The sequence below is a fragment of the Zunongwangia sp. HRR-M8 genome (genome assembly GCF_027594405.1).
In the GTDB taxonomy this organism is placed as follows: domain Bacteria; phylum Bacteroidota; class Bacteroidia; order Flavobacteriales; family Flavobacteriaceae; genus Zunongwangia.
This window is the reverse complement of record NZ_CP115161.1, coordinates 57,672-115,342: the sequence shown is the minus strand read 5'-3', so window position 1 is coordinate 115,342 and position 57,671 is coordinate 57,672. Positions and strand designations below refer to the sequence as shown.

The following is a 57,671-nucleotide window of genomic DNA, read 5'->3' as shown; positions in this document are numbered from 1 at the left end:
TTGCAGCTAGCGGAATGCAAATGCTTTTTAAGCAAATGCCCAATGCAATAGTTGTTCCAATTACTATCAATAATTGCTGGAGGCTACTAAAAGATGGAAGCTTCCCACTAACGATAGGTGTAAAATTACGTATGAAAGTTCATGAACCTATTGAAATCGATTCTACAGATCCAGAAAGTCTGGTAGCCTTGGTAGAACGTACCATTATTGCTGATATTCGATAAAATATGACACAAAACGAATTGATTATAGATAATACGATTGCGTTTGTAAAGGAAACTTTAGCGAATGCGGAAGGTGGTCACGATTGGTTTCATATTGAGCGAGTATTAAATAATGCAAAACTTATCGCTAAAACCGAAAATGCGGATAATTTTATTGTTCAGTTAGGAGCTTTGCTACATGATATAGCTGATTCTAAATTTCATAACGGTGATGAAACTATAGGCCCCAAATTAGCTTCGGAATTCTTAAAATCACAAAATGTTTCTTCGGAAGTGATTGAGCATGTCGTCAATATAATTCAGAATATATCGTTTAAAGGCGGGAATACCGAGCAGCAATTTCATTCCGCAGAATTGGATATTGTACAAGATGCCGATCGTTTAGATGCCCTTGGTGCTATTGGAATTGCCAGAACTTTCAATTATGGAGGGTTTAAAGGAAGAGCACTTTACGATCCTGAAATCGAACCAAAACTGAATATGACTAAAGAAGAATACAAAGCTTCTAACGCGCCAACCATTAATCACTTTTACGAGAAATTATTACTACTGAAAGATCGAATGAATACCAAAACAGGTGCTGAAATTGCCCAAAAACGTCATGAATTTATGGAGCAGTTTTTAAACCAGTTTTATGCCGAATGGAATGGAGAAGTTTGAGTTTTTAATTGATGCTAGCTCCTAGCCTTCAGGTATCAGCTTTTCATATTTTCCAAAACAAATAAACCTCACAGATTTACTGTGAGGTTTTTTATTTCTGAAATATTTAAATCTTAATATGATCTCCTATCTAAGTTCTAAATTCTAGTTTTTCAAATGTTCAGCAAAAAAGCCCATCATCGCTTTATATAAATCTAATCGATTTTCCTCTTTACCAAATCCGTGTCCTTCATCATATTTTACCATATACGGGACTTCTACTCCTTTTGCCCGAAGCGTTTCTACAATCTGGTCGGCTTCATTAATATTCACTCTCGGATCGTTAGCTCCTTGAACGACAAATAGTGGGTTTTTAATTTTATCGACATGTAATGCCGGAGAAATTTCATCCATAATCACCTTTTCTTCAGGGATTCCTGGATTATACCATATTTTATATAATAACTCACGATATTTTTCCCAGTAAGGCGGAATGGTTTCCATAAAAGTATTCAGGTTACTTACCCCTACATAATCTACTCCGCAAGCATATTTTTCCGGAGTTTTAGTCATTCCGCGTAAAACAGCATAGCCTCCGTGGCTACCTCCGTAAATAGCAACACGGTCTTTATCTACATAACCTTGTTCGATTACATAATCTACTCCATCTTCAACATCGTCCATGGCTTTTCGACCAATTTCCCCAAAACCTGCTTTCAAAAATTCTTTACCGTAACCTCCTGAAATTCTAAAATTAACATGCAAAGTGGCATAACCTCTGCTAGCAAATAATTGTGCTTCCGGATTAAAGCCCCAGTTATCACGAATTCCTTGTGGACCACCGTGCGGATTTACAACTAAAGGTACTTGTTTACCTTCCTCATAATTATGAGGCAAAGTGATATAACCATGTAAAGTTAGCCCGTCTCTACTTTTGAAAGTAATCGGCTTCATACTGGCCATATCTTCAGCTTTAAGGTGTGGCAATAATTTATACAATAAGCTTACGGTATCTTTTTCTACATCGTACAAATAGTATTCTCCTACAATTTTATCACTAGTTACGGCAACCATATATTTAGATTCATCATCGGTTCTGCCTACCGTAAAAAACTGCTTCTCTCCAAATTCTTTTTCTAATCGATTATAGATTTTTTTATAGGTATCACTCACCGGAATTATTTTTGTTTTCTCTCCGGTATATGAAAAATAGTCGATTTCATAATTTCGTTTTCTAGAGAGAGACATGCCGGAAACATCGAATGTATCATTGCTAAAGACCGTTTTAATTTTCTTATTCTTTTTTAAATCATAAAGTTGAATTTCTGTTTTATCACCTTCAAGATTGGAAACTACATAGGCTTCATCCGGATTGTCTGAACTTGGGTTAAAAGAATAAATCCCAAAATTATCTCCAAATTCGGTTAATTTTACTTGTTTGAATTCTCCGTCGATCTTATATGATACTTCAGTATTCACCCCATCAACAATATGGCTAATGGCTCTTAAGTTGCCCTTACGATCAAAATCGTAACCGGCTACCGGCGGCTCTCCTTCTTTAACAGTATATAATTTGGTTACTTCACCAGTATTGATATTTAAAAGATAAGGTTCTTCTTGTTGCAAATTATCTTTATTCATCTGCACAATAACATGGTCTTTATCTTCTTTTAAAGATTCTAAAATACTAACACGCACTCCTTCAAAAGGCGTAAGTTCTTTATCATTTTCACCGTTAAGATCTACACCATACACGTGATAGTTTTCATCGCCTCCTTTATCTTGAACATATAAGATACGATTGTTGTTAGCCCAGTCGAAACCTCGAATCAAATCCTCTTCCTGCTTTTTTAAGAGGCTTTCTTTTTTTGTTTCCGTATCCATTATATACAAATCCCGTTCTCCGGAATCTCTACGCTTCATATATGCGATATGATTCCCGTCGGGAGATAACTGAAACCCATAAGTTTGCGGAGTTTGAAAATAGTCTTCTACAGAATATTTATAATCTCCGGTCTCTTTAGCGGCAAGTTTTTTTAATTCCTCTTCACTAGATGGTAATGATGTATTTCCTGGTTTTTTCTTCACAGTTTTCTTTAAATTTAATGGCAAATTTTGTCCCATTTGCTCATAAGTTCCTTCAATGTTATCACCGTTTATTTTTCCGGTAAACTTCATTTTCATTTTTGCCGACTTGATCGTCAACGAATCGTTTTGCAAAATTACCGAATCCATTTCGATTCCTGAAGCGCCCTGGGCAGGAACATCTAAAGTTGCGGTATAGCCATCTTCCGTCGGGCTAATATTAAAAATAAGCTCCAGTTGCATGCCTTGCACAGCAAGTTCTCCTGAGTAGGAACCATTAAGTTCTTGCGCCTTTACAGAAACTCCAAGAACTACTAAAAGTAAAGTTGTAAATAATTTTTTCATGGTAGTTGGTTTTGCTTATTAGTAGCAGGGGAAAAAAATTGTTACACTTTTAAGCAAACTACCATTTAAAAACCAAGTAATTACAACCGACTAAGAAATTTCTTTTTGACAAGCGGGACAGTAATAAGTGGTTCTACCCGATACTTTGGTTTGTTCGATTTTACCATTATTTCTTGGGCAATTGGCACCTTCGCCTTCTTTTCGGATGGAAGTAATATAAGATTCCGGTACGCGTTTTCCTTCGATTCTGGCTTCTTTTACCTTTTCTAAAACCTGTCCGATTTTATCGAAAATCGATTGTAGCTCTTTTTTGTTAAGCGAACTCACTTTTGTTTTTGGATGAATTTTGGTTTGAAACAATACCTCATCTGCATACATATTCCCGATGCCGGCAATTAAACTCTGATTCATTAATAAGCCTTTAATCGTACCCGATCTTCCCTCACAGATTTCTAAAAACTCTTCTTCGGAAATAGCTAATGCATCTTTTCCTAAATTGTGTGATTGTTGAAATTCTTCCATACTTTCCGCTAAATGAAGTTTGGCAAATTTTCGCGGACAGGTAAATGCCAACTTAGAATTGTCATCAAAAATTAATTTTAATTGTGTGTATTTTGGTGTTTCATTATGCTGATAATATTCCAATTTCCCCGTCATCCCAAAATGCATCACCAACACTCCGTTTTTCTTTAGATTCAGAAATAAATATTTTCCTATTCTTGACGTGGATTCAAATTGGTTATCTGTAAGAATATTTTCAAAATCTGTCTTTGGCGACTGATAGATCTTTTTATCTCCGGTTTCTACCTCAACGATCTTTTTGTGTAAAATCGTAGCATCGGCATATTTCTTTTGGTAAGCAACTTCTGGTAACTCTGGCATTGTGTTTTGGTTTACATTTTACAGAAAGCTAAGAACCTGAAAATTGAAATCTCCAGTCTGCTATAATTTTTTTCAACAAATACAGCTTCTTGTCTCTTGTCTCTTGTCTCTTGTCTCTTGTCTCTTGTCTCTAAAATTATAAATCCAAAAACCAGAATTCGCTAAATTCCTGCTAAAATTCAAAACAATTTAAGTTGGCCATCTTTATATTGTTCATGTAAATCACAGTTTAACGGCTTTCTTTCTCTATTTTTTAAATACAGTTTTCTAGCAATTTTAAACTGCTGCTTTACCTGATCGGCAAATTCTCCTTCACCCTTCATCCGGGTTCCAAATCGGCTATCGTTTAAGCTTCCGCCATGAACACTTTCAATTTGATTTAATACTTTTTCTGCTCTATCGGGCATGGTTTTTCTAATCCAATCGGTAAAAATCGTTCCTATAGCGCCATTCAACCTTACAATGGTATAACCTACACTCAATGCACCACGATTTGCAATTTCTTTCACCAGCGGCATAATTTCTTGACTGTTGATTGATGGAATAATCGGCGCCATCATCACACTTACCGGAACATTTGCTGCAGCAAGTTTTTCTATAGTTTCTAGCCGTTTTTTTATGCTGGCTGTACGTGGTTCTAATATCCTGCGCGTTTCTTCTGATAACGAGGTTACAGATAGGTTTACTGTTACCAGATTGTCTTGTGCTAATTCTTTTAAAATATCTAGATCTCGTTGCACCAAGGCATTTTTGGTAATAATCCCCACCGGATGCTTATATTTTAAGAAAGTCTTTAATAACTGTCGCGTGATTTTTAGTTTTTTCTCAATGGGCTGATAGCAGTCGGTGTTGCCTGACAAAACAATAGGAACAGCTTCCCAACTCTTGCTTCTTAGCTTTTTTTCGAGCAATTCTACTGCGTTTCTTTTAACCAGAATTTTCTGTTCAAAATCCAATCCGGGGCTAAACCCCCAATACTCGTGAGAATTTCGAGCGTAACAATAAATACAACCATGTTCACAACCCTGATATGGGTTTAAAGAAAACTCCATCCCAACATCTGGACTAGCTACTTTATTTACGATGGTTTTGGGAAAGGTATCGATAATCGTCGTTTTACTCTCTTGAAAATCATCCCCTTCAGCAGCACAGTAATTTAAAAAATCATCTCGAAATTCATGATTATGAACATCAAATCGATTGGGCACATTGCTTTGCGCTCCTCTTCCTTTTATATATTCCTTTGAAATTGACATATTTCAAAATTAAGGAATTTTTCCATTATTTTGGATTTTATCCTTTTTAATACCTAAATAATAATTTATATTCTTAAGCGTTAACTTGCATATTTTAATTATCAGGCAACCTTTCTTAGAAAATATGCGTCTTGATTAATAGAAACCATCATCAACCAAATTTACATGACTAGAATAGTAACCTTAGCCATTTTTATGCTATCGTTTATTACAAACGCTCAGCAACTAGAAACCATTACACTTTCTTCTCCTGAAAGTAAAAATTATGAAGATTTAGATTTTCTGAAAGATCAAATCCAACAAAAACGTGTTGTTATGTTAGGGGAACAAACCCATATGTACGCGAATATTTTTGAAATGAAAATTCGGATTATCGAATATCTGCATCAGGAATTAGGTTTTAACACTATTGCTATGGAATCTCCCATGTATGATATTTGGAAAATGAACCAAACAGGATTTGAACCCTATACGTTTAACAAAGCCATATTTGGAGTTTGGGGAAATAATGAAGAATTTCAGCGGCTGGTACATTATATTGAAACGAATGACCTTAACGTTATTGGGTTTGATTCTCAGGTAATCAACACCTCAAATTTTACTGACGATTTTTTTGATTTCATTGAAGAAAATAAGCTCCGTTTAAAATATGATGAAAATGATTTAGGAATTATAATCGAAGGGATTTTAGAAAATTTAACTTTCGATGATTCAGACCTCAATTTTAGCCAGTTCAAAAAAGAAATTGAATCTATAATTCGGCAAATTGAAAAACAACCAAAAACAGAAGAAAATTATTATTGGAGTCAATTCACTAAAAGCCTTTTAGCTTCAGCAAACGACGTTTACGAAAATGCAGAGCCTATCTTAAGCGAAGATTTTGCGAATAAACAGCATAATTTTAGAGATGCTCAAATGGCTGATAATTTAATTTCTTATGTTGAAAGAAACCCTAAAGAAAAAATTATAGTTTGGGCCGATAATATTCATATTATGCTAGATAATTCTTCCATTAATCAACCGATAATTGAAGAATTTGTTTCCGCAGGAAATTATATCAAAGAAAAACTTCAGGATAACGTGTATAGCTTGGCCACCATTCATGCTAACGACTCTCTATATGATTATGGAAGAAGAAAATGGGAAAAAACACCTATTAAAACCGGCTCTTTTGAGGATATTCTTCGTAAAAAAGGAGCTGACTATTTGTTTATAGATGCGCATCAAAAAGCAATGGATAAATCTTACGATTCTCGGTTATTAAGTTTTATAAATTTTTATAACCTTCGATTAAATGAATTTCATGATAGCTATATATTCTTTAAACAAGCAAGCTTACCTAAAAGCGAAAAGAAAGAAATAACTGAGGCTAAAGAAGATACTATAACAGAAAATAAAATTGCTTCGCCTAAGGCTGAAAAAGAAAAGTCTGGTAAAATCGTCAGATTAAAAGGAAAACTTATAGACGCTACGAATAACGAACCGGTAGCTTTTGCGAATTTGATTATGAAAGATGAGCAAATTTACAGAGTTGCCGATGAAAATGGCCATTTTGAGCTTACAATTAACGATAGAATGTTTAAGGAATCTTCCGTCGAAATTTCTTCAATGGGATATGAAAGCAAAACAATTGCGCTTAATAAATTGCAGAAAGAGATATCACTTAATCCTAGTTTTGAGAGTTTGGGCGAAGTTGTAATTTCGGCACATCTTACTCCAATTTCGGTATTAAAAAAGGCGGTTAAGGCAAAGTTTAAAAATCATTCAAAAGATGATTTTAATTATCACCGCTATAGCCATATTATACTGAATACTAAAGACACTACTTTTATTGATGTAGACCTAATTACAGAAAATCACGACCATGGTTTCAAATCTGAATACCGAACTACTAAACGAGTAGAACAAATACGATGGAATAAAAATTTAGCTAAAAATGTTTATAAAAATACATGGCAATTTTTCAATTTTCGAGAAGATCCTATTCGTTACGCCAATATTTTACATAAACGAAAATATAAAAAGTTCGATCTAGAATTTGTAAGCTCAGGATTACCGGAGGATAAAGGCAATTATATTATTGCATTCAAAACCAGCCGAAATAAATGGAATTACACCAATAGAGGCTATCCTACCGCCTATTCCGGCAAAGTATATATTGATAAAGCTAGTTTTGCCATTAATAAGGTGGTGGAAAACTGGGAAACCCATTTAGATGAAAAAGAAGTTGAAAATCACTATTCTGATAGGAGAGATTACCAAAAAGAAAAAAGCCTTATTATAAAAGAAGAAAATATAGCTTATTATAATAAAATCTATAAAGGTAAACGGTATCCATCTATGTATTTTAGAAGAGAGTTCAAGGAAGGAGAATATAAAAACGGAGAGAAAATCAGTAATGTTTTTGAAATCGAGTCTTATCTATACGATTATGAATTTGAGGATGTAGAGGAAATAAAATATGAATATTTTGGAAAGGAAAATGAAACACTTTTAAACCGTGTAGAATATAATCCTGAATTTTGGAATGATTTTGAATCTAATAACTCAAAATCCCAAAAGTCCGCGTATTAAATGCGGACTTTTTTCAACACCTTAGAATTTATTCTATTTTCCGGGAAATTCTGCTTTTCGCTTATTTAAAAAAGCTGAAGTTCCCTCTTTAAAATCTTCGGTTCCAAAAGCATTTCCAAATTCGTTGATTTCAATTTCAAAGCCGTTTACACCTTTTTCGTAACTGGCGTTTATTGCTTTAATGGCGCCTTCGATAGCTACCATCGAGTTATTCATTATTTTTGAAGCCAATTTCTCTGTAAACTCTATAAGTTCGATTTGCGGAGTAACATGATTCACCAAATTGTATTGCAAAGCTTGGTTTGCATCGATCATTCCGGCCGTCATGATCATTTCCATAGCTCTTCCTTTACCCACAATTTGCGATAAACGTTGTGTCCCGCCATAACCGGGGATCACCCCAAGAGAAACTTCTGGCAAACCCATTTTTGCATTTTCTGAAGCTGTTCTAAAATGTGCTGCCATTGCCAATTCTAATCCGCCACCTAAAGCAAATCCATTGATCGCCGCAATTACAGGTTTTGGAAAATTAGCCACTAAATCAAATAATTTCGCTTGACCTTCAGCCGCAAGCTTTTTACCTTCTTCCGGAGAGAAATCGGCAAACTCACTTATATCGGCACCGGCAACAAAAGCTTTTTCCCCACTTCCGGTAAGAATAATTACTTTGATATCTTCATCCTCTTCAGCCTCAACAAAAGCCTCGTGAAGTTCTTGTATCGTATCTTTATTTAAAGCATTTAGTTTAGAGGGTCTATCTATCGTGATGTATAAAATCGCATCTCCTTCTTCAACTAAAATATTTTGATAGCTCATCGTATTCGTTTTTTCTTAAAGTTAAAATTTTAATCTCATCTTCCAAAAGAACGGCGCGAGTTACTTAGGAAAACGAACTTTGAAGATAGTACCTTTTCCTGGTTTTGAAATAAAATTTATAGTTCCCTTATAAGTTTCTACGATATTTTTAACCATTGCTAAGCCCAGACCCATACCGCTAGATTTTGTGGTGAATTTAGGTTCAAAGATCTTTTCCCGGTTTTCTTCTGTAATGCCATGCCCGTTATCTGAAATACTTAAACAAACACTTTTATCTTCTTCCTGAATATCTACAACAATCTTTGGCTCTTGCACGTTATCCATCGCCTGTATGGCGTTTTTCACTAAATTGGTAACTACTCTAATAAGCTGAGTTCTATCAAACTTTGCCAGTATTTCTTCTTTTTCTGAATGAAAAACGATATAATTTTCATTAAAAATATCTAATGCCAGTTTTGTGATCTTAGGAACATTAAGTGTCTCATTTTGCTGCGCCGGCATTTTTGCAAAATTAGAAAAGGCTGATGCAATCGAACTCATCGTATCAATCTGGTTAATAAGTGTATCGCAAAATTCGTTGACTTTGTGTTCAATTTCTGGATCATTGTGATCAAACCTTCTTTCAAAACTTTGCACACTTAAACGCATTGGCGTTAGTGGATTTTTAATCTCGTGGGCAACCTGTTTTGCCATTTCTCTCCACGCCTGTTCCCTCTCGTTAGTTGCTAACTTCACCGCACTTTCTTCCAGCTCGTCGATCATGCTATTGTAAGCCGAAATAAGCGCGTAAATTTCTTCGGAAGCATTGCTGAGTTCGATTTTTTGATTGCGCTTATCTAAGCGTGTTTGATTTATTTTTTCTGAAATAATTTTAAGCGATTTTGTAATATATTTTGAAAGAAAATAAGACATGATTATCGCTATGGCCAGCATAAAAAGATACACTTCGCCCAATCGCATTAAAAAATCGTTTAAATCACGGTTTAGAACACTATCATCCTGTAGATACGGTAAGTATAAGATCGCTAGAGGCTTAAATTTTTGATCGGTAATATAAGTGTAAGATGACTGGAATTTTTCGCCATTCGACTCTCCTTTTAACAAATAACGCCGGTGCGAAGAAGCTTCAAGTTTTTTAAGGATAGGTGTGGAAATCGTATAATCTGTGGTATCCTTAAAAAAATTTTCTTTAGAGCTTATCAATAATTTTCCCTCAAGATCATAAATATTGATTTGCATTTCATGCACCTGAGACATTTCATAAATCTTCTGGTTCTGTTTAAATATAGAAGCAATATTTTCTGTATTAATAACATAAGTGGTGCTAGCCAATACAAAATTTATATTCTCTCTAATAGCTTGCTCTTTGCGTTCTAAACGTTCGCGGTGATAATCTTCTGCTTCTTCCTTATATTGATAAACAGTAACCCCGGCTATTAAAATTGAAGCCCCAAGCACCAAAAGTATCATGGAGATAAAAATACGAGTACGTAAGGATAATTTTAAAAGCTTCATAAACTTCCCGTTACTGCAAATTAGTTAAAATCATTGGGATAATAATCGCTAATCCTAATCGCAATAATTTTTTACTGAAGAATCAATTATCACACCAATTACGCATTGGGATTTTTAGATCTTATTTTTTTATATAATTTAATTCCCAGCATTAAAAGAATTCCAAGCGCAAAAATTCCGATCACGCCATAAATCCAATTAAGCGCACTACGAACGATCACTAAAAATATTACTGAAAAAAGGATAACGGTAGCACCTTCATTCCAAAGGCGCATTTGCGAAGAGGTGTATTTTACTTTATCTACCTGAAGTTGTTTAAAAATATGATGCGTTTTTAAATGATAAGCTATAAGTAAAATCACGAAACCAAGTTTTACATGCATCCAACCCTGCTGTAACCAAACCGGCTGCATAATCAATAAAATGACAGCAAATAAAGTTGCCAAAACCGCAGATGGCCAGGTAATAATAAACCATAAACGCTTAGCCATTAACTTTAGCTGGTTTCCTAAAATAGTCTTATCTGGTTCAGGTTTATCGAAGGCTTCGATTTGATAAATAAATAAACGAGGAATATAAAAAAGTCCTGCAAACCAGGTGATCACAAAAATAAGATGAAGCGACTTTATATAATTATAATATTCCAATTAGCGTTTATTTATTTTATTTTTCAAAAGTAAAAAGAGTAAGTTGAAAACAGATTATTTCTTAAGGCTATTTAATAAAAATGCGAGAATTAATCCTAAGGCTGTTGCAATCCCGGCAAAATAATCGTCTTTCTTAAAAGCTTTGGGAAAAACTTCTGTAGCTAAACTTGCCACAACAGCCCCGCCTGCAAAGCATCTTATATACGAAAGAATATCATTTGATACCTCTGCCAAAAAATAATTTCCTAGCACGGCTGCAAGTGCCAAAATAAAAGCAGTTCCCGTCCATAAGATTAGAACACTTTTTGTGGACCTTCCATTTTCTACCATTCCTTTGGCACCGCCAGCAGCTTCTGGCAAATTAGAAAGAAAAATTGATCCTGCTAGGGCGGCAACCTGCATGGGACCCGCACCAATAAGTGCCACACCTAGAGCTAAATTCTCTGGGATACCATCTAAAGTAATTGCAGCAAGCAGACCTCCACCACCGTTAGCTCCCCATTTTTTCTTAACCAAATAATCCAACAATACGAATACAGATGCGCCAACAAAAACAGATACCAATGCCAAAGTTAAAGAAGCTTCTTTGGTTGCTGGATCGATAAGTTCTATGACTGCTGAAACAATTAATGCTCCACCTGCCAAAGCCACTAGAAAACCTTCTAGCTTATCAGATAAATTACCATAAATACCCCAAACTGCTCCAAGTATTAAAGCAAAGGATACTACTAAAACTACGATTATTGTCATTTCTCTGTGAGACTCAAGTTCTTTTTTATTTCACGATTTAGAAAATATCCTGTTACTATAGTGGAAAGTAAATCGGCTATCGGAAAACTAATCCACACCCCTAATTCGCCATAAAATTTTGGTAATATCAGGACCAATGGAATAAAGAAAAATCCCTGTCTGGACAAGGTAAGCAATAGCGCCGGAACAGCTTTACCTATCGCCTGAAAGTATGCAGCGCCAATTAATTGTAGCGCAACAATTGGGGTTGCTGCAAATACCCATCGCATCGCCGAGGGTGTTCTTTCTATAATACCTTCATTTTGAGTAAAAACCATAGCTATTTCTCTCGAAAATCCCATGATAAGCCCAAAAATCACTACGCCCATTAAGCACGCATACATTATTGCTTTGTTGATCGTCTTTCTTACCCGCTGATATTTTTCCGCTCCATAATTATAACCGGCAATTGGTAGAAAGCCTTGTGTTATACCCAACACAGGAAATAGAGCAAACATTAACATCCTACCTATAATAGCATAAACTGCGACACCATCTTCACCAGCTAAATCAAAGAGAATATTATTCATTAATAAATAAATAATACTCACTACTGCTTGTCGCGCTAAAGTGACAAATCCTAAAGATCCTATTTCTTTAATAATGGGTAAATGCAGCCTAAAGTGGCTAAAATCAATTTTTAATTCCGATTTTCCAGAGAACATAAAAAACCATAATACATATAGAAAACAGACAAAATATGATCCTGTTGTTGCCCATGCTGCACCATACATTCCCAAATCCATCACGTTGATAAGCAAGTAATCTCCTAAAATATTTCCTACGGAAGGAATAATCATGGAAACCATAGCAAAAGTTGGTTTCCCTTCAGCTCTAATTACATTATTTCCCATCATGTTTAGTGCAAGGATGGGCACACCGTATAACACGACACGATAATAGATTTTAGCCGGTTCGAAAATATCGCCTTTACCGCCAAAAGCCGGAATAAGTTCATTAATAAAAACTAGGCCTAAAACCACCAAACTCAAACAAAGCAGCAGTGTAAGTGTGATCTGATTCCCAAAAGTTTTTAAAGCTTTTTTATCGTTATTAGCACCAAGTGCACGAGAAATTATAGAGCTACCTCCTATCCCAATACTCATCCCCAAAGCGGCTATAAAAAATGAAATAGGCAGCACCACGTTGATCGCGGCGATTGCAGTAGAACCAATCCAATTTCCTACAAAGATGGTATCTACTAAAATATTTAGAGACATCACCAGAATCCCAATAGATGCCGGTGCTGCCTGCTTAATTAAAAGTTTGCCTATAGACTCATTCCCAAGCGCTTCTGAGCTTATTTTTGCCATTATGCTTCAACAGGTTTTTGATGCGCCCATTCGTCTACCCAACGTGAAAGCATTTTCACCCATTCTTCCCGATCGTTTAAACATGGTACCACGGTAAATTCTTTTCCGCCAACTTCATGGAAAATCTCTTCTCCTTCCATCGCTATTTCTTCTAATGTTTCTAAACAATCGGAAACGAAAGCCGGAGTTACCACCGCCATTTTCTTAATTCCTTGTTTTCCGAAACGCTCGATAGTACGATCGGTATATGGTTTTAACCATGGATCAAAACCTAAACGCGACTGGAAACTAACACTATAAGAGTCTTTTTTAAGCTGAAGATATTCTGCTACCAACCTTGTGGTTTCATAACATTGGTGGCGATAACAGAATTGATGTGCTGAAGATGCCGTTTGGCAACAACTACCATCTATTTTACAATGTGAATTTGTAATATCACTTTTACGAATGTGACGTTCTGGAACACCATGATATGAGAAGAGCAAGTGTTCGATATCCAAACCATTTAATTTTTCCTGAATGCTATTGGCCAAAACCCGAACATAATCTGGATGATTATAAAATGCAGGAACTGAGGTAAACTGCATTTCCGGGAAATGTTTTTGACGCAATTCTTCAGCTAAAACCAAAATTGTTTCCGTTGTAGCCATTGCAAATTGAGGATACAATGGAAAAAGCAATACCTCATCTACTCCCTGATCTTTCAGTTCTTTTAAACCATCATAAATACTTGGTGTGCCGTAACGCATTGCAAGAGCAATGGGTACCGCAGTTTGATCATCTACTTTCTTCTGCAATCTTTCTGAAAGAACAATTAAAGGCGAACCTTCTTCCCACCATATTTTTTGATATGCAGCTGCAGATTTTTTAGGTCTGGTATTCAGGATAATTCCCTTAACCAATAAAGCACGGAAAAAATAAGGAAGATCAATTACGCGACCATCCATTAAAAACTCACCTAAATATTTTTTAACATCTTTTGGATCTGTACTTTCTGGAGATCCTAAGTTAACAAGTAATACACCTTTGCTCATTTCTATCTCTTTTGCATTACAAAGTTAAGCCTATAAATTTGTTCGCTTGTAAAGAAGTATTATACTTTTTTATTAAACAATAGCTAAAACTACTTGTTAATTCAAAAAAGGAACTTTACTAATCGAGCAAATATTTAAGACATCGTTCTAAATGATCTCGAAAAAAAGCTTCGTGATAGGATTCTTTGGTGTGACCTCCGGCAGTATAAATCATTTTACCGCCACCTTCAAATTCCTGAAACCAGGCGATAGGATGATCATCTCCATTTTTTCCGCCTTCGTATGAATATTCGTCTAAAGTTAATAATACCTGAATTTCAGGGTTTATATTTTTAAAATTATACCATTCGTCTGTTCGAGTCCAGTGTTCAGGAAGATGAGCGACCGTAGGATGGTTTGGCTTTTCAATATTGATTTTTGCTTGCTGAATATGTGGATGACTTTCAAAATACGCGCCTATAAACTTTCCATACCACGGCCAGTCGAATTCAGTATCTGTTGCGGCGTGAATTCCGAAGAAATTTCCACCCTTCTCAATATAATTTCTGAACTCCTTTTGCTGAGATTCGTTAAAAACATTACCCGTTGTACTTAGAAATATAACAAGATCGATTTCTGACAATTCTGAAACAAAAACTTCAGCATTATCGGTAGCGGTAACCTCCCAGGTATTTTCTTCAGCAATTTCTTTTAAAGCTTTGATTCCGGTTGGAATTGATTCGTGCTTAAAACCTTCCGTTTTATAAAAAATCAAGATATTTTGCTGCGCATAAAGCATGCTACCTCCCAAAAATAACACTAGAAATAATAAGTGAATTCGTTTCATTTTGGTTTTTCCAATTTAATTCAAATTAGAGATTTTAAAGGTGATTTTCAAGCTCCTTAAAATCCTTTTTCTTGATTTTTTCTTCCTGTCTATGCTATATCAATTTTCGAAAAAAGTAGCGATCTATATTCTGAATGCTTGCTTCTTGATTGAAATTGACTTAGTGCGACGCCGGTAAAGACATGACGTACTTTTTGGGTGTTGTGCCGAATTTTTTCTTAAAAGCTGCTATAAAATGGCTGGCTGTGCTATACCCTACTTTTAAACCAACTTCGTTCACATTATATTCACCACTATCCAATAATTTACGCGCATATTCCATTTTATAATCAAAAAGAAAACTATACACCGAGTCGCCATAAATTTGCTTAAAGCCTTCTTTTAGTTTCTTTAAACTTAGATTTATTTCGTCGGATAGCTCCTGAAGCGAAGGTGGTTCGGCCATTCTAGAAATCACAATGTCTTTGGCTTTTCTAATTTTTAAGATATTTTCTTCATCACTCAAAAATGGGCATTGTTCCACATTAGCATCTTCTGCCCTATTAAAATAAAGACTTAACAACTCGTAAGATTTAGCCTTAAAATACAGACTCTTAATAGTAGGTGTTAAATTAAAATTCATCACCTGGTTTAGCACTATCGCCATTGATGGAGATATTGGCGAATCTTTATAGTACTTTTTGTCTTTATTATCGGTACTTAAAAAGGTAATATAATCGGCTTCCTCAGAAAATAAAGCATGAAATTTCTTAATGGAAATCACCAAAGTGACCAACCAAGATTTTGGTCCTAAAGCTACATTTAGCGGTAAATTTTGCTGCGGATTGTAAAGTAACAAGGATTTCTCTTCAGCCAAAGGTAATTCGTAACGTCCCTCATTAAAAATAAACTTACTATCACCTTTTACATTAAAGTGAAATTGTATAAAACTACTATCAATTTCACGCTCAATAGTCTGGCTATCAGCTGTTTCATTTTGAAACTTTATAATATGAAATCCTTCTTCTACTTTAGTCTCTTCAGATAAACTTATAGCGATATTTTTTCCTTCTTCCATGATATTAAATACTAGTTATTTATTTAGAAACAGTCTAAACTAATTCATTTAAACCAGTTGCTAATACTACAAAAATAAGCTATTTAGCTAATTTACAGACATAAAATACACAAAATCCCTGTAAGCGACACAAATAGTACTTTGAGCGTTATTTTTTATGTTAACAATAATTTAATTTTGCCTCGCAATCCCTAAAGAGTTCATGGAAAGTTTAATTTCTAAAGGCAGACATTTTTATACTATTGGTTTAAGCTACAAAAAAGCAGATGCCGAAATTAGAGGACATTTTAGCCTTACTGAAGAAGCAAAGTCTAAAATACTAATCCAGGCAAAGCGAGAAGGCATCGATGGTGTTTTACTTACCTCTACTTGCAACCGAACTGAGATTTATGGATTTGCAGAGCATCCATTTCAGCTTATAAAACTTCTTTGTGAGCATACACACGGTACGGTAGAAGAGTTTGAAAAAGTAGCTTATGTTTATAAAAGTAAACAAGCCATTTCACATTTATTTCGTGTAGGTACTGGCTTAGACAGCCAAATTCTTGGAGATTTTGAAATTATTAGCCAAATAAAACTGGCTTTTGCGCAGTCTAAAAAAGTGGGATTAGCCAATGCTTTTACAGAGCGATTGGTAAATGCAGTAATCCAGGCGAGCAAACGAATTAAAAATGAGACCGAAATATCTTCAGGAGCAACTTCTGTCTCTTTTGCTTCCGTTCAGTATATTTTACAAAATATAGAAGATGTTTCTAACAAAAATATTTTGCTCTTCGGAACTGGTAAAATTGGAAGAAATACTTGCGAAAATTTAATTAAGCACACCCAGAATAAACATATTACTTTAATTAACCGAACGAAAGATAAGGCTGAAAAAATTGCCGGAAAATTTAGTTTAACGGTTAAAGATTATGCCGATCTACAAGCAGAGATTAGAAATACAGATGTTCTAATTGTGGCTACTGGTGCACAAAATCCAACCATTAGCAAAGAACTTTTATATTGTAAAAAAGATTTATTGATTTTGGATCTTTCTATCCCTAAAAATGTAGCTGAAGATGTAGAGGAATTGGATAATGTAAAACTGGTTCATTTAGATCATCTTTCTCAAATTACCGACGAAACTCTACAACGTCGTAAAAAGTTTATTCCTGAAGCTGAAATAATAATTGCAGAAGTTCAGGCTGAATTTTGTAAATGGTTAGAAACCAGAAAATTTGCCCCTACAATTAAAGCGCTAAAGAAAAAGCTAAGAATGATGAAAGATGCAGAGCTTGACTTTCAGCGAAAAAAGATAGAAGATTTTAATGATGAACAGGCAGAAATAGTGAGCAACAGGATTATCCAAAAGATCATGAAGCAATTTGCCAATCATCTTAAAGAAGATTCAAACACTACCGATGAGAGCCTTGAGCTTATCCAAAAAGTCTTTCAGTTAGAAGAACAAGCACGATGAATAAAGTGATACGTATAGGAACACGAGACAGCGAGCTGGCTTTGTGGCAGGCAAAAACTGTACAAGCGGCACTAGAAAAGCTAGGCCACCAAACCGAACTTGTTCCCGTAAAATCTACCGGAGATCTAAATCTGGATGTTCCGCTTTACGAAATGGGAATCACCGGGATTTTTACCAAAACTTTAGATGTTGCCATGCTTACCGGCAAAGTAGATATCGCAGTACATTCTATGAAAGACGTCCCTACAGCATTACCAAAAGGAATTGTTGAAGCGGCTGTTTTAAAACGTGCAAACACTAGTGATATACTTATTCATAAAGGTACCGATTTTTTAGATGGTAACGGAACCATTGCTACCGGAAGCCTGCGTAGAAAATCGCAATGGCTACATCGCTATCCAAATCACGAGGTAGTAGATCTTCGCGGAAATGTGAATACCAGAATGCAGAAATTGGAAGATAATGACTGGAACGGAGCTATTTTCGCCGCTGCTGGTTTAGAAAGAATCGAAATAAAACCTGATAACTTTATCAATCTCGATTGGATGATCCCAGCACCTGCACAAGGAGCAATGCTAATCGTTGCTTTAGAGAAAGATGAATTTACCAGAAAAGCAATTGGTGCATTAAATCATTATCAAACAGATCTTGAGGTACATGTAGAACGAGAGTTCTTAAGAACTTTAGAGGGCGGCTGTACAGCACCTATTGGCGGGTTGGCAAAAATCGACAATGATAAGATTTTACATTTTAAAGGCGCTCTTTTAAGCTTAGACGGAAAACAAAAAATTGAAGTAGAAAAGAGGATCGCTGCCGAAAATGTTGAGGGATTCGGAAAATTTTGTGCCGAAGAAATTCTTGCCAAAGGTGGCGCTGAATTGATGAAACAAATCAAGGAAGTTTTAAATTAAGGCTTATGGCCACTGTACTTTCCACAAAAAAACTTAGTGTTTCGCAAAAGCAATTATTGCTTGGTGCTAAAATTGGTTTGGTGGAATACAACGCCATAAAAATAGAATTTATCCCTTTTTCATTTAATTTAAAACTAGTTAAAAACGCTATTATCACTAGTAAAAATGCTTTTAAAGCGATTCAAGATAAAGTGAAGGTAGAGAAAGCATTTGTGGTAGGTGCTAAAACTGCTAATTTGCTTCAGGAAAATGATATCGAGATCGCTGAAGTTGCGGATAATGCTTCAGCATTAGCAAAAAAAATCATCGAAAATCATCAAAATAAGCATTTTGTTTTTTTCTGCGGAAATAAACGGCGCGATGAATTGCCAATTCAACTAAACAAAAATGAACTTTCTTTTGAAGAAATTCAGGTATATAAGACCAAACTGAATTATGCTGAATTTCACCAAGAATTTGATGGTATTTTATTCTTTAGCCCAAGCGGAGTAGAAAGTTATTTCAGCAAAAATAAAATTGAAACCACTACGGCATTTTGCATTGGTACGACTACAGCAAATTCAGCAAAAAATTATACTGAAAATATTATAATTGCTACCCAACCCAGTATAGAAAATGTAATCGTTCAGGTAGTAAAAACATTCAATAAAAATGAAATCTCTAATTCCTGAATTTTAACTGGGAATTACCGAATTTTGCAATAAACCAAGAAACATGATTAAAAACGATCTTTTCTTAAAAGCTTTAAAAGGAGAATCTGTAGAGCGTCCACCAGTTTGGATGATGCGCCAGGCAGGCCGCTATCTTCCTGATTTTATGAAGCTAAAAGAAAAATACGATTTCTTTACGCGCTGCCGAACTCCAGAGTTGGCTACAGAAATTACCGTAATGCCCATCGAGCAGGTAGGAACCGATGCTGCCATTTTATTTAGTGATATTTTGGTGGTACCGCAGGCCATGAATATTGAGGTAGAGATGAAACCCGGTCTTGGACCATGGTTACCACATCCTATTCGTAGCGCAAAAGATGTAGAACAGGTTATTGTTCCTAATATCGAAGAAACGCTTGGTTACGTTATGGATGCCATTAAATTAACCAAACAACAATTAAATAATGAAGTTCCGCTAATTGGTTTTGCCGGTTCTCCATGGACGATCATGTGTTATGCGGTGCAGGGACAAGGTTCCAAAAACTTTGATAAAGCCAAGAAATTTTGTTTTACGAATCCAGTAGCAGCGCACCAATTATTACAAAAAATTACAGACACAACTATTGCTTATTTAAAAGCAAAGGTAAAAGCTGGCGTAGATGCCGTTCAGGTTTTTGATTCTTGGGGCGGTATGTTGAGTCCTGTAGATTACCAGGAATTTTCTTGGAAGTATATTCAGCAAATTATAGATGCTTTAAAAGATGAAATTCCTGTGATCGCATTTGGTAAAGGTTGTTGGTTTGCTTTGCAGGACATGGCAAACTCGGGTGCTGCCGCTTTAGGCGTAGATTGGACCTGCAGTGCACAAAATGCACGCTATTTAAGTGGTGGAAAAATCACATTGCAGGGTAATTTTGATCCTTCAAGATTATACTCGCCACCTAAAGAAATTAAAAAAATGGTACACCAAATGATCGATGAGTTTGGTAAAGATCGTTATATCGCAAATCTTGGCCATGGTATTCTACCAGATATTCCCGTAGATAATGCCAAAGCTTTTGTAGATGCGGTTAAAGAATATCGCGCTAAATAATGGCAATTGGGGCGAGAATACAACAGCTTAATTTTAAAGAAATTTTTATTCTGCTGAAGTTATTTTTGCCCAAACCATCATATATTTTTCCAATATACAAAGCTACCCGAGAAACTTTAAAATCTTGCGATCGGCTTTTTGGAAAAAAACATTATAGCGATTCCAAAGAGAATGCGTTTAGACACGCCTATTGGAATTTTCTAATTGCTGAAAAACTTTTCAGAAAAAACTTTTCGATTGAAGAATCGCTAAACTGGACCAAGAAAATTACCGATCTGCATGAGCGTTTGGCTCCAAATAAAGCACTGGCACGAGCAATGGATCTTCATAATAATGCAGTGGGACGAAACATCTTCAGCAATAATCCAGAAGAAAATGTCGTTAAAAAATTGCAGGATTTAATGAATTCCGCAATAAAAATTAAAGATCCAGATCTATCGAAATTAGATAAAAATCAACTCGTTTTTATAGAAAACTAGATTATGCTGAACAAAAATTATCGAGACGAAGAGAAAGAGCGTATTGATGCACAACTGCGTGCGATTATGGAAATGGGACATGTTCCCGATGAATGGGAAGAAATTAGGCTTGATCTAGATCGAAGATTAAAAGAGGCCATTGGCATTGGCTTAGAAGAAATTGAAAATCTTCATGAAGAAAAATTAGTGGAGATCTTAGCTAATCTTAACTTAGAATTTTCGCATTATGAAGCGCTTGGCGATATTCTTCTTAGAAGTATCGAGTTAGAAGCCGAAGAGAAACAAGCCGATCTTGCTCAAAAAACGCTTATAATTTATAAAACCGCACAAGAGATAAGTAGTACGTTTTCGTTCAGTCTTACACAAAAAATTAACGAAGCAAGAAGTTGGATAAATGATTAGCATGAAAGACCAATTTTATCAATATATACAGGAACTTCAGGATACGATCACCTCGAAACTAGAGGAAATCGACGGAGTAGCAAAATTTAAAGAAGACCTCTGGAAACGTGAGGAAGGAGGCGGTGGCCGTACTAGAGTGATCGAGAATGGCGCAATTTTCGAAAAAGGCGGCGTTAATATTTCAGCGGTGCACGGGCCTTTAAATCCTGCAATGCAAGAATACTTTGGTGTTGGCGATGTTAACTTTTTTGCATGCGGCTTAAGTTTAGTTATTCATCCAAAAAGCCCAATGATTCCCACAGTACATGCCAATTGGCGCTATTTTGAAATGTACGATAAAGATGGAACAACGCTAGATCAATGGTTTGGTGGTGGGCAGGATATTACACCTTATTATCTTTTTGAAGAAGATGCGATTCATTTTCATCACGTTTCTAAAAATGCCTGCGACAAACATGATCCAAACTTTTATCCTGAATATAAAAAAAGGTGTGATCTCTATTTTTGGAATGCTCATCGTAATGAAGCGCGCGGTATTGGCGGATTGTTTTTCGATTATTTAAAAGATTCTGAACAACATAGCATTACCGATTGGTATAATTTTGTAACTGAAGTTGGCAATAGCTTTCTGGAAGCTTACGTACCAATTGTTGAGAAAAGAAAAGATCTGGAATACGACCAAAATCACCGGAACTGGCAAGAAATTCGTCGCGGTCGCTATGTAGAATTTAATCTTGTTCATGATAAAGGAACGCTGTTCGGACTAAAAACCAACGGCCGAATTGAGAGTATTTTAATGAGTTTACCACCGCATGTACAATGGGTTTACGATCACCATCCGAAAGCAGGATCCGAAGAAAATAAACTTTTAGAGGTTTTACAAAAACCTAAAGAGTGGGTATAAAATAGATCACTAGAATTTTGAATTGATACTAAAAAATTATGTTTCCATTACGAAGAAGTAGAAGATTACGAACTAATGAATCTATAAGAAGTTTAGTTCGCGAAACAAATTTGAGTCCGCAAGATTTTATGTTTCCGATGTTTATTGCGGAAGGAAAAGGAATAAAAACAGAAATACCGTCGATGCCCGGCATTTATCGCCAATCGATAGATGGCACAGTAAAAGAAGTTAAAGAATTATGGGATCTAGGCGTAAAAGCGGTAAATCTCTATGTAAAAGTTAGTGAAAATCTAAAAGATAACACCGGTAAAGAAGCATGGAATAAAGATGGCCTTATGCAACAAAGCATAAAAGCCATTAAAGATGCTGTACCTGAAATGATTGTGATGCCCGATGTAGCCTTAGACCCTTACTCGATTTACGGCCACGATGGAATTATTGAAAACGGGCAAATTATTAACGATGCTACTGTAGATGCGCTAACCCAAATGAGTATTAGCCATGCTGAAGCCGGAGCCGATTTTGTTGCACCTAGTGATATGATGGATGGGCGTATTCTTGCGATCCGAAATGGTTTAGAAGAAAACGGATTCCATAATGTAGGAATTATGAGCTATAGTGCTAAATATGCTTCAGCCTTTTACGGCCCGTTTAGAGATGCTTTAGATTCTGCTCCAAAAGCAAGTACAGAACCTGTGCCTAAAGACAAGAAAACCTATCAAATGGATTATGCAAACCGTATTGAAGCCATTAAAGAAGCGGTTGATGATGTTGATGAGGGCGCTGACATTGTAATGGTAAAACCAGGTATGGCTTATTTAGATATAGTTCGAGAAGTTAAAGATCATGTAGATGTTCCTGTTGCGGTTTATCATGTTTCCGGAGAATACGCCATGATTAAAGCTGCTGCTGAAAAAGGTTGGTTAGATCACGATAAAATTGTGCTAGAACAGCTATTTTGCATCAAGCGAGCCGGCGCAAGCATTATTTCTACTTATTTCGCTAAGGAAGCTGCAAAATTACTTCAATAATAAGCAGTTAGTTTTTACAAAATTAATTTTAAGCACCTCATAGGTTTTCAGATCTATGAGGTTTTCTTTTTACCGGTAAGAAGTAAGTATAGGAATTACAACTATCGAAAATTATATAACGATGATTTTTTAGCTAGAAAATACATCGCTCGTTTTGTAATTCAGATTCTACTTTTTCGTAAATTTACTTTGTGAAATTCAACAAACTACATATCTCTTTTTCGTTAGTGCTTATCGCTTTGTTAAGCGCTACAGGAATTTCGCAACCTAAAGCTTCTGCTTTCATTTATGATGATGCTCAAAAAACTTCGCATCATTTTAAGCAACACAATAGCTCTAAAGCCTTTGTATTTGAAGAATCTGCCAATTATAACCTTCAGTTTGATCAGGAAGATCAGACCACATTTACTTCAGTTTACGGTACTTATTTTAAGTTAGATTCCGCAGATTTTCATATCATTCCTTCTCAGGATTCCTGGACCTATCTTCAGGATCGCAAAAGCAAGTTAGCAACGCAAATATTTCCATTTCACTTTTTTACATAAGTTGAATTTTTATTACCCGACGCTGTTTTTCAGCAAAAATCACGTGCAATCCTCATTCAGGAAAGATGCACAGATCGATAATAATTTTAATTCAACAACAAATGGATACTTATTCAACAATAATAGGACTTGGGCTTTTTATACTTTTTATAGGACCGATTCTTTTTGTACTCTACAGACAGAGCGTTAAAGATGTGCGCAATAAAAAAGCCCTAAAAGATTTAGCCAAAGAGCACAATTTAAATTTAGATTATACCGAAATTTCGAATTCGCTGGTGCTAGGTTTGGATAAAAAACAGCACAAACTTTTAGTGATGGAGCCATTTAACGCGATGCAACATCAAATAATAGATCTTTCCCAGATCACAAAAAGCTCGATTATTAAACGCAGCGTTTCATTTATTCATAATGATAGCCGAAAAAATAAAGTTATTCAGGTAAGCGTAGAACTAAAGGCTAAGAGTGATTTAAAGCAGGTGACTGAAATTTTATTTTACGATGAAGACGGTGTAGAAAATGATGATATGGAAACAAGACTTTTCACTGCTTCTAGATGGAATGAGCTTATCCAGGCAAACCTTTAATGTATTGGCTTAATGACAAAAAGCTGTAATTTGAAATATGAATTACAGCTTTTTTTATTTTATAATTTCTTTCAAACTAATTAAGTTTTTAATTCCTAATTTAGATTTTTAAAAACTAAAAATACAAATGGGATTACTCCTTGTTTTTGCTGCATTTTCGATATTCTTTTCTTTTATGTGCTCTATTTTAGAAGCTGCCCTATTAAGCTTCACCCCTTCTTTTATCAAGATAAAAAGACAAGAAGGAAAAAAATATGCCGAAATTTTAGCGAATTTTAAAAAGGATATTGATAAGCCACTAATTGCAATCCTTACCATAAACACCGTGGCTCATACCGTAGGATCTATATTGGTTGGTGTACAGGCAGAAAAAACTTATGGGGATGGTAGCAACGCTGTAGGTATAGTCTCTGGTTTATTAACATTGGGAATTTTAATTCTTTCTGAAATAATCCCAAAAACATTAGGTGCCACCTATTGGGATAAAATGGGTTCGTTTACAGCCACCACGCTTCGTATAATGATCGCTCCTTTAAAATATACCGGCATCCTGTGGCTTTTAATGCTAACTACAAGATTGATTGGTAAATCTGCCAAAGTAAATACCATGAGTAGAGAAGAGTTTGCTGCGATTACCGAGGCTGCAGAAGAAGAAGGAGTTTTTGAAGAAAACGAAAGTACGGTAATCAAAAACATGTTGGTTTTTAAATCTGTACAGGTAAAAGATATTATGACGCCATTTTCGGTTGCCATTACCGAAGATGAATCCATGAGCATTGCAGATTTTCATCATTCTCATAAAAATTTAAAGTTTTCCAGAATTCCGGTGTACAAAGAGAAATCCAATAATATTTCAGGATTTATTCTGAAAGACGATGTATTGGAAGAAATGATTAAACAGAACGGAGAATCGAAATTGGAATCTTTAAAACGGGAAGTTTTTGTGACTACTGCTGAAGTTCCTATCCCAGACTTGTTTGACATTTTTATAAGAAAACGCACGCATATTTCTATCGTAACCGACGAATTTGGAAATGTTGTTGGTCTTGTTACCATGGAAGATATTATCGAAACCTTACTTGGTTTAGAGATTATGGACGAGAGTGACAGTATTGAAGATATGCAAAAACTCGCCCGTAAAAACTGGGAGCGAAGAGCAAAACGTATTGGCTTAATCCAACGAAGAGAAGAAGCACAACCAGAAGAATTAGAAAATGAAAAGCACGTACCTGAAAACTCCTCTGGGAACAGCAAAGATAACGGGTAACGAAGAAGGTGTTTCTGAAATTAAGATTTCAGAAGAAGCTCAACCTCATCCAGACGATAATCTTCCATCATGTGTAGTACAGGCAAAAAATGAGTTAGCTGAATATTTTAATCGGAATCGCCAAAACTTCAGTTTTAAGATGAATCCCAATGGAACCCTTTTTCAACAAAAAGTATGGAAAGCTTTATCTGAAATTCCTTTTGGCAAAACCTGCTCTTATTTAGAACTCTCAAAGAAACTTGGTGATCCTAAAGCGATACGAGCGGTAGCTTCTGCCAACGGCAAGAATCCGCTTTGGATTGTGATTCCCTGTCACCGTGTAATTGGCAGCGATGGCTCATTAACAGGTTATGCTGGCGGACTTTATCGTAAAAAGTGGCTTTTGGAGTTAGAAAGTCCGGCACCACAACAAAGCTTATTTTAATAGAAATAATTTCTACATAATTCTTAATTTTAGAAAATGAAAAAACTACTACATTTTCTAAAATACCTCATCGGAATAATTATCGTATTCGTTATTCTAATCTATGCCTTAGATTATGATTATATATTTAAAGGAATACGGGTTACTTATCTAAAAGGTCATAAAACAGCCTATATCGATGATTATACCGAATTTGATAATCGTGTTATAAAGGCAGATAGTTTGAATCCGCAAGCCTGGCCAGAAAGTAAAAATTACAATTCGGTTGAAGCGAGCGATTCTTTAGAAAATCTTAATCGTGAATTGAATACGGCTGCGTTTTTAATTATCAAAAATGATAGTATCTGGTACGAAAAATATTACGATAAGTATTCGGCAAAAAGCAAAACAAATTCATTTTCGATGGCAAAAAGTGTGGTAGTAGCACTTTTAGGTAAAGCGATTCGTGACGGCTACATCACTAGTATCGATGAACCTGTAAGCCATTTTTTTCCGCAGTTTGATATAAGATTAACTGTTGGTGATTTAGCTTCGATGTCTTCTGGTCTTAACTGGGATGAAAGTTATTACAATCCCTTTGGGCAAACCGCAAGAGCATATTTAGACGATAATATCAGAAAACTAATTTTAGATCTTGAAGTTGTAGAAGCGCCCGGTAAGAAATTTAAATACTTAAGTGGAAATACAGAGTTATTGGGTATGGTTTTAGAAGAAGCTACAAACAAAACTTTATCCCAATATTTGAGCGAAAGCTTTTGGCAGCCATTAGGAATGCAAAATGATGCTTTATGGCAATTGGATAGCAAAGAAAATGGGATGGAAAAAGCCTATTGCTGTATTGCCAGTAATGCAAGAGATTTTGCAAAATTTGGGAAGCTTTTTATGCAAAATGGACATTGGAATGGTCATCGCTTAATTAATTCATCTTTTGTTCGAAAAATGAAAAACCCTCGTTTTGAGGATGCTCCATATTATGGCTATGGACTTTGGCTTAGCGATTACAAAGACAAGAAAATTTTTTATATGCGCGGAATTTTAGGGCAATACGTTATTTTAATTCCTGAAGATGATTTGATAATCGTTCGCTTAGGACAAGGACTCAAAAAGCGTGAAGGAGAAGCAAAACATAGCCCAGATTTTTATAAGTATATAGATGAAACTTATAAGATGTTGGAAGAAAAATAAAATTTCTAATCAAATCTAAAAAAAGCCTTGCAATAAAAATTGCAAGGCTTTTTCAGATCGATTTTATTTGATTTAAAGGGTTTCTTCTAACCATTTAAAAAACTCGCTTTGCCAAACTAAAGCATTTTGTGGTTTTAGCACCCAATGATTTTCATCTGGAAAATACACTAATCTACTTTTTAAACCAAGTAATTGTGCTGCTTGATAAGCACCTAAGCCTTGCTCTATCGGAACACGATAATCTTTCCCGCCCTGATAGATTAAAATTGGTGTATCCCAGTTGGCTACTTTAGTAATTGGGTTAAACTCATTATACGCCTTTTGTGCATCAGCATTATTTTTTTCCCAATATGCACCTCCAAAATCGTGATTTACAAAAAATAATTCTTCTGTTGTTCCATACATGCTTCGAGTATCAAAAACACCATCATGCGCTATAAATGTTTTAAATCGGTTATTATGAATTCCGGCTAAATAAAATACTGAATATCCTCCGTAACTCGCTCCCACTGCTCCTAAACGTTCGTTATCTACATATGGTTCTTTGGCAACATCATCGATCGCAGCTAAATAATCATCCATTACCTGGCCGCCCCAATCTTTACTAATATCCTCATTCCATGCCACGCCGTGTCCCTGCATGCCTCGGCGGTTTGGCGCCACTACGATATACCCCTGGGAGGCCATCACCTGAAAATTCCATCGGAAAGAATAAAATTGTGATAGTGGAGATTGTGGTCCACCCTGCGCATAAAGTAACGTTGGATACTTTTTTGATGCATCAAAATTAGGAGGTAAAATTACCCAAACTAGCATCTTTTTACCATCGGTGGTACTTACATATCGTTTTTCTACTTTCGGCAAATCTAACGCAGCATATAATTCCGTATTTACATTCGTTATTTGTTCAAAAGTTTTTTTCTTCAAATTAAAGCTAAATACTTCAGTTGCATGATTCATATCGGTGCGGGTCACCAATAGCTCTTTTTTCTTTTCAGCAACAATTCCGGTAACATCAAATTGACCTTCAGAAAGTTGTTCTACTACAGCTGCAATTCGTTTTTTATCAGGATAATTCACTTTAAATAATTGAATAGTGCCATCTACCGGAGCGGTAAAATAGATTTCCTCTCCGTTTTTTGCCCATAAAAAGCTATTAACCGTCCCGTCCCAGTTGGCCGTAAGGTTTTGTTTTACGCCATTTTCTAAAACAACGATATCATTTTTATCCGCCTCGTAACCGTCTTCCTTCATTTGCAACCAGGCCAAAGCGCCTTCCGAAGAAAAAGCAGGATTGGTATCATATCCCTTATTGTCTTTGGTGATATTTTCGGTCTCTTTAGTTTCTAAATTATACTTATAAATATCAGTATTTGTACTTGTAGCATACTCCTTGCCTTTCAACTTTTTAGAGACATAATAGATACTCTTCCCATCTGGAGACCAGCAATAATCTTCTTCGCCTCCAAAAGGTTTCTGCGGACTGTAATATGGCTCTTTCGGCATAATATCAATGCCTTCGCTATCTTCTTCAGTTAATTTTTTATAAAAAACATGCGTAAAGCTTCCATCCTGCCAGGTATCCCAATGACGAATATCTAAATCTGAAAACACATAGGCATCAGATTTTTCTAGATCCTTGTAAAGATCTTTGGATTTTACTTCTTCTAAATGCACCTCTTTGTGAAAGAGTTTATATTCACCATTTGGAGAAGTATTTCTGTCTTCCCCAACTGCAACCTCATCTTTAGTGATCTCTTTAGCAGTGCCTCCATCAGCAGGAATTTGATAGTATTTTGTAGCAAAATCGTTTTCTTCAACATTTGGGATGGAAAGTTTATAATATAATTGCTCTCCGCTTTTATCCAGTCCCAAAACACTTATCCTCTCGACCTGCCATAATTTTTCCGGAGTCATTCTTTGTTGTGCAAAACCAACAGATCCGTTAATCACTAAGCTCATAACCAGCATTAATTTTTTCATAGATTTATATATTATTCTTCATTTTAACGAAGGTATAAGCCACAAATTTAAGTCTATTAATTTACTACGTAAAACAATCAATTCTCCATTTCTTATTTATCGCTTATATACCCAAAAGATCATCTTAAAGAGATATTTTTGCAAGCTTAATACCTATACACAATGCTCCAAAAATTTGTATTCGTTTTCCTAATTATTACGCTTGTCGCCTGCAAAACTCGAAAAGTTATTAGTTTAGATAAGGCTGAACTTGATAAAACCTATAAAAAACTAGAAGCTTTTATTGAAAATGACTCGGTTGCGGCCTTTAAAAGCCTTTTCAAGGAATCCCATTTTGACCCTAATCATGTTGATTCTCATACTACGCTATTATTTGATGCTGTTTCGGAAAACAACCAAGAAATTGTAGTTTTTCTATTAAAAAAAGGTGCTGATGTAAATTTTATTTCACGCTACGGAACTTTAATGCATTGGGCTTTGGAAGCAGATCACCCTGAAATTGCTGAAATTTTACTGAATAATGATTTTAATGCTTCCGTTGAAAATAAAATGGTGAAAAACCCAGAACCGTTGAATGTTAAAGCAGCTTTTTTAGTTAAAGAGAAAAAACAAAACATACAGCTATTTAAAAAATTATTAGATAGTGGAATGAATCCCAACTTAAGAGATCGAGACGGTGCCTGTTCGCTAATTTTAGCCTGCTATTTCGCTAATTCTGAATTGATATCGTTGCTTTATAAAAACGGAGCAAATATGAATATAAAAGCAATTTCCTGGAAAGACAATCCAAATTTTACACCTACAGAATTTACCAAAAATCAATACACTCCTTTGATGATTGCGGCACTATTTGAAAAAACAGAAGTTGTAAAACAATTGCTAAGCTATCCTGAAGTCGATCAAAATATAGAGGGTTTAGAAAACCATAAAACCGCTTACGATATTGCTTTAGAAACTAAAAACCAAGACTTAATCGCCTTATTTGAATAGCGCAAATATTAATATTCTAGAAGTTGATAAGTACATTTTGAAAATTCAATTATAAAATTGTAATTTAAAATACTGAATTTCAATTTCTAATGAATTTTGAAAAACTTAATATAGAACACATTTTATTTCTGGATATTGAAACGGTTCCAGATCAACCTTCTTTTGAACACTGGGAAGAAGATAAAAAAGATTTATGGGCTGAAAAAACCAAATATATTCGAAAAGATGAGTATTCACCAGAAGAATTTTATCCCAGAGCCGGAATTTGGGCCGAGTTCGGCAAAATTGTTTGTATTTCAGTAGGTTTTTTAAGTGTAAAAGATGAAAAAAGAAATTTTAGACTGAAAAGTTTTTCGGGCGATGAAAAATCGATTTTAGATAATTTCAGTTCCCTTTTAAACGATCATTTTAATAAACCGTATCATTTACTCTGTGCCCATAACGGGAAAGAATTTGATTTTCCGTTCATCGCGAGGAGAATGATTATTAATCAGCTAAAACTTCCGCAGAAAATAAACAATATGGGTAAAAAGCCATGGGAAATTCCGCATCTTGATACGATGGAATTATGGCGATTTGGCGATTACAAGCATTTTACTTCTTTAAAACTGCTTACCCATACGTTTGGCATACCATCACCTAAAAACGATATTAGCGGTGATCAGGTTTTCGAAGTGTACTACCAAGAAAATAATTTGCAACGAATTGTTGAATATTGCGAGCGTGACGTGGTGGCTATTGCTCAAATTGTTTTGCGTCTAAAGCAAGAAGCACTTTTAAAAGACTCAGAAATTAGCACTGTTTAATTATAAAACCATTTCTGGCACTTCCCCTTCGACAATCAATTTCCCCTCGGTAGCGGCGATAATTTCATCTACGCTAACTCCCGGTGCTCGCTCTAATAATTTAAATCCTTCCTTGGTAACTTCAATCACAGCTAAGTTTGTGACAATCTTGGTAACACAACCTACGCCTGTTAAAGGAAGGCTGCATTTTTTAAGCAATTTGGATTCGCCAGCTTTATTGGTGTGCATCATAGCGACAATTATATTTTCTGCGGAAGCTACCAGATCCATTGCGCCACCCATTCCTTTTACCATTTTCCCCGGAATTTTCCAGTTGGCGATATCTCCGTTTTCAGCAACTTCCATGGCACCCAAAATAGTAAGATCGACATGTTTACCGCGAATCATCCCGAAACTTAAAGCAGAATCGAAGAAACTCGCACCCGGCAACGCGGTAATAGTTTGTTTCCCCGCATTAATAAGATCGGCATCTTCTTCACCGTCAATCGGGAACGGTCCCATACCTAAAATCCCGTTTTCACTCTGAAATTCTACCTGAATATCATCGCGTACAAAGTTTGCTACCAAGGTTGGAATCCCAATTCCTAAATTTACGTAAAACCCGTTTTGTACTTCTTTAGCTATACGCTTTGCTATTCCGTTTTTGTCTAACATTTTCTTAATTTGAAAATTTGAAAAATGAGCTAATTTGAAAATTAATCCTTTCTACTCGAAACAATAATTTTCGATAAAATTTTAATGATAACTTCTATTTCTTTCATCAAAAACTCCGTTGGAGTTGGAAAATGATTAGAAGCTTTACATAACTTAAGCCAATAAAAAGTCTCATCTGCTTCTTTACAAGCTATCTTTAATTTGTGTACAAAATCCCTTTTGCTTTCTGCATTTTGTGCTTCCCAAGTATTGGCTCCAATTGAAGTTCCGCTTCTAAATAATTGAGATGACATTTCATATTTATGTTCCGACTTTAATTCTTCTGAAAACTCAATAATTATTAATGAAAAATTGAAGGTTTTATCTACAATAATATTCGGCTTATCATTTCTCATTTTCAAATTATCAAATTGTCAAATTGTCAAATTATCCCATCAGCACATTTTCTACTCATCAAATTAACACATCACCTCACCGTCCTTTTCTCAATTCGTTTTTCGTAGTTTTTGCCTTCAAAAATTCGTTGTACAAATATTCCCGGAATATGGATAAAATTAGGATCCAGTTCTCCCGGTTCTACTAGTTCTTCAACCTCCACGACGGTAACTTTTGCGGCACCGCACATTACGGGATTAAAATTACGCGCTGTTCCCTTAAAGATCAGATTGCCGGCCTTGTCCCCTTTCCAAGCTTTTACAAAGGCAAAATCGGCTTTAAAAGCTTCTTCTAAAACGTACATTTTGCCATCGAACTCCCGAGTTTCTTTTCCCAAAGCGACTTCGGTTCCGTAGCCGGCAGGAGTATAAATTGCTGGAAACCCCTGTTGTGCCGCCTGGCATCTCGCTGCTAGTGTTCCCTGCGGAATTAATTCAACTTCCAGCTCTTCACTCAACATTTGTCGTTCAAATTCAGCATTCTCGCCTACATACGACGAGACCATTTTATCGATTTGTTTTTTCTGAAGTAGAAGTCCTAATCCAAAATCATCGACACCGGCATTGTTGGAAATACAAGTTAGATTTTTAGTATTCAACCGAACGAGTTCTGAAATGGCATTCTCGGGAATTCCGCTTAATCCAAATCCCCCAAGCATAAACGTCATCCCATCATGAACTCCCTTTAAAGCTTCAGCAACATTATCTACCGTTTTATTAATCATCGACTACTATTTTCCTCTAAAAATAAAGAAATTTCAAGATAATTCCAATATTTTAAAAAGTCTTCAATATTAACCTCCGAAGTAAAATAAAAAAAGCCCAGACTGAATGACCAATCTGAGCTTTTAGAATTTAAGTTATATTTTTTAGAAATCTAATTCTTCTATTACTCCGCTATCGGCGTTATTAGATTTCCCGTAAGAATCACAATCTACCGTAATGGATAGATTTTCAGGTCGCTCAAAATCATCCTGAGAGATATTTAGATCTTCATTTGCATAAACACTCTTCATATACATTCCCCAAATTGGTAATGCCATTGTTGCTCCCTGCCCGTAAGTTATCCCAGGAAAATGTACTGCACGATCTTCAGCACCTACCCAAACACCGGTTACGAGATTTGGAACCATTCCCATAAACCAACCATCACTTTGATTTTGTGTAGTTCCGGTTTTTCCGGCAATAGGATTTTTAAAGTCATAAGGATAACCTGTTACCGCTCGCTTATAATCTAATCTAACTTCTCTACCTGTTCCTCGCAAACGTGCTCCAGATCCATATCTAGTTACACCTTCCATCAGGTTAACCGTTACATAAGCCGCTTCTGCACTCATCACATCATGCGTTTCTGGAACATTTTGGAATAAAACGGTTCCATTTTTATCTTCGATTCGTGTAATCAAAACAGGTTTAACACGAACGCCTTTATTTGCGAAAGTACTATAAGCACCCACCATATCATAAAGACTTATATCTGCAGTTCCTAAAGCAATAGCCGGCCCGGTTGGGAAATTATCGGTATCAATTCCCAGTTTTGTAATTAAATTGATCACGTTCCCGGGAGTAGTCTTATCAATAACTCTAGCGGTAACCGTGTTTACAGAGTTTGCCAGCGCTTCCTTCAAGCTCATCATCCCTGAATATTTATCGCCACTACCTGAATTTCTAGGAGACCAATCTTTAATATTCCCGAATTTTCCTGCCGGAATTGTAAACCTGTTTAATGGTAAGGTATCACAAGGAGACATTTTTAATTGATCGATCGCTGTTGCATAAACAAAAGGTTTGAAGGTAGAGCCTACCTGACGTTTCCCTTGTTTTACGTGATCGTATTTAAAATGCTTAAAGTTTGTTCCGCCAACCCAGGCTTTTACTTCTCCCGTGGTTGGATCCATAGACATTAAACCAGACTGAAAGAATGATTTATAATATCTAATGGAATCTCGTGGTGTCATTGTAGTATCAATATCACCTTTCCAGGAAAAGACTCTCATCTCTCGAGGTTTATCAAAAGAAGCCATGATGGTTTCTTCAGATTTGCCTTCTTTTTTCATTTTTTTATATCTCGCAGATCTTCTCATAGACCCCTTGATAATATTATCGATCATACTCTGATCGATATCTCTAAAAGGAGCTGATCTATTGTTTTGATTTTGGCGATCAAACTCTTTCTGAAGTTTAGTTAAATGCCTATGTACTGCATCCTCTGCATATTCCTGCATTTTTGAATCTATAGTAGTATAGACTTTTAAACCATCTCGATATAAATTATATTTTTCACCATCAGGTTTAGGATTTTCCTCGATCCAATCTGATAAGAATTGTCGTGTATATTCTCTAAAATAAGTTGCTATACCATCGTCGTGACCTTCAGGAGAAAAATTAATTTTCATTGCTACTTGTTGTAGAGAATCTTTTTCCTGTTCGGTTAAAAATCCATTTTTGTACATCTGAACAAATACCTGATTTCTTCTTTTCTCTACTAAATCTGGACGACGAACAGGATTGTACAGTGCCGAATTTTTAAGCATTGCTACCAAAACAGCAGATTCCTCTATCTTCAAATCGATAGGCTCTTTATCAAAATAAATTCTGGATGCAGATCGCACGCCAACAGCTTGATAAAGGAAATCGTATTTATTTAAATACATTGTGATAATTTCCTCTTTTGTGTATTGTCTCTCTAAACGAGTAGAGATTACCCATTCTTTCATTTTCTGAAGTACACGCTCAAATGTATTATCTGTAGAGAAATCATCGGTAAACAATTGCTTAGCCAACTGCTGCGTAATTGTACTCGCTCCACCTTTAGATCCCATATAAATCGCTGCACGTGCAGTACCACGGGCATCTATCCCAGAATGTTTATAAAAACGTTCGTCCTCTGTAGCTACCAAAGCTTGCACTAAATGTTGTGGAAGATTATCGTATTTAATGGGAGTACGATTTTCGCGATAATATTTACCAAGTGTTTTCCCGTCTGAAGAAATAAGCTCGGTTGCGAGATTGGTTTCTGGATTTTCTAACTCATCAAAGGTTGGCATTTTACCAAATACCCCCCAACCTGCTAATAGAAAGAAAAAAACAACCGCTAGGACTCCTACACTAAATAGTGTCCAAAATCCAATGATGTATTTGCGGTTACTCTGCTTAGGTTTAGTTTGCTTTTTACGAGATTCAGCCATTTGCTCTAATTATTCTGTGTCGTTTTTTCTATTCTGAAACCAACATCTGTGATTCCTTCTAAATTTTCTATTCCATCTACATCACCATTCTTACGCATGGCATGTCTAATATTAACTTGATAATCTCCTGGTTCTGTAAATTTTACATTTTCTTTATACCAAAGCTTGTTTTCTTTTACATCACCAAATCCTGTACCAAGCCATTCGCCATTAGGTTCAGCCATTTTATATTCTAAGGTGTCGCTTATCACCTTTCCTTTTGGGAATTGAATTTCAGTAATTAAATATAAGTTGCTATACTTAAACTTACTGTTATTTCTAATATCGATAAATAAATTATAAGCTTTTAGAGAATCCAATTCTCCAATGTTAAACGTAACTATAGAATCTTTATTCCACTCATTAATAGATTTATATTCATCATAAACCATTTTGGAATCACAACTCCACAGAAATAAGCTGAATACAGTACAAACCAGAATAAAATTACTTCGCATTCTTTGAGGAAGATGGGTTATTTTTCTTTCTTCTTTTTTTATTTCTACGTTTCTTTTTGCCTTGTTGTGGCTTATCAAATCTTGTTAAACTATCTTGTCCAACCACATTATTAAAGTCTGGCTTTTCTTCTTCCATCTGAAGCACAACTTCAAATTCTTCAAGACTGCCTATACTTTCTCTTTTCTTATTAGAAGCAATTATTTTATTGGCCTGCTCTGCGGTTAGTTTATGCCACGTCATCCATTCACCTTCATAAGCATACCAAAGAAAGCCTTTAAAAATATCTATTTTTTGGCATACGGCTGTTCCCTTTTTGGTATAAAGTTTAATATCTGTTTTCGGGAAAGATTTAAGACATTCCAAGTAGGTATCTAACTCATAATTTAGGCAACATTTTAGTTTCCCACATTGCCCAGCTAGTTTTTGCGGATTTAAAGATAGCTGTTGATAGCGCGCTGCGCTGGTACTTACAGATCTAAAATCTGTTAACCAGGTAGAACAACATAACTCCCGCCCACAAGATCCAATTCCGCCAAGTCTTGCTGCTTCCTGGCGAAGACCAATTTGGCGCATTTCGATACGGGTATTAAATTCTCGTGCAAACTCTTTTATTAACTGGCGAAAATCTACACGATCATCTGCTGTATAATAAAAGGTTGCTTTTGAAGCATCTCCCTGAAATTCGATATCGCTAATCTTCATACTTAAATTTAATCGAATAGCGATTTCTCTGGCTCTTGTTTTAATTTTTTCTTCTTTGGAACGAACTTCTTCCCAAATATCAATATCTTTTTGGGTGGCTTTGCGATAAATTTTTAATACCTCATCGCTATCTGGATCTACCTTTTTCTTCTTCATCTGTATTCTTACCAATTCTCCGGTAAGACTTACCATCCCTACATCGTGACCCGGTGAAGCTTCTGTAGCTACCACATCGCCCATGCTTAGGCTAAGATTTTCGGTATTTTTAAAGAAATGTTTTCTTCCGTTTTTAAAACGTACTTCAACACAATTAAAAGGTTCTATTCCGTTTGGAAGGGACATATTAGAGAGCCAGTCAAAAACCGTAAGTTTATTACAACTATCTGTTCCGCAGGTTCCGTTACTTTTACATCCTTTAGGCTTACCGTCTGTACCGGTAGAGCAACTGCTACACGCCATAAATGTTATATATCTTGATAAGGAGTAACAAAAAGCCAAATCTCTTATTTAAAAATAACCCGATATCCCGACCATCAATCTCACTTCTAAATTCCGGGACCTCAAGGGTATATTTCAAAAATTCGGTTTTCTAATTTTGCTCCTTTTGGTTTATAAATCAGTTCTAAAAAAGTAAAGATACCAATATTAATTGGCATCACCATTTAGAACGAAAGCTTAACTCTTATATTTTAAAACTTCAGAGCGGCCTTTCTTAAAAATTTTATTGCTGTTTCCTTTTCCTTTTCTAAGCTCTTTTTGTTGTTCGTAAGGAAGGGAATTTATTTTCATACAATCTTCGCTGCAGCAATTGTTCATTTCCATTGCACATTCTTCACACTGAATAAATAGTAAATGACACGCTTCATTTGCACAATTAACATGGGTATCACAAGGTTTACCGCATTGATGGCAATGTGCAATTACATCTTCTGTGATACGCTCTGAACGTCGATGATCGAAAACAAAGTTTTTACCGATAAATTTATTTTCCAATTGCTGATTTTTAACCTGGCGGGCATATTCTATTATTCCGCCCTCCAATTGGTACACATTCTGAAATCCGCGATGCTTATAATAGGCACTTGCTTTTTCACAACGAATTCCACCAGTGCAATACATTAACAGGTTTTTATCTTCTTTGTGCTCTTCAAGATCTTTTTCTATAATTGGAAGCGAATCCCTAAAAGTATCTACATCTGGAGTAACCGCTCCTTGAAAATGACCAATTTCACTTTCGTAGTGGTTTCGCATATCTACACAAACCGTTTTTGGATCGTCTAGTAACTGGTTAAATGTAGCAGCATCTACATGAATCCCTTTGTTAGTAACATCAAAGTTCGCATCATTTAGACCGTCGGCCACAATTTTATCACGAACTTTTACTTTAAGTTTAAGGAACGATTTAGAATCTTGCTCAATAGCAATATTTAGACGACAGCCTTCTAAGAAATAAATTCCGTCTATAAAATCTTTAAATTCATTGAATCTTTTTGCCGGAACAGAAAGCTGAGCGTTAATACCTTCGTTTGCCACATAAATTCTCCCCAGAACATCCATTGAATTCCAGGCTACAAAAAGATGATCTCTAAAAAGATTAGGATTGCCTATTTTAGCGTAGGCATAAAAAGAGAGCGTAAGCCTGTCTTCACCAGCTTCCTCGATTAATGCTTCTCTTTCTTTAGCGCTTAGTTTGTTGTACAGTTGCATGCTATACTAATTTTAAGAATTAAAGAAATATTACAGTTTTTTAGTGGTAATTATTTTTACCGGACAGGCATTTTGTGCCTGCAAACATTCGGCAAAGATACTATCATCGTGAGATTTAAGCGTATAAAAGCCTTTTTTTTCTTTAGAATGCAATAGAACGGTCTTGCCATCTTTCTTAGACATCTGAAATTCTGAAGGTGCCATTTCTACGCAATAATTACAGCCAATACATTTTTCTCTTTGTAAGGTAACCACTACCATTAGGCTTTGACTATTTTATACAGTTTGTCTGAATTTCTAATTCTGAATGGTAATTTTATTGTACACGAATCTCCTTTTGAAGCAGTTTCTAAAGTTTGATCGTTCACCATCATTTCAGAAAGTTCTATTTCTTGCGCACCTGTGGTGGGTCCTGTAATTAAAAGTGTATCTCCTAATTTTATGTCGTAAGCTTCAATCTTAAATTCACCAATATTGGCTTTAGGAAAGTAATGCATTCCTTTACCAACGTAAACTTTCTTTTGTGTGGCATGAGAACCAGAGCCATCGCTCCACTCCCCTAGTTTTTGACCTAAATAATAACCACTCCAAAATCCACGATTGTAGACTTTTTTTAGTTCTTCCATCCAGGCTGCTACCTTTTCTTTGGTAAATTCTTCAGCATAATAAGCATCAATAGCTTCGCGGTAGGTTTTTATAACTTTTGCAACATATTCTGGCGCACGGCCACGACCTTCAATCTTCAATACTTTTGCACCGGCATCGATCACCTGATCTAGAAAATCTAAAGTACAAAGATCTTTTGGAGACATCATGTATTCATTATCCAACTCGACCTCAAAACCACTTTCCTGATCGATCACCGTATATTTTTTTCTGCAATTTTGTTTACAGGCTCCTCGATTCGCCGAAGAGTTATGTGAATGTAAGCTCAAATAACATTTACCTGAAACTGCCATACAAAGTGCCCCATGTCCAAAAATTTCTATTTCCACTAAATTTCCAGAAGGACCTTTTACTTCTTCTTTTTCTATCTGGTCGCAGATTTTTTTAACCTGTCGCAAGCTCAGTTCTCTACTCAAGACCATGGTATCGGCAAACATCGCGTAAAACTTAACAGTTTCGATGTTGGTAATATTGATCTGTGTAGAAATATGAACTTCCATACCTATTTGTCTTGCATAAGCAATCACCGCCTGATCCATCGCTATTACCGCGGTTATCGATGCAGCTTTGGCTTTATCCAATAAGGTTTTTACAATAGAAAGATCATGATCGTAAACTATTGTATTGAGAGTTAGATAAGTTCTAACGCCTTTATTTGTGCAACGCTTTGCTATTTCTGGCAGATCGTCTAATGTAAAATTTATACTTGCTCTTGCCCGCATATTAAGCTGTTCTACACCAAAATAAACGGAGTCGGCTCCATTATCTAATGCCGCCTGTAAAGACTCAAAATTGCCCGCGGGGGCCATAAGTTCTATCTTTCCTGTACTCGTCATCTCTAATAAAATATGGGCTGCAAAGATACATATCTTTCAATTATTGGTTACATTTAGCGAAAGCCAAATTTTATGGATTTCAATTAAGAATTTAGTTTTTTCAGATTCAGTAAAATGGAGAAATCTTTAAAACGCGATTCAATTTATAATTGTTACCTAATAAAAGTTATAGTAATTTAGCAACTTGCAAAAAAACAGGATAATAAAATGAGTAACGATAAAGAAAAAGAGGCAAAATTAAAAGCATTAAAGCTTACCCTGGATAAGATGGACAAAACTTATGGAAAGGGTACGGTAATGAAAATGGGGGATCAAGCAGTTGTTGATGTTCCTTCGATTTCTACCGGTTCTTTAGGCTTAGATTTAGCACTAGGTGTTGGAGGTTATCCAAGAGGAAGAGTGATAGAAATTTATGGTCCAGAATCTTCTGGTAAAACTACGCTTACTTTACACGCGATTGCCGAAACCCAAAAAACCGGAGGGATTGCAGCTTTTATTGATGCAGAACATGCTTTTGATAGATTTTATGCTGAAAAGCTAGGGGTGGATATAGAAAACTTAATAATCTCGCAACCAGATAATGGTGAACAGGCTCTGGAAATTGCCGATAACTTAATTAGATCTGGAGCTATCGATATTATTGTAATCGACTCGGTTGCAGCTCTTACTCCAAAAAGTGAGATCGAAGGAGAAATGGGAGACTCAAAAATGGGATTACATGCTCGTTTGATGTCTCAGGCACTTAGAAAATTAACCTCTACAATTAGTAAAACAAATTGTACAGTGATCTTCATTAACCAGCTTCGTGAGAAAATTGGCGTAATGTTTGGAAATCCTGAAACAACTACTGGTGGTAACGCACTTAAGTTCTATGCCTCAGTACGTTTAGATATTAGAAGATCTACCCAGATTAAAAACAGCAGTAGTGAAGTAATGGGTAATAAGACCAGGGTAAAAGTGGTGAAAAACAAAGTCGCGCCACCATTTAAAACTGCCGAATTTGATATTATGTATGGGGAAGGAGTTTCTAAAATTGGTGAAATTATCGATATAGGTGTTGACTACGAAATAATTAAAAAAAGTGGGTCTTGGTTTAGTTATGAAGACACCAAACTTGGACAAGGTCGTGATGCGGTAAAAACCATCTTAAAGGACAATCCAGATCTAATGGATGAACTGGAAGTTAAAATAAAAGATGCTATAAAAGTTGCAAAAGAAGAATCTTAAGCAATTGAAAAACAAATTAATATAAAAAAATCTCCGACTTCGGAGATTTTTTTTTGAATTTTACGCAACCTTTTCAAAACTAAATCATCTACAACAAACAAAACCCAAAAATACAAAGATGAAAAAGCTAAGTTTATTATTAGTTCTTGCGATCTCTCTTATTAGTTGTAATAGTGATGATGATGGTCCGAGTATCGCATACCAATATGCCAGAATCACGAACCACAATTTGCCTGCTTTTATTGATTATGAAGAGAGCTACGATATAAAAGCAACCTTTACGCTACCCGATGCCTGCCATACTTTTTATGCATTCGATGGAAAATCTTACGAAAATGAAGATGAGGAAAATATCTTAGTTTACGATATTGTGGCTTTAACATCCTACGATCCAAATGTTACAGAGTGTACAGAGCAAACAACTAGTTTATCTAAAACAGAATCTCTATTCAGAAATGGCTTTAAGCTAAATACTGTTACCCAAAATGAAGATCGCTATGATACTGTTCGATTTCGTTTTGTAAACGGCGTTAATACTGCAACAAATGAATACGAGTTTTTAACAGTAAACGTTCCCGTAGGAGAACCAGAGCCTACTCCTGAAGAACCAGCAGAATAAAAGATTAATCATTATTTTTAAAAAGCTGAAATTATATAATTTCAGCTTTTTTTATTTTAAGCCACGCAACCTTTTAGATTTCAGCGTATCTATACATTATAAACCAGGAATAGAAATATTCAGAAAAGAGAATATAAAAGCATGAATCCTTATCCTAAGAACAGGTAACTTAGGAAAGACTAAACTTGTTTTTATTAAATTACAGTTAGCATAAAAATCTGATAAAAAAAACAGATAACTAAGGCATAAGTAACCAACTAAATTCACACGATTTTTTGACGCTAGAAAAGCTCATAAAAAGATGTAAAAAAAAGGATATTAAAGCACAGGAAGAGCTTTACCGGTTATACTCCGGGAAGATGTTCGGCTTATGTTTAAAATATTCTGATAGCTACCAGCAGGCTGAAGATAATCTGCAGGATGGCTTTATGACCATATTCGACAAAATTGGTCAATACAATAATTTAGGATCATTTGAAGGTTGGATGAAAAGAATTGTAATAAATACCGCTTTACAAAAGCACAGAAAAGAAAAATTATATAGTATAGCAAACGAAAATCAAATAGAAGAAGCTACAGTAGAATATGAAGAATCTTCTTTGCCTTTAGATTTTTTATTAAAAATCGTACAGCAATTACCGCAACGTTACCGCGAAGTATTTAACCTATATGTTTTAGATGGTTATTCCCACAAAGAAATTGCGAATATGCTGAATATTTCTGAAGGTACTTCTAAATCTAATCTATCAAGAGCCCGACATATATTGAAAGATAATATCGAGAAAAGTCAAATTAATTCTTCTGCAAAAACCCTATGAAAGAGAGAAAGAATATAGATCGCCTTTTTCAGGAGAAGTTCAAAGATTTTGAACAAGCTCCCAGAGAAGAAGTATGGAAAAATATAGCAGGCAAATTGCAGGAAAAGCAAGAAAAAAAGCCGTTTATTTTACCATTTTGGTATAAGCTTGGCAGCGTAGCGGCTGTTTTAGCTCTAATTACAACTCTAACTTATATTTACCTAAACCCTGCAAATTTAACAGAGCCCCAAATCTCTATTGATATTGAAAAATCAGCCCTTCCTAAGATTGAAATGCCTGTAGATTCTACACTGAAGAGCGCTAATAATATTCTTGAAGAGATTGCAGGCCGGTCTGAATATTCAGGCGCGCCAAGTAAAGTTTCCAGAAATAATTCAGGGGCTAGTACTAATCAAAATAATGCCATTACAAATAATCAAAATTCTACTTTTAATAATAGCATTTCAGCAAAAACAGAAAAAAATAAAAGTTCAAACCAATCAAAAAACGAACAACAATTAGCAAATCTTGAAAATGAAAATAAGAAAATATCGACGAAAAATCTCCAAGATGAAATAAATAACGAAGAGATCATTAAAAATGATCAAGAAGCTCAATTTGCTGTCGCAGATTCTTCTAAAATTAAAGAACAGCAAGAATATGAGAATGCATTAGCAATTCTTGAGGAAGAAAAAAACAAGGAAGCTACCTCTGAAGATTTAAAAATAGCATCAAACAAAGCTGGCAAAATTAGTATTGCTCCTTTTGCAGCACCTGTATATTACGATAATTTAGGAAGCGGTAGTGCAATAGATCCCAATTTTGCAGGTAATCAAACCAATAGCGAGGTTACCATGTCTTACGGTATAAAATTAGCATATGCTATTTCTGAAAAAGTAAAAATACGTTCTGGGATTAATAAAGTGAATATGAATTATAAAACCAGGGATATTGTTTATAACTATGCCATGGCGTCTAACAATCTTGCTAATATTAATTACGAAAATGGAAGCGAGAATATTAAAATTACGAGTACCAGTTCTAGAAGTAATGGTGATGCTTTTGATAGCCCAGTGACTTCACCAGAAATTAATAATTTTGCGAATTTAAATATGCCTGTAGAGTCGGGTTCAATAAATCAAAGTTTTGGATATATTGAAGTTCCGCTTGAAATCGAATATAACTTGATCGATAAAAAAATTGGACTGAAATTAATTGGTGGTGCCAGCAGTTTATTTTTAGATGAAAACTCGGTAAGTGTTAGTTCCCAAAATGGAGAAGTAGAACTGGGAGAAGCAAATAATTTAGAAGAACTAAGTTTTACGACCAATATTGGGATGGGTGTAGATTATCAACTCAACGATAAATTTCGGTTAAATTTAGAACCAACCTTCAAATATCAATTAAATAGTTTTAATAATGTTGATGGCGTGAAGCCGTTTTTCTTCGGAATTTATACAGGATTTAGTTTCGAGTTTTAACCAATTAATTTACGGTTGGATTGTTTAATTCCTGAAGAATAACCTCCCTGTTTTGCAGCTTTAGTGCTTTACGGTCTTGCTGGGTTTTCCCTTTGGTCGATATAAAATCGTGGATCTTAACTCTCAATTTCCCAGGGCTTCCAGAAAAGAAAGTGTAGGAAAAACGCTTTTTAGTATCGTGAAATGTTAGCGGAACGATAGGTATTTGGTGGTCTATAGCCAGCTTAAAAGCTCCTTCTTTAAATTCGTCTAAAACAATACTTTCATCGTCGGGAACGCCACCTTCCGGAAAAATACAAATGCTGTTGCCTTGCTTTAATCTTCTTTGCGCTTCATTAAAAACCGCTTGCCTACTTTGTGGATTCTTGCGATCTACCAGAATACAGGTACGTTTATAGAAAAATCCAAAAATGGGAATTTTCACTAGTTCTTTTTTCCCAACAAAAACAAAAGGATGATTTATCGTAGAAAGCATTAACATGATATCGATAATAGAACAGTGATTGGCTACAAACATATAGCTGTAGCCTTTTTCCAACTTCTGCCCACCAACAACTTTGCGATAAAATCCCATTCCAAAAATGATAAATTTGGCCCACATTCTTGCGCAAAAGAAGAATTGAGGATAAAATCGCTCCGATGAAGTAAACACTACCAATATAGGTAACATAATGATTATTGGCACTACGAGTAAAACATAGAACCAAATTCTCCATACCGCAATAGCAATATTTTTTAGAAAACGCATAGATTCCAAAAGTAGTAAATACAATCAAGTCAATTCCACAAAAAAAGTACCTTTGTATAAAAATTTAATTACTACATGTCTAGAATACTAACGGGAGTACAAAGTACAGGAACTCCTCATTTAGGAAATTTACTGGGGGCTATTATGCCTGCTATAAGAATGGCGAACAGCCCAGAAAATGATTCCTTCATTTTCATTGCAGATATGCATTCTCTAACACAAATTAAAGATGCTGAAACTTTAAGAAATAACACCTACTCTGTCGCTGCCACATGGCTTGCCTGTGGTATTGATATAGACAAAACGGTATTTTACAGACAAAGTGATATCCCTCAAACCAGTGAGCTTACCTGGTATTTAAGCTGCTTTTTTCCTTATCAACGACTTACTTTAGCACATTCGTTTAAAGATAAAGCAGATCGTTTAGAAGATGTAAATGCCGGGCTTTTTACGTACCCAATGCTTATGGCTGCAGATATTCTATTATATGATGCTGAAATTGTTCCTGTTGGGAAAGACCAATTACAACATTTAGAAATTACCAGAGATGTAGCTTCTCGTTTTCACGCTAAAATGGGAGAAACTTTTGTAATTCCTGAAGCTAAAGTAGAAGAAAACATCTTGTTTGTTCCCGGCACTGATGGTTCTAAAATGAGTAAATCGAAAGATAATACCATAAATATTTTTCAGACCGATAAAAAACTGAGAAAACAAATTATGGGAATTCAAACTGATAGTACTCCGCTTGAAGAACCCAAAAACCCAGATACCTGTAATGTTTTCAATATCTATAAATTATTAGGATCTGAAGAACAAACCGCAGATCTACGCCAAAAATATGAAGCTGGTGGTTTTGGTTATGGCCATGCAAAACAAGCTTTATTCGAATTAGTAAAAGAAACTTTTGCTGAACCGCGTGAAAAATATGAATATTACATCAACAATCTTGAAGAAATTGATAAAGCTTTGGCCATTGGGAAAGAAAAAGCAACAGCTGTGGCTAGTGATGTTTTAAAGCGTGTTCGCCAAAAATTAGGATATTAATTACGATCTAAATTGCTTCAAATAATTTACCGGGCAAAGGTCTAATAACACCTTTAAGTTCCATGTTCAGTAAAATTGAAGCGGTTTTAAAAGTTGGGAAATTACAGTAGAGCGCTATCGTATCTAATTGTGATTTCCCTTTTTCTTTTAGATGATCGTAAATTTGTTGCTCTTCAGAATCTAAATCGACAAATAATTGCTGCTGGACGGGTTTAATTTCTTCCTGAAGTTTCCATCCCAACATATAAACCAAATCGGCTGCGCTACTTAATAAATTGGCATTATTCGATTTTATAAGTTCGTTACAACCTTTACTATATTTATCACCAGGACGGCCGGGAACGGCAAAGACTTCCCGATTGTAAGAGTTGGCAATATCTGCAGTAACTAAGCTTCCGCCCTTCTCTGCACTTTCTATAACTACCGTAGCTTCACTTAAACCGGCTATAATTCGATTTCTCTTTAGAAAATTATTTCTTCCGAAGTTATCAGTACTCCAAAAATCGCTAAAAAACCCGCCATTTTCTAAAACGCTGTCTACATATTTTGCATGGACTTTTGGGTAAATTTGATTGAAACCATGCGCTAAACAACCAATAGTTTGCAAATTATTCGCGACAGCAGCCCGATGCGCCGCGATATCAACTCCGTATGCAAATCCAGAAACAATGATAGGATTAAGCGGACTAAGTTCCTCGATAAATTGCTCAACAAAAGACTTGCCAGCGCTGGTGATCTTTCGTGTTCCTACAATACTTATAATTCGGTGATGTTGAAGCTGAATATTTCCTTTTGAAAACAGCAAAATTGGCGAATCATGGCAGTGCTTCAATTTTTCGGGATAATTTTGATCTTCAAAATAATGCGTCTTTAATTGTTCATTTTGGATAAATTCGAGTTCGTTTTCTGCCGCTTCAAAATTCGCAGGATCTAGTAATCCTTTCATTTTAAGCGCTCCAATCCCTTCAATTTTCAATAAATTTTGTCGCTTTTCTTCGAATATTGCCCTAGCACTTCCCAATCTAGCAATTAACTTTTTTGCGGTTCTATCTCCCAGATTAGGAGCTTTTTGGAGTGCTAAGACGTATTTTAGATCATTAAAATTCATCCCATCGCTTTCCTCTAAAATTAAACAAAAAAGATTTGTTAATAAAAATTGTTTCTCTATTTTTATATACTTCACTTTCGTCTTATTTTTGCATTTATGAAAATAGCTAACTACATACAGGATTTACTTTACCGCTACGAATGCGTTATCGTACCGGGATTTGGTGCATTTTTATCTCAAAGAGAATCGGCGTTTCTTGATGCTGAAACAAATAGTCTTTATCCACCAAAGAAAACGGTATCCTTTAATCGTCAGTTAGTTAAAAACGACGGATTATTAGCAAATTACGTTGCTGAGGCTGAAAGTATTAATTATACGACAGCGCTTAATAAGATTGCAGATTTTGTACATCAGTTAGAGAGTTCTCTAAAAGATCAAGATAAAGTTGAAATTACGAATATTGGGCAGTTTACTGTTTCTGAAGATTTTACACTTCAGTTTGAGCCTTTTAATAAAGTAAATTATCTGGCTGATTCTTTTGGACTGGATGTGGTTCATTCAGCAAAAATTCAGCGTGAAGTTTACAAAACTCAGGTTCAGGAAATTGAAGAAAAAGCACCTATTCATTTTACTCCTGAGCGTAGAAACCGCAAAGCCGCATTTCTTAAATATGCTGCAGTAGGAATTCTTGCAATTGGTTTATCGGGAATGGCTGGTTTAAATATTTACAGCAATCAAGTTGCGGAACATAATATTGCTGAACAACAGGAAGCTGAAAACCAATTACAGCAACAAATTCAAGAGGCTACTTTTGTTATCGATAATCCTTTACCGGCAATTACTTTTAATGTAGAAAAGCAATCTGGCGACTTTCATTTAGTTGCAGGAGCTTTTAGAGTTGAAGAAAATGCCGAGAAAAAAGTAAATGAACTTAAAAAAGAAGGTTACAAAGCCCGACTTATAGGAGCGAACAAATACGGACTTCACCAAGTAGTATTTTCTAGTCATAAAACCAGACGCGAAGCAGTAAATGCACTTAACAAATTAAAGAGAGAAGACAAAGCAGCTTGGCTACTTGTACAGGAACTTTAATCTTTTTTTAGTGCTTTTTACCTAAAAGCTCACTATTATTGCCAAAAACTGGCAAATATGGATTCAAAATACCCAAAAGATTCTAGAACTACATTAACCGACCTTGTTTTACCAAGCGAGACCAATCCCCTAAATAATCTATTTGGTGGAGAATTGTTAGCTCGCATGGATCGTGCAGCAAGTATTGCAGCAAGAAGACATAGTCGCCGTATTGTAGTGACTGCATCTGTAAACCATGTTGCTTTTAATAGAGCTATCCCTTTGGGAAGTGTAGTTACGGTTGAAGCAGCTATTTCTAGAGCATTTAAATCGTCTATGGAGATCTTTATAGATGTTTGGGTAGAAGATCGTGAAAGTGGTCTTAGAAGTAAAGCAAACGAAGCTATATACACCTTTGTAGCTGTAGATGAAACAGGAGCTCCAGTGCCTGTTCCTCCATTAAAACCGGAAACAGATTTAGAGAAAGATCGTTATGATGCCGCTCTACGAAGAAAACAATTAAGCCTTGTTCTTGCCGGAAAATTAAAGCCTAATGATGCTACTGAATTAAAAGCATTGTTTAAGGACTAAATTTATCCATTAGGGTTATGCAGATGAATGCGTAACCCAACTCCAAAATCCATTAAAATATGATCGTTTAAATAATTATCATAGGCCTCATTTTGGATATCCATATTTAAATAATACGGTGATACTTTCGCAAAAACTGCTAAGGTCTGGTTGAAGCGATAACCCAAGGCTACTCCTAGCTTATAACTTATTCCATTTTCACCAAAAGAGTTTGGAGAAAAATTAACCAAATTTCTAAGATATACACCTGCAACGCCTCCGGTTAGATGCACATTAACTTTCTGATCGATAGCGTAGTAATATCCCAATTCAAGCCCATATTCGTTAAACCTTGTTTCGTTTATATTTCCTATTTTTTCAATATTAGTGACTTCGCTCCCGTGCCATTTTCCATAAAGACCAGCAGTAAATTCAGGAACAATAAAAATGTGGACGCCAAACTGAATCCCCTGATCTAATTGATAATCGTTGTTAAAACTAGAATTACTTATTCCTAATGGGTAAAAAGTGGATAAATCGAAAAAAATGGTTTCTGGATCTTCAGGTTGGTACCAGTTTCGATGTGCAGCGATCTCCACATCGCTTTGTTGCGCCTGAAGAAAAGTGTAGCTAAAAATGCCGAATATGAATAGTAACTTTTTCATATAAAAATGGGTGGTGCTGAAACTAAAATTCGAAATTAAAACTATTGCTTTCTGAAGTAACTTTTACAATCGTATCCCTTTCTACTTCATCGTTTACAGTGTAATTAATTTTTATACTGCTACCTTCGGGAATCGAAAATGCATCCATAAAACTGGTATTCTCTTCATCTAATTTTAGATAATTTCTAATATAATTTTCAGGTAAGAAATTATTCTCCTGAGAATCATAGAGCCCCAGAGATTGCTTTTTCTTAGGATACATTAAAACAACTTCCAGACTGTCGGTCTGCGCTCCCATTGTGATATTTAGGTTCACATTCCTAATTCTACTTAATTGGACAAGTTTAAGGTTAATGATGCCTTCTCTTCCTTCGATATTAAGTGAATCGATAAAGCTTAATGAAGAGTAAGCGGGAATATAATCTTTAGAATATTCTGGATTAAAATTAATTATTAAACCACGATTGTAGGAAACCAGCGACACAAAATCTACTCTACCTAAATCTTTACTTTTTGATTCTCCTAAAATATTATATTCAGATTCTCTATCGGTAGTTACATTTACCGGAATATTTTTTAAAGCAACATTACTAGAATCGGTTAAAGTTGCAAATACTGCCAATCGCTGATTTTCGGTTACCAAAACCTCATCACTAGTACAAGCAGATAGTCCTACTAATAAGACTACAATCGCAACACCTATTTTTTTCATGATCAATATTACATCAATTAGATGCAAAATACTAAAATGGGTTGCTTTAAACACTAAAAATTAACGGTTTATAATCCAGCTTTCAGGATTGTATTTATTAGTATTTTGAAATATTAAAAAGTGTAAAGTCGTTTTTCCTGTGCTTTTACTGGTGGCCACCACACCAAGTTCCTGCCCGGTGCTTACATAATCTCCTTTACGAACAGCAACACTCTCTAAATTATCATAAATGGTGATATAATCTCCATGCCTTAACATCACAGCCTTATTTGCTCCTTTTAAGATCTGAACTTCACTAACGGTTCCTTCAAAAACAGCTCTGGCCTTACCACCTTTGTCGGTATCGATATTTATACCGCTATTGTTTATCGAAATATTACGAACTACAGGATGCGGTTGTTTCCCAAACTTCATACTAATGGTACCAGCTTTTACAGGCCAGGGTAATTTTCCTTTGTTGCTGGCAAAGTCTTTAGCCAAGGCTTTTGCTTCAGGGGATAATTCAAAAACATCACGTTTTGCTGAACCCGATTTTTTATTGGTTTCTGCGATCGAAGCTTTAATCATCGCATCGATCTTACGCTCAATTTCGTCAATTTCTTGCTGAGCCTTTCTTATTTGCGAAGCGAACTGGCCTTCTTTTGCCGTAATGGTTTTCATTAATTCTTGCTGCGCTTTTTTATTTTCTTCTAAACGAGCTCTGGTTTTACGATTCTCTGCAATTAATTTATCTTTTTCTTCTTTTTGATTAGCAAGTCGTGTGTTTAAACGTTGTAAATCGACTGTACGTGTCTTTATTTGCTCTCCTTGCTGTTTTCTGTACTCTGTGTATTGTTTTAAATATTCCAGCCGTTTATAAGCCTGTAAAAAACTTTCTGAAGACAACAAAAACATTATGCGGCTTTGCTGTGATTTACTACGATAGGATTTTTTAATCATTACCGCATAATCTGCCTTTAGCTCCTCTAATTCTTTTCTAAACTTCGCGATCTTCGCTTCGTTCTCATTCATCTCTTTCGTGAGAAGACTAGCCTGCCTGTTGGTTACTTGTATTAAATTTTCGGTGCTTTTTATTTGCTGATTTAAATCCTGAACTTCATTCAGAATTGATTTTTCCTTCTTCTTGTTGTTACTTCTAAGATCGGATATTCGACGAATTTCGTTTTGAAGTTCCATTCTTTTTTTCTCCAAAGCTTCTCTAGTACTTTGAGAAAATGAATTGGTAGCGACCAAAAAGGTTGCAGCAACAAGGATATATTTAAAGAAATTCAATTTCATTTTACAGAAATTTCATCGTAACCAGAAGGAATACTAAACGGAAAACTTACGTCACCGTCAAACTCAATCGAGCGATATTGGATGGTAATATTGGTACTTTCGCCACTTTCGTTGGCAATTATGGTAATAGTTTCAGGAAAAATTTTTCCAGAAACGGTTTGATAATCATCGTAAGTTACTGTTACACTTCTATTCTTATCTTCCTGAGCCAACTGCTGTGCTTTGGCTTTGTAAGTTTTGCTATCTAGCATAAACATTTTTTTTACCTCAGATTCTTTCTTCGGAAGTAATTGAAAACCTCTTGCAGATTCGCTTAATGTATAGCCATCTTTCCTAAGATCGTAAATCGCCTGACCGATTAATAAATTCTGAAGTTTATCGAAATCCAGCGGCGTTCCTAACCATTTACTTACTAAACTGAAATCGCCATCAAAATATGATTTTCCTACTTTTTCATAATAGCTTACTTTCTCTGGAGTGATGTAAACTTTTGCCATCGGGAAACCAAGAATACTGGCGCTCATCCAAATAGCTTTATCTTTTTCCATACGAAAACTTAGATTTACCGATTGTGATTTATCGAAGTTCTGGTACGTTGCTCTAAGTTTACCGGATATCGTATTAAAGTCAACTGCCTTATCGTAGTGATTTTTAATAACGCCAGATGCTTTAGCGTTACTCCTTTCGAAACCTGTTGCAGCTTTTTTTGTTCCACATGCAACAGTGGTGATGGTTATTAAGACAACAATTATTATACGTTTGATCATTTAGTTTCTTCTTTTAAAATTTTAATTGCCTTTGCTTTATACTCATTAGCACTCTCCTTATCCTCCATACCTGTATAAGACACCGAAATCTGCTGATAAAAATCGGCTTGCATTCTTGGATTTTCGATTAAAAAATCCAGTCCAAAAGTAAGAATTTCGACAGCTTCAGAATAATTTTTAAGTTTATTTAAGGCTACACCATTCAGTAAATAAAAAATTGGTTGTGCCGGGAAGATGTCCCTGGCTTCTGATGCCAGTTCGTTAGCACCTTCAAAGCGTTGTTGATCGATTCTTAAAATCACGGTGTTTTTTATCATTTCGAAATTGGATGGATCTTCCTTCAAGCCCATTTCAAAATAACGTAAAGCATCAGCTTTATTATTATTTTTTAGATAATATTCTCCTAATTTTCTATAAAGTGAAGGTTCATTTTCTAAGCTGGAAAGCATTTGACTTACTTTCATAAGCTCTGTTTCCCACTGTGGATTTTCGTTTACAAATAATAAAAAGTCGTTTAGAACTTTATATTTTGAAGCTGCGTCTATTTCTTCAGATCTAAAGACAATTTCCATAGAATTCACCGCATCTTCCGCCTGTTCTTTATTCAGAAAAAATTTATAAAGTGCTAAATGAGCAAGACTGGAACCGGGACTATATTTTAAAAGTTCTTGCGCGGTATCAAAAGCTTCTTCATCCATATCCTCGTCGCTATAAACATAGATAAGATTCAGGTAATTTTGCTCGTCTTCGGGATTTTCCTGAATAGCTTTTTCTAAACTGGAGATCTGAGCATCAATGTTGTTGGTACGCGCATAGATTTGGCGTCGCATCCTGGTGCGGTAACTATTCTTGCCGTATTGTTGGTCTAAACTATCGATTAGCGATAAAGCACTATCGTAATGATCGCTTAGAATATATAAATCGGCTAAATCTTCCCGGTATTTTTTATCGATTTTGATTAAATCTCTTAGAATTACAATTGCACTTTCGTAATCTACTGCTGCAATTTCATTTTCGTAATAATCCCCAAGAATATTTTCATCTTTCGGTTTAAGCTCCAGGGCTTTTATGAAATTTGGTTTCGCTTTATTATAGGCTTCTAATGAATAATAATTTTTCGCCATTTCGTAATAAACAATCGCTTCATTATCATCAATGGCGAGGCACTTTTGCAAAGCAGTATTCGATTTTTTATAATTTTCGATACCGCGTTGCTTTAGCGCTTCAAAAAAATATTCCTGAAAAGCGTCGTCTACTTCACCAAGATCAGTATTTACGGCAGCGCTATTTTCTTCTTTTTGCTGAAAAAATGCAAAGGCCTTTCCCGGTACCAGAAAAAGGATTCCTAGAAAGGCCAATATGAATATATTTTTCAACAAAGTAGGTTTTAGGATTTGGGTTCAATAACTATTCCAATACAGAATAATCACCGATACTGATTTGGGTAAATTCTCCGTTGAATTTAGCAAAATTACCAATCATGGCATTATTCAATTTTGCATTTTTCACTTCAGCAAAAGTTTGAATAAGACTGTTTTTTATGGTTGAATTTTCTATTTTGGTTCCGTTTCCTATAGAAACATTGGGACCAATCTTGGCATTGATTAATTCTACATTTTCACCAATAAAGCAAGGCTCGGTAATTTCAGAATCTTTTATTTTTACATTATTAGCGATCAACTTTTCGCCATCTTTATGTAAAAAGTTAAGCATTCTTCCGTTGGTTTGTACGGTTACATTTTTATTTCCGCAGTCCATCCATTCCTCTACTTTACCCGGCACAAAACGAAGACCGTTTGTCTGCATAGCTTTAATTCCATCATTGATCTGATACTCGCCACCATGAACAATATTATTATCCAAAACTTTTTGAAGTTCGCCTTTTAGAACAGCTACATCCTTGAAATAGTAAATCCCAATTACTGCAAGATCTGAAACAAATTCGGTTGGTTTTTCAACAAGCTCGGTTATTTCTCTTTTCTCATTTAGGCTTACAACTCCATAAGCAGATGGATTTTCTACCTGCTTTACCCAAATTACACTATCGGCATCTTTATCTAAGGTAAAATCGGCTTTAAAAAGAGTATCTGCATAGGCAATCACCGCAGGACCGCTTAGCGAATCTTTAGCACACATAATCGCGTGACCAGTTCCTAAGGGTTTATCCTGATAGTAAATTGTTGCCTTAGCGCCTAAGCTTTCTGCTATATCTTTAAGCTCTTTCTCTATTTTTTCTCCAAAATCTTCAGCAATAATAAAAGCAACTTCATCAACTTTTTCATCCAATACCTTTGCGATATCCTGCACCAAACGGTGCACAATAGGTTTGCCTGCAATAGGTATCAAAGGTTTTGGTGTTGTAAGTGTATGTGGCCTAAGGCGCGAACCTCTTCCCGCCATGGGTACAATAATCTTCATCTTTTTGTTTGTTTGATTCTATTATAAATATTAGGAAAAACCTAAACTTACTTTGTTCCCGTACTGCCAAACCCGCCAGCTCCGCGTACGCTATCTGTAAGTATTTCAACCTCTTCCCAATTAATATGCTCGTGTTTTGCAATTACAAGTTGTGCCACACGCTCACCATTTTCGATCGTGAAATCTTCATTAGATAAATTCACCAAAATTACACCAATTTCACCTCGATAATCGGCGTCTATAGTTCCTGGTGCATTTAAAACCGTAATCCCTTTTTTAGCAGCAAGACCACTTCTTGGTCTTACTTGTGCTTCGTAACCTACAGGAAGCTCTATAAACAATCCTGTTTTTACGATTGCTCTTTCCAATGGTTTTAGAGTTACCGGCTCGGATAGTTCGGCTCTTAAATCCATTCCTGCGGAAGCTTCAGTAGCATAACTTGGTAAATCGTGTGAACTTTTGTTGATTATTTTAATCGTCATGATCGTTTTAAAATTTTCTTTATGTCTTCTTGTTCTTTAAAATACGTAATTCCCACAAATATGAGAACAAATAATACGGCAACTATATAATTTTGCCTGAAGTATATAAAACTTATGGCCGACAATGTTATAGAAAGTAGTAAATAAAATCCTATTTTCTTAACGTTATACGGTACACGGTAGTATTTTCTTCCGAAGAAATATGAGATAAGCATCATGCTCCCGTAAGCAGCCAAAGTTGCCCAGGCGGCAACCATAAAACCATAGCTACCAATTAGCGTTACGTTAATAACGATAGTAATTAACGCACCAAAAAGTGAAATATACATTCCCATTCTTGTTTTATCGGTAAGTTTATACCACACTGAAAGGTTATGATAAATTCCTAAAAACAGGTTTGCCAAAAGAATCACAGGAACAATCGACATTGCGACCCAATAATCCTCATCCCTGATTAAATACTCCTTAAAAACATCTATAAAACTCACTAAAACCAATAAAATCAATCCACCGGTGATTACAAAATAATTAAGGATTTTAGCATAAGTTGTTTTTGCATTTTTTGCTTTCGCATGATTAAAGAAAAAAGGCTCTGCTCCCATTTTAAAAGCCTGTATATAAATCATCATAAAAACAGCTAATTTATAACAGCCGGAATAGGCTCCCATAATTTCTTCGGAAAGGATATCTTTTAGCAAAAGTTTATCCAGGTTTTCATTAATAATGAATGAAATTCCTGCCAGCATTATCGGCCAACCGTACTTCCACATTTGCTTTAATAATGAAAAACTAAACTGTATTTTAGTTTTAAAGAAATAAGGAAGAAGGATTATAAACGTGACAATACTAGCAGCCAGATTTGCCAGAAAGATATAGCCTAAAATATCTTTTTCGCTAAAATGATCTAAAATATATTGTGGGGCAACCGCAGGGAATCTAGGAACAAGCCACAAGAGATATAAATTAATTGAAAAGACGATGCTTACATTTATAATTTTGATAGAAGCAAACCTTAACGGTCTGTTAGTTGCCCTTAAATAAGCAAAAGGAACAACCACCAATGTATCTAAAATTAAGACCGTAAACAGGATATTAAAAAAGAAAGGATCTAAGTCTAGAAAACTTATAAAAGGATCTCTAAAAAGCATTCCTAAACCAAAAAAAAGGAGCGTTGTGATAGTTAATGCAATAAAAGAAGTTGAAAAAACTTTTTGTTTCTCCTCTGCCCTACTAAAAAACCTGAAGAAAGAAGTTTCCATCCCATACGTAAGCAACACATTAAAAAATGCCGCCCAAATATAGAATGTGGTATTTATCGAATAATGCCCAGTACCTAATATTTCTGTATGTAAGGGGACTAAAATAAAATTTAGCAGCCTAGGTACCACAGTGGCAATACCGTAAATAATCGTATCCTGAAAAAATCGTTTTAAAGTGCTCAACAGGCGTTAGTTTTCCTGCAAATATCCTAATATTTAAGAAGAAAGCGACTATTTACGCTCCTCGATATTGTCTAATAAATAATATTTAATTTCTTTGTCTTCCTGATATTCTAACAATGCCTGATTTTTTTCGATCTTTATCGGGCTTTCTACCGGTCTTTGGGGCATTTTATTTCCGTATTCTTCTTTAGGATCTGAACTCATTACAAAGTCAGATTGTTTTACATTAAAAATTGCAGTGTAGCGATTTTGCACATTCTCGTCTTTTACAATTGGTGATTTTAATCCTTTGAAGTAGATATTCTTTAATTCAACGCGATTATTTTGGATGGCAATTACCGGAAGAAAAAAAGTCATTTGCCCCTTATCTGAAACATAATAAGCCTGCTGGAACTGTGCAGGAGCTTCTTCCTGAAGATCTTTATGACTTCTACAGTTGGTAAACATAGAAAAGATAATTATGCTGAAGATGAAATAGGCTGGTTTCATAGTAAAAGTTTTTTGATTGTCTAATAATAGAAATCAAATTGAATGCCAAACAAAAAATTATTTTATAGCTCTCCATTTAAAACCAAAAAAACCCGGACTAGCCGGGTTTTTAAATATATGAAATTAAATCTTTTAATTATTAAGAGCTTCCGCACCACCAACGATTTCAAGAATTTCGTTAGTAATAGAAGCTTGCCTTGCTTTGTTATAAGACAATTTAAGAGAATCTCTAAGTTCAGTTGCATTTTCTGTTGCTTTATGCATCGCCGTCATACGCGCACCATGCTCAGATGCAAATGAATCTCTTAAAGCTTTATACAATTGCATTTTTAAAGACTTCGGAATCAAATCTTTTACGATTTCCAGCTTTGAAGGTTCAAAAATGTAATCCAGTTGCACTTCCTCTTCTGTTTCAAACTTAGGTATTGGTAAAAATTGCTCGGTCATCACAGCTTGAGTAGCAGCATTCTTAAAGTGATTATAAACCAAAACAATTTTATCGTAATTCCCTTCAAGAAACTGATTCATTAAATCTTCAGCAATCACAGAAACATTTTCAAAACTAAGATCATCGAAGATCTCAGTATTGGTCTTATAAACCGTCAAGCTCTTCTTTAAAATGTCGTTAGCTTTTTTTCCTATGCTATAAAGATGAACATCTTTATCTGCATATTCTTTTGCTACTGCGTTTTTTACTCCCTTAATGATATTTGCATTAAAAGCACCAGCCAAACCTCTGTTAGAAGAAATAGCAACTACAAGTACTTTGTTTACTTCACGCTGCTCTGCATATTTACTGCTGCTATCGTCATCTAAGCTAGCACTAAGATCCTGCAAAAGCTGTGAAAGCTTTTGAGAATAAGGTCTCATAGATTCAATAGCATCCTGAGCTTTACTCAACTTTGCTGCAGATACCATTTTCATGGCACTGGTGATTTGCATGGTTGAGGAAACCGAGGTAATTCTGCTACGTAATTCTTTTAAGTTTGCCATATTTTTAAAATTGGACTAGCCTAAATACTAATAAAGAACAAAGAGTTAAATATTTCATTCACTCTTTGTTCAAAAACTTTTATCCTTTATATTTTTCAGATAATTCTTTTGCTACAGCTGCTAAAGTATCAGTAACTTCATCGGTAAGTTTACCCGCTTTAAGCGTATCCATTACTCCTCTATGCTTAGCATTTAAGAATTCTATATAATCTCTTTCAAATTCTCTAACCTTTTCTACAGGTACATCTCTTAGCAAGTTCTTAGAACCTGCAAAGATAATAGCGATTTGATCTTCTACAGGATAAGGATCGTTTTGTCCCTGCTTAAGGATTTCTACGTTACGCTTACCTTTTTCGATCACACTCATTGTAGCCGCATCTAGGTCTGAACCGAATTTAGCAAAAGCTTCAAGTTCACGGAACT

Annotated in this window: 59 protein-coding genes (2 of these 59 cut by a window edge); 25 read left to right on the top strand and 34 right to left on the bottom strand. The window is 35.4% G+C overall.

Translation table 11 applies throughout. The annotated features are described in order from the left end of the window. Together PBT89_RS00570 and PBT89_RS00565 are read left to right on the top strand one after the other, a co-directional pair. Positions 1-224: the end of a lysophospholipid acyltransferase family protein gene (locus PBT89_RS00570; protein ID WP_270062935.1), read on the top strand. It extends 508 nt beyond the left edge of the window; only the last 224 of its 732 coding nucleotides appear in the window; its start codon lies off the left edge, out of view; the stop codon is at positions 222-224. A 3-nt stretch (positions 225-227) separates the two neighbouring features. Further along, positions 228-884, top strand: coding sequence for an HD domain-containing protein (locus PBT89_RS00565; RefSeq protein ID WP_270062934.1), 657 nt, complete (start codon positions 228-230; stop codon positions 882-884). 144 nt (positions 885-1,028) lie between these two features. On the opposite strand, the gene PBT89_RS00560 is transcribed toward PBT89_RS00565, so the two are convergent. The 3 genes from PBT89_RS00560 to PBT89_RS00550 form a co-directional block, all read right to left on the bottom strand. After that, positions 1,029-3,293 carry a S9 family peptidase gene (locus PBT89_RS00560; protein WP_270062933.1) on the bottom strand — a complete coding sequence of 755 codons (2,265 nt, stop codon included), beginning with the start codon at positions 3,291-3,293 and terminating at the stop codon, positions 1,029-1,031. 90 nt (positions 3,294-3,383) lie between these two features. After that, entirely contained in the window at positions 3,384-4,175 is a 792-nt protein-coding gene (locus PBT89_RS00555) for an Fpg/Nei family DNA glycosylase (RefSeq protein WP_270062932.1), read from the bottom strand. Positions 4,176-4,354: 179 nt separating this feature from the next. Next, positions 4,355-5,431: a PA0069 family radical SAM protein gene (locus tag PBT89_RS00550; protein ID WP_270062931.1), complete on the bottom strand. Its 1,077-nt coding sequence runs from the start codon at positions 5,429-5,431 to the stop codon at positions 4,355-4,357. A gap of 165 nt (positions 5,432-5,596) precedes the next feature. Between PBT89_RS00550 and PBT89_RS00545 the strand changes: the two genes are divergently transcribed. Beyond that, entirely contained in the window at positions 5,597-8,005 is a 2,409-nt protein-coding gene (locus PBT89_RS00545) for an erythromycin esterase family protein (protein WP_270062930.1), read from the top strand. A gap of 33 nt (positions 8,006-8,038) precedes the next feature. Here PBT89_RS00545 and PBT89_RS00540 read toward each other — a convergent pair whose 3' ends face one another. From PBT89_RS00540 to PBT89_RS00505, 8 genes are all read right to left on the bottom strand, one after another. After that, positions 8,039-8,821, bottom strand: coding sequence for an enoyl-CoA hydratase/isomerase family protein (locus PBT89_RS00540; protein ID WP_270062929.1), 783 nt, complete (start codon positions 8,819-8,821; stop codon positions 8,039-8,041). A 60-nt stretch (positions 8,822-8,881) separates the two neighbouring features. After that, positions 8,882-10,336 (bottom strand): sensor histidine kinase, encoded by a 1,455-nt coding sequence (locus tag PBT89_RS00535; RefSeq protein ID WP_270062928.1) that lies wholly within the window; start codon positions 10,334-10,336, stop codon positions 8,882-8,884. 98 nt (positions 10,337-10,434) lie between these two features. Further along, entirely contained in the window at positions 10,435-10,983 is a 549-nt protein-coding gene (locus PBT89_RS00530) for a CopD family protein (RefSeq protein ID WP_270059662.1), read from the bottom strand. Positions 10,984-11,037: 54 nt separating this feature from the next. After that, complete coding sequence (locus tag PBT89_RS00525) at positions 11,038-11,733, bottom strand: ZIP family metal transporter (RefSeq protein ID WP_270062927.1); 696 nt, start codon at positions 11,731-11,733, stop codon at positions 11,038-11,040. Continuing rightward, on the bottom strand, positions 11,730-13,085 hold the full coding sequence (locus PBT89_RS00520; RefSeq protein ID WP_270062926.1) for an MATE family efflux transporter: 1,356 nt from the start codon (positions 13,083-13,085) through the stop codon (positions 11,730-11,732). Before PBT89_RS00520 ends, PBT89_RS00525 begins: the two co-directional genes overlap by 4 nt. Next, a complete protein-coding gene (gene hemH / locus PBT89_RS00515) occupies positions 13,085-14,119 on the bottom strand; it encodes a ferrochelatase (RefSeq protein ID WP_270062925.1) in 1,035 nt (344 codons plus the stop codon). The genes PBT89_RS00520 and hemH overlap by 1 nt, the downstream gene beginning before the upstream one ends. Before the next feature lie 118 nt (positions 14,120-14,237). Further along, entirely contained in the window at positions 14,238-14,945 is a 708-nt protein-coding gene (locus PBT89_RS00510) for a ThuA domain-containing protein (protein WP_270062924.1), read from the bottom strand. 160 nt (positions 14,946-15,105) lie between these two features. Then, entirely contained in the window at positions 15,106-16,002 is an 897-nt protein-coding gene (locus PBT89_RS00505) for an AraC family transcriptional regulator (protein ID WP_270062923.1), read from the bottom strand. Positions 16,003-16,204: 202 nt separating this feature from the next. Between PBT89_RS00505 and hemA the strand changes: the two genes are divergently transcribed. From hemA to PBT89_RS00440, 13 genes are all read left to right on the top strand, one after another. After that, positions 16,205-17,458: a glutamyl-tRNA reductase gene (gene hemA / locus PBT89_RS00500; protein ID WP_270059668.1), complete on the top strand. Its 1,254-nt coding sequence runs from the start codon at positions 16,205-16,207 to the stop codon at positions 17,456-17,458. Beyond that, entirely contained in the window at positions 17,455-18,369 is a 915-nt protein-coding gene (gene hemC / locus PBT89_RS00495) for a hydroxymethylbilane synthase (protein ID WP_270062922.1), read from the top strand. Before hemA ends, hemC begins: the two co-directional genes overlap by 4 nt. A 5-nt stretch (positions 18,370-18,374) precedes the next feature. Next, a complete protein-coding gene (locus PBT89_RS00490; protein WP_270062921.1) occupies positions 18,375-19,040 on the top strand; it encodes a uroporphyrinogen-III synthase in 666 nt (221 codons plus the stop codon). Positions 19,041-19,083: 43 nt separating this feature from the next. Further along, positions 19,084-20,112 carry a uroporphyrinogen decarboxylase gene (gene hemE, locus PBT89_RS00485; protein WP_270062920.1) on the top strand — a complete coding sequence of 343 codons (1,029 nt, stop codon included), beginning with the start codon at positions 19,084-19,086 and terminating at the stop codon, positions 20,110-20,112. Continuing rightward, a complete protein-coding gene (locus PBT89_RS00480; RefSeq protein WP_270062919.1) occupies positions 20,112-20,591 on the top strand; it encodes a DUF6973 domain-containing protein in 480 nt (159 codons plus the stop codon). The genes hemE and PBT89_RS00480 overlap by 1 nt, the downstream gene beginning before the upstream one ends. 3 nt (positions 20,592-20,594) lie before the next feature. Beyond that, positions 20,595-20,993 (top strand): hypothetical protein, encoded by a 399-nt coding sequence (locus tag PBT89_RS00475; RefSeq protein WP_270062918.1) that lies wholly within the window; start codon positions 20,595-20,597, stop codon positions 20,991-20,993. Position 20,994: 1 nt separating this feature from the next. Next, positions 20,995-21,897: an oxygen-dependent coproporphyrinogen oxidase gene (gene hemF / locus PBT89_RS00470; protein ID WP_270062917.1), complete on the top strand. Its 903-nt coding sequence runs from the start codon at positions 20,995-20,997 to the stop codon at positions 21,895-21,897. Between the two features lie 38 nt (positions 21,898-21,935). Continuing rightward, entirely contained in the window at positions 21,936-22,928 is a 993-nt protein-coding gene (gene hemB / locus PBT89_RS00465) for a porphobilinogen synthase (protein ID WP_270062916.1), read from the top strand. A 191-nt stretch (positions 22,929-23,119) separates the two neighbouring features. Then, a complete protein-coding gene (locus PBT89_RS00460; RefSeq protein WP_270062915.1) occupies positions 23,120-23,473 on the top strand; it encodes a hypothetical protein in 354 nt (117 codons plus the stop codon). Positions 23,474-23,574: 101 nt separating this feature from the next. After that, on the top strand, positions 23,575-24,057 hold the full coding sequence (locus PBT89_RS00455; protein WP_270062914.1) for a hypothetical protein: 483 nt from the start codon (positions 23,575-23,577) through the stop codon (positions 24,055-24,057). Positions 24,058-24,184: 127 nt separating this feature from the next. Then, a complete protein-coding gene (locus PBT89_RS00450) occupies positions 24,185-25,324 on the top strand; it encodes a CNNM domain-containing protein (RefSeq protein WP_270059678.1) in 1,140 nt (379 codons plus the stop codon). Continuing rightward, positions 25,272-25,748 carry a methylated-DNA--[protein]-cysteine S-methyltransferase gene (locus tag PBT89_RS00445; RefSeq protein WP_270062913.1) on the top strand — a complete coding sequence of 159 codons (477 nt, stop codon included), beginning with the start codon at positions 25,272-25,274 and terminating at the stop codon, positions 25,746-25,748. The genes PBT89_RS00450 and PBT89_RS00445 overlap by 53 nt, the downstream gene beginning before the upstream one ends. Positions 25,749-25,784: 36 nt before the next feature. Then, a complete protein-coding gene (locus PBT89_RS00440; RefSeq protein ID WP_270062912.1) occupies positions 25,785-26,933 on the top strand; it encodes a serine hydrolase domain-containing protein in 1,149 nt (382 codons plus the stop codon). 72 nt (positions 26,934-27,005) lie between these two features. On the opposite strand, the gene PBT89_RS00435 is transcribed toward PBT89_RS00440, so the two are convergent. Beyond that, entirely contained in the window at positions 27,006-28,916 is a 1,911-nt protein-coding gene (locus tag PBT89_RS00435; RefSeq protein WP_270062911.1) for a S9 family peptidase, read from the bottom strand. Positions 28,917-29,078: 162 nt separating this feature from the next. Between PBT89_RS00435 and PBT89_RS00430 the strand changes: the two genes are divergently transcribed. Together PBT89_RS00430 and PBT89_RS00425 are read left to right on the top strand one after the other, a co-directional pair. Continuing rightward, the gene (locus PBT89_RS00430; protein ID WP_270062910.1) at positions 29,079-29,906 is read left to right on the top strand and encodes an ankyrin repeat domain-containing protein; all 828 of its coding nucleotides are present in this window, start codon (positions 29,079-29,081) and stop codon (positions 29,904-29,906) included. 89 nt (positions 29,907-29,995) lie between these two features. Beyond that, positions 29,996-30,712: a 3'-5' exonuclease gene (locus PBT89_RS00425; RefSeq protein ID WP_270062909.1), complete on the top strand. Its 717-nt coding sequence runs from the start codon at positions 29,996-29,998 to the stop codon at positions 30,710-30,712. Here the strand turns inward: PBT89_RS00425 and PBT89_RS00420 are convergent, their stop codons facing one another. The 9 genes from PBT89_RS00420 to PBT89_RS00380 all read right to left on the bottom strand — a co-directional run bounded on the left by PBT89_RS00420 (position 30,713) and on the right by PBT89_RS00380 (position 39,397). After that, a complete protein-coding gene (locus tag PBT89_RS00420; RefSeq protein WP_270062908.1) occupies positions 30,713-31,366 on the bottom strand; it encodes a 3-oxoacid CoA-transferase subunit B in 654 nt (217 codons plus the stop codon). A gap of 41 nt (positions 31,367-31,407) precedes the next feature. Beyond that, positions 31,408-31,761 carry a four helix bundle protein gene (locus PBT89_RS00415; protein WP_270062907.1) on the bottom strand — a complete coding sequence of 118 codons (354 nt, stop codon included), beginning with the start codon at positions 31,759-31,761 and terminating at the stop codon, positions 31,408-31,410. 71 nt (positions 31,762-31,832) lie between these two features. Further along, entirely contained in the window at positions 31,833-32,525 is a 693-nt protein-coding gene (locus PBT89_RS00410) for a CoA transferase subunit A (RefSeq protein WP_270059685.1), read from the bottom strand. Between the two features lie 144 nt (positions 32,526-32,669). After that, positions 32,670-34,988: a penicillin-binding protein 1A gene (locus PBT89_RS00405; protein ID WP_270059686.1), complete on the bottom strand. Its 2,319-nt coding sequence runs from the start codon at positions 34,986-34,988 to the stop codon at positions 32,670-32,672. Positions 34,989-34,993: 5 nt separating this feature from the next. After that, entirely contained in the window at positions 34,994-35,485 is a 492-nt protein-coding gene (locus PBT89_RS00400; protein WP_270062906.1) for a gliding motility lipoprotein GldH, read from the bottom strand. Then, positions 35,475-36,647 (bottom strand): PSP1 domain-containing protein, encoded by a 1,173-nt coding sequence (locus PBT89_RS00395; RefSeq protein ID WP_270062905.1) that lies wholly within the window; start codon positions 36,645-36,647, stop codon positions 35,475-35,477. Before PBT89_RS00395 ends, PBT89_RS00400 begins: the two co-directional genes overlap by 11 nt. Positions 36,648-36,863: 216 nt before the next feature. Continuing rightward, on the bottom strand, positions 36,864-37,895 hold the full coding sequence (gene trhO / locus PBT89_RS00390) for an oxygen-dependent tRNA uridine(34) hydroxylase TrhO (protein WP_270059689.1): 1,032 nt from the start codon (positions 37,893-37,895) through the stop codon (positions 36,864-36,866). A gap of 30 nt (positions 37,896-37,925) precedes the next feature. Continuing rightward, positions 37,926-38,156 carry a ferredoxin gene (locus PBT89_RS00385; protein WP_270059690.1) on the bottom strand — a complete coding sequence of 77 codons (231 nt, stop codon included), beginning with the start codon at positions 38,154-38,156 and terminating at the stop codon, positions 37,926-37,928. Continuing rightward, complete coding sequence (locus PBT89_RS00380) at positions 38,156-39,397, bottom strand: peptidase U32 family protein (protein ID WP_270062904.1); 1,242 nt, start codon at positions 39,395-39,397, stop codon at positions 38,156-38,158. Before PBT89_RS00380 ends, PBT89_RS00385 begins: the two co-directional genes overlap by 1 nt. A gap of 207 nt (positions 39,398-39,604) precedes the next feature. On the opposite strand from PBT89_RS00380, the gene recA reads away from it, so the two are divergent. From recA to PBT89_RS00360, 4 genes are all read left to right on the top strand, one after another. Next, entirely contained in the window at positions 39,605-40,624 is a 1,020-nt protein-coding gene (gene recA, locus PBT89_RS00375) for a recombinase RecA (protein WP_270059692.1), read from the top strand. Between the two features lie 118 nt (positions 40,625-40,742). Continuing rightward, the gene (locus PBT89_RS00370; protein WP_270062903.1) at positions 40,743-41,243 is read left to right on the top strand and encodes a hypothetical protein; all 501 of its coding nucleotides are present in this window, start codon (positions 40,743-40,745) and stop codon (positions 41,241-41,243) included. Positions 41,244-41,518: 275 nt separating this feature from the next. Then, a complete protein-coding gene (locus PBT89_RS00365; RefSeq protein ID WP_270059694.1) occupies positions 41,519-42,061 on the top strand; it encodes an RNA polymerase sigma factor in 543 nt (180 codons plus the stop codon). Beyond that, the gene (locus PBT89_RS00360) at positions 42,058-43,521 is read left to right on the top strand and encodes a hypothetical protein (RefSeq protein ID WP_270062902.1); all 1,464 of its coding nucleotides are present in this window, start codon (positions 42,058-42,060) and stop codon (positions 43,519-43,521) included. Before PBT89_RS00365 ends, PBT89_RS00360 begins: the two co-directional genes overlap by 4 nt. 4 nt (positions 43,522-43,525) lie before the next feature. On the opposite strand, the gene PBT89_RS00355 is transcribed toward PBT89_RS00360, so the two are convergent. Next, entirely contained in the window at positions 43,526-44,269 is a 744-nt protein-coding gene (locus tag PBT89_RS00355) for a lysophospholipid acyltransferase family protein (protein ID WP_270059696.1), read from the bottom strand. Positions 44,270-44,344: 75 nt separating this feature from the next. On the opposite strand from PBT89_RS00355, the gene trpS reads away from it, so the two are divergent. Next, positions 44,345-45,313, top strand: a complete 969-nt coding sequence (gene trpS, locus PBT89_RS00350) for a tryptophan--tRNA ligase (RefSeq protein WP_270062901.1) — start codon at positions 44,345-44,347, stop codon at positions 45,311-45,313. Between the two features lie 7 nt (positions 45,314-45,320). On the opposite strand, the gene dprA is transcribed toward trpS, so the two are convergent. Beyond that, positions 45,321-46,421: a DNA-processing protein DprA gene (gene dprA, locus PBT89_RS00345; protein WP_270064283.1), complete on the bottom strand. Its 1,101-nt coding sequence runs from the start codon at positions 46,419-46,421 to the stop codon at positions 45,321-45,323. Between the two features lie 96 nt (positions 46,422-46,517). On the opposite strand from dprA, the gene PBT89_RS00340 reads away from it, so the two are divergent. Further along, positions 46,518-47,453, top strand: a complete 936-nt coding sequence (locus PBT89_RS00340) for an SPOR domain-containing protein (RefSeq protein ID WP_270062900.1) — start codon at positions 46,518-46,520, stop codon at positions 47,451-47,453. A 57-nt stretch (positions 47,454-47,510) separates the two neighbouring features. Further along, entirely contained in the window at positions 47,511-48,023 is a 513-nt protein-coding gene (locus PBT89_RS00335; RefSeq protein ID WP_270059700.1) for an acyl-CoA thioesterase, read from the top strand. Positions 48,024-48,025: 2 nt separating this feature from the next. Here PBT89_RS00335 and PBT89_RS00330 read toward each other — a convergent pair whose 3' ends face one another. From PBT89_RS00330 to atpA, 11 genes are all read right to left on the bottom strand, one after another. Further along, positions 48,026-48,667: a hypothetical protein gene (locus tag PBT89_RS00330; RefSeq protein WP_270062899.1), complete on the bottom strand. Its 642-nt coding sequence runs from the start codon at positions 48,665-48,667 to the stop codon at positions 48,026-48,028. A 22-nt stretch (positions 48,668-48,689) separates the two neighbouring features. Further along, a complete protein-coding gene (locus PBT89_RS00325) occupies positions 48,690-49,379 on the bottom strand; it encodes a hypothetical protein (protein ID WP_270062898.1) in 690 nt (229 codons plus the stop codon). Between the two features lie 60 nt (positions 49,380-49,439). After that, entirely contained in the window at positions 49,440-50,657 is a 1,218-nt protein-coding gene (locus tag PBT89_RS00320; protein WP_270062897.1) for a murein hydrolase activator EnvC family protein, read from the bottom strand. Next, positions 50,654-51,424, bottom strand: a complete 771-nt coding sequence (locus PBT89_RS00315; RefSeq protein ID WP_270062896.1) for a DUF4292 domain-containing protein — start codon at positions 51,422-51,424, stop codon at positions 50,654-50,656. Before PBT89_RS00315 ends, PBT89_RS00320 begins: the two co-directional genes overlap by 4 nt. After that, the gene (locus PBT89_RS00310; protein ID WP_270062895.1) at positions 51,421-52,800 is read right to left on the bottom strand and encodes a tetratricopeptide repeat protein; all 1,380 of its coding nucleotides are present in this window, start codon (positions 52,798-52,800) and stop codon (positions 51,421-51,423) included. The genes PBT89_RS00315 and PBT89_RS00310 overlap by 4 nt, the downstream gene beginning before the upstream one ends. A gap of 31 nt (positions 52,801-52,831) precedes the next feature. After that, on the bottom strand, positions 52,832-53,842 hold the full coding sequence (locus PBT89_RS00305; RefSeq protein WP_270062894.1) for a sugar phosphate nucleotidyltransferase: 1,011 nt from the start codon (positions 53,840-53,842) through the stop codon (positions 52,832-52,834). A gap of 47 nt (positions 53,843-53,889) precedes the next feature. Continuing rightward, positions 53,890-54,324 carry a dUTP diphosphatase gene (gene dut, locus PBT89_RS00300; protein ID WP_270062893.1) on the bottom strand — a complete coding sequence of 145 codons (435 nt, stop codon included), beginning with the start codon at positions 54,322-54,324 and terminating at the stop codon, positions 53,890-53,892. After that, entirely contained in the window at positions 54,321-55,766 is a 1,446-nt protein-coding gene (locus PBT89_RS00295; RefSeq protein WP_270062892.1) for an oligosaccharide flippase family protein, read from the bottom strand. Before PBT89_RS00295 ends, dut begins: the two co-directional genes overlap by 4 nt. Positions 55,767-55,814: 48 nt before the next feature. After that, positions 55,815-56,255 (bottom strand): hypothetical protein, encoded by a 441-nt coding sequence (locus PBT89_RS00290; protein WP_270062891.1) that lies wholly within the window; start codon positions 56,253-56,255, stop codon positions 55,815-55,817. Between the two features lie 132 nt (positions 56,256-56,387). Continuing rightward, positions 56,388-57,248 carry an ATP synthase F1 subunit gamma gene (gene atpG, locus PBT89_RS00285; RefSeq protein ID WP_270059710.1) on the bottom strand — a complete coding sequence of 287 codons (861 nt, stop codon included), beginning with the start codon at positions 57,246-57,248 and terminating at the stop codon, positions 56,388-56,390. Positions 57,249-57,327: 79 nt separating this feature from the next. Then, a protein-coding gene (gene atpA / locus PBT89_RS00280) for a F0F1 ATP synthase subunit alpha (protein ID WP_270062890.1) crosses the window boundary here: on the bottom strand, positions 57,328-57,671 show its final stretch. Its footprint extends 1,237 nt past the window's final position; only the last 344 of its 1,581 coding nucleotides appear in the window; the start codon falls outside the window, past its right edge — the gene reads right to left on this strand; it ends in the stop codon at positions 57,328-57,330.

Excerpts from the sequence above, each read along its gene's own strand:
- PBT89_RS00565 (WP_270062934.1), top strand. The coding sequence starts at position 228 with ATGACACAAAACGAATTGATTATAGATAATACGATTGCGTTTGTAAAG.
- PBT89_RS00560 (WP_270062933.1), bottom strand. The coding sequence starts at position 3,293 with ATGAAAAAATTATTTACAACTTTACTTTTAGTAGTTCTTGGAGTTTCT.
- PBT89_RS00555 (WP_270062932.1), bottom strand. The coding sequence starts at position 4,175 with ATGCCAGAGTTACCAGAAGTTGCTTACCAAAAGAAATATGCCGATGCT.
- PBT89_RS00550 (WP_270062931.1), bottom strand. The coding sequence starts at position 5,431 with ATGTCAATTTCAAAGGAATATATAAAAGGAAGAGGAGCGCAAAGCAAT.
- PBT89_RS00545 (WP_270062930.1), top strand. The coding sequence starts at position 5,597 with ATGACTAGAATAGTAACCTTAGCCATTTTTATGCTATCGTTTATTACA.
- PBT89_RS00540 (WP_270062929.1), bottom strand. The coding sequence starts at position 8,821 with ATGAGCTATCAAAATATTTTAGTTGAAGAAGGAGATGCGATTTTATAC.
- PBT89_RS00535 (WP_270062928.1), bottom strand. The coding sequence starts at position 10,336 with ATGAAGCTTTTAAAATTATCCTTACGTACTCGTATTTTTATCTCCATG.
- PBT89_RS00525 (WP_270062927.1), bottom strand. The coding sequence starts at position 11,733 with ATGACAATAATCGTAGTTTTAGTAGTATCCTTTGCTTTAATACTTGGA.
- PBT89_RS00520 (WP_270062926.1), bottom strand. The coding sequence starts at position 13,085 with ATGGCAAAAATAAGCTCAGAAGCGCTTGGGAATGAGTCTATAGGCAAA.
- hemH (WP_270062925.1), bottom strand. The coding sequence starts at position 14,119 with ATGAGCAAAGGTGTATTACTTGTTAACTTAGGATCTCCAGAAAGTACA.
- PBT89_RS00510 (WP_270062924.1), bottom strand. The coding sequence starts at position 14,945 with ATGAAACGAATTCACTTATTATTTCTAGTGTTATTTTTGGGAGGTAGC.
- PBT89_RS00505 (WP_270062923.1), bottom strand. The coding sequence starts at position 16,002 with ATGGAAGAAGGAAAAAATATCGCTATAAGTTTATCTGAAGAGACTAAA.
- hemA (WP_270059668.1), top strand. The coding sequence starts at position 16,205 with ATGGAAAGTTTAATTTCTAAAGGCAGACATTTTTATACTATTGGTTTA.
- hemC (WP_270062922.1), top strand. The coding sequence starts at position 17,455 with ATGAATAAAGTGATACGTATAGGAACACGAGACAGCGAGCTGGCTTTG.
- PBT89_RS00490 (WP_270062921.1), top strand. The coding sequence starts at position 18,375 with ATGGCCACTGTACTTTCCACAAAAAAACTTAGTGTTTCGCAAAAGCAA.
- hemE (WP_270062920.1), top strand. The coding sequence starts at position 19,084 with ATGATTAAAAACGATCTTTTCTTAAAAGCTTTAAAAGGAGAATCTGTA.
- PBT89_RS00480 (WP_270062919.1), top strand. The coding sequence starts at position 20,112 with ATGGCAATTGGGGCGAGAATACAACAGCTTAATTTTAAAGAAATTTTT.
- PBT89_RS00475 (WP_270062918.1), top strand. The coding sequence starts at position 20,595 with ATGCTGAACAAAAATTATCGAGACGAAGAGAAAGAGCGTATTGATGCA.
- hemF (WP_270062917.1), top strand. The coding sequence starts at position 20,995 with ATGAAAGACCAATTTTATCAATATATACAGGAACTTCAGGATACGATC.
- hemB (WP_270062916.1), top strand. The coding sequence starts at position 21,936 with ATGTTTCCATTACGAAGAAGTAGAAGATTACGAACTAATGAATCTATA.
- PBT89_RS00455 (WP_270062914.1), top strand. The coding sequence starts at position 23,575 with ATGGATACTTATTCAACAATAATAGGACTTGGGCTTTTTATACTTTTT.
- PBT89_RS00450 (WP_270059678.1), top strand. The coding sequence starts at position 24,185 with ATGGGATTACTCCTTGTTTTTGCTGCATTTTCGATATTCTTTTCTTTT.
- PBT89_RS00445 (WP_270062913.1), top strand. The coding sequence starts at position 25,272 with ATGAAAAGCACGTACCTGAAAACTCCTCTGGGAACAGCAAAGATAACG.
- PBT89_RS00440 (WP_270062912.1), top strand. The coding sequence starts at position 25,785 with ATGAAAAAACTACTACATTTTCTAAAATACCTCATCGGAATAATTATC.
- PBT89_RS00435 (WP_270062911.1), bottom strand. The coding sequence starts at position 28,916 with ATGAAAAAATTAATGCTGGTTATGAGCTTAGTGATTAACGGATCTGTT.
- PBT89_RS00430 (WP_270062910.1), top strand. The coding sequence starts at position 29,079 with ATGCTCCAAAAATTTGTATTCGTTTTCCTAATTATTACGCTTGTCGCC.
- PBT89_RS00425 (WP_270062909.1), top strand. The coding sequence starts at position 29,996 with ATGAATTTTGAAAAACTTAATATAGAACACATTTTATTTCTGGATATT.
- PBT89_RS00420 (WP_270062908.1), bottom strand. The coding sequence starts at position 31,366 with ATGTTAGACAAAAACGGAATAGCAAAGCGTATAGCTAAAGAAGTACAA.
- PBT89_RS00415 (WP_270062907.1), bottom strand. The coding sequence starts at position 31,761 with ATGAGAAATGATAAGCCGAATATTATTGTAGATAAAACCTTCAATTTT.
- PBT89_RS00410 (WP_270059685.1), bottom strand. The coding sequence starts at position 32,525 with ATGATTAATAAAACGGTAGATAATGTTGCTGAAGCTTTAAAGGGAGTT.
- PBT89_RS00405 (WP_270059686.1), bottom strand. The coding sequence starts at position 34,988 with ATGGCTGAATCTCGTAAAAAGCAAACTAAACCTAAGCAGAGTAACCGC.
- PBT89_RS00400 (WP_270062906.1), bottom strand. The coding sequence starts at position 35,485 with ATGCGAAGTAATTTTATTCTGGTTTGTACTGTATTCAGCTTATTTCTG.
- PBT89_RS00395 (WP_270062905.1), bottom strand. The coding sequence starts at position 36,647 with ATGGCGTGTAGCAGTTGCTCTACCGGTACAGACGGTAAGCCTAAAGGA.
- trhO (WP_270059689.1), bottom strand. The coding sequence starts at position 37,895 with ATGCAACTGTACAACAAACTAAGCGCTAAAGAAAGAGAAGCATTAATC.
- PBT89_RS00385 (WP_270059690.1), bottom strand. The coding sequence starts at position 38,156 with ATGGTAGTGGTTACCTTACAAAGAGAAAAATGTATTGGCTGTAATTAT.
- PBT89_RS00380 (WP_270062904.1), bottom strand. The coding sequence starts at position 39,397 with ATGACGAGTACAGGAAAGATAGAACTTATGGCCCCCGCGGGCAATTTT.
- recA (WP_270059692.1), top strand. The coding sequence starts at position 39,605 with ATGAGTAACGATAAAGAAAAAGAGGCAAAATTAAAAGCATTAAAGCTT.
- PBT89_RS00370 (WP_270062903.1), top strand. The coding sequence starts at position 40,743 with ATGAAAAAGCTAAGTTTATTATTAGTTCTTGCGATCTCTCTTATTAGT.
- PBT89_RS00360 (WP_270062902.1), top strand. The coding sequence starts at position 42,058 with ATGAAAGAGAGAAAGAATATAGATCGCCTTTTTCAGGAGAAGTTCAAA.
- PBT89_RS00355 (WP_270059696.1), bottom strand. The coding sequence starts at position 44,269 with ATGCGTTTTCTAAAAAATATTGCTATTGCGGTATGGAGAATTTGGTTC.
- trpS (WP_270062901.1), top strand. The coding sequence starts at position 44,345 with ATGTCTAGAATACTAACGGGAGTACAAAGTACAGGAACTCCTCATTTA.
- dprA (WP_270064283.1), bottom strand. The coding sequence starts at position 46,421 with ATGAATTTTAATGATCTAAAATACGTCTTAGCACTCCAAAAAGCTCCT.
- PBT89_RS00340 (WP_270062900.1), top strand. The coding sequence starts at position 46,518 with ATGAAAATAGCTAACTACATACAGGATTTACTTTACCGCTACGAATGC.
- PBT89_RS00335 (WP_270059700.1), top strand. The coding sequence starts at position 47,511 with ATGGATTCAAAATACCCAAAAGATTCTAGAACTACATTAACCGACCTT.
- PBT89_RS00330 (WP_270062899.1), bottom strand. The coding sequence starts at position 48,667 with ATGAAAAAGTTACTATTCATATTCGGCATTTTTAGCTACACTTTTCTT.
- PBT89_RS00325 (WP_270062898.1), bottom strand. The coding sequence starts at position 49,379 with ATGAAAAAAATAGGTGTTGCGATTGTAGTCTTATTAGTAGGACTATCT.
- PBT89_RS00320 (WP_270062897.1), bottom strand. The coding sequence starts at position 50,657 with ATGAAATTGAATTTCTTTAAATATATCCTTGTTGCTGCAACCTTTTTG.
- PBT89_RS00315 (WP_270062896.1), bottom strand. The coding sequence starts at position 51,424 with ATGATCAAACGTATAATAATTGTTGTCTTAATAACCATCACCACTGTT.
- PBT89_RS00305 (WP_270062894.1), bottom strand. The coding sequence starts at position 53,842 with ATGAAGATTATTGTACCCATGGCGGGAAGAGGTTCGCGCCTTAGGCCA.
- dut (WP_270062893.1), bottom strand. The coding sequence starts at position 54,324 with ATGACGATTAAAATAATCAACAAAAGTTCACACGATTTACCAAGTTAT.
- PBT89_RS00290 (WP_270062891.1), bottom strand. The coding sequence starts at position 56,255 with ATGAAACCAGCCTATTTCATCTTCAGCATAATTATCTTTTCTATGTTT.
- atpG (WP_270059710.1), bottom strand. The coding sequence starts at position 57,248 with ATGGCAAACTTAAAAGAATTACGTAGCAGAATTACCTCGGTTTCCTCA.